The sequence below is a fragment of the Klebsiella sp. X1-16S-Nf21 genome (assembly GCF_002837615.1).
Lineage (GTDB): Bacteria > Pseudomonadota > Gammaproteobacteria > Enterobacterales > Enterobacteriaceae > Klebsiella > Klebsiella variicola.
In genome coordinates this window covers 57,345-113,745 of sequence record NZ_PJDK01000006.1, presented here as the reverse complement: position 1 = coordinate 113,745, position 56,401 = coordinate 57,345, and the positions used below count along the sequence as shown (strand labels likewise).

The following is a 56,401-nucleotide window of genomic DNA, read 5'->3' as shown; positions in this document are numbered from 1 at the left end:
AGTAAATCAATGGACATTATGGATGTGAATCCACAGGCGGTAGTTGACGTCATGGAAAGACATCATGTGCAGTGGCTGATCCACGGCCATACCCATCGCCCGGCGGTCCATGAACTGCAGGCCAACGGCCAACCCGCATGGCGCGTGGTACTTGGCGCCTGGCACAGCGAAGGTTCGATGGTCAAGGTGACGCCGGACGACGTCGAACTGATCCACTTTCCGTTCTAGTTCCTGCGCGAGCACAATTCCGAAACCGTCTTTTGCCCGGGTAAAGGTGCGCGCTTCACCGCGTCCTGCATGCTAGTCTCCCACGACATCACTCTCAAGGAACGAGCATGAACAGAAAAAAGTGGAGTCAGCCGCTGATGTGGGGAACGATCATCGCGATCCTCAATCCGTTAGGGGTAAGTTATATCGCCTTAATCGGCGTCGCTATCGGCAACACGCTGACGTTTGTCTGGTGTGCAATGCTGGCGTGGGCCATCTATTTCTATGCCATTTATTTGCTCTGTACTCGCCCCCACGATAGCCGGCTGGTACAAATCTATTTACTGGTGATGGGCACCCTGATGCTCCCATGGGGGGTAGTGCTGCTCATCACCTGCATCATGAATGAGATAAAGGCCAATAAGCCGCGATCGACGTCATCACTGAACGAGACAAAAGACGGCTAACCATGCGCACGCAACCGTTTTCCTTGCTGGCAGTTCATGCTATTCTCTGTGGCCTCTAAAGCAGTGTGAAACACACCCACAGGAGTTTTAAGACGCATGTCTTCCCGCAATAATTCGGCGCGTATCGCCATCGTGATGGGGTCCAAAAGCGACTGGGCTACCATGCAATTTACCGCAGAAATCCTTGATGCCCTGAACGTTCCGTACCATGTCGAAGTGGTCTCCGCCCACCGTACGCCTGATAAGCTGTTCAGCTTTGCTGAAAGCGCCGAGAGCCACGGTTATCAGGTGATTATTGCAGGGGCAGGCGGCGCGGCGCATCTGCCGGGCATGATTGCGGCGAAAACCCTGGTGCCGGTGCTCGGCGTACCGGTTCAGAGCGCGGCCTTAAGCGGTGTCGACAGCCTCTACTCCATTGTGCAAATGCCGCGCGGCATTCCGGTCGGTACGCTGGCTATCGGCAAAGCTGGCGCAGCGAATGCTGGCCTGCTCGCCGCGCAGATCCTTGCCCAGCATGATGCCGAACTGCACCAGCGCCTGAGCGCCTGGCGTCAGGCACAAACCGATGAAGTGCTGGATAACCCGGATCCGCGGGGTGCGGCATGAAACAGGTATGCGTGCTCGGTAACGGTCAGTTAGGCCGCATGCTGCGCCAGGCCGGTGAGCCGCTGGGCATCGCCGTCTGGCCGGTCGGCCTGGAAGCCGACCCGGAAGCGGTGCCGTTCCAGCAGAGCGTCATCACGGCAGAAATTGAACGCTGGCCGGAAACCGCCCTCACCCGCGAGCTGGCCCGCCATCCGGCGTTCGTCAACCGCGATGTCTTCCCGATTATCGCCGACCGCCTGACGCAAAAGCAGCTGTTCGACAAGCTTGGCCTGGCCACTGCCCCGTGGCAGCTGCTGGCGGATAAAAGCGAATGGCCGGCGGTGTTTGCCCGCCTTGGCGAGCTGGCGATCGTTAAGCGTCGCGTCGGCGGCTACGACGGCCGCGGCCAGTGGCGCCTGCGCGCTGACGAAACCGCGCAACTCCCGGAGGATAACTACGGCGAGTGCATCGTCGAGCAGGGGATTAACTTCTCCGGCGAAGTGTCGCTGGTGGGCGCCCGCGCCCATGACGGTAGCACCGTCTTCTACCCGCTGACCCGCAACCTGCATCAGGACGGTATTCTGCGCGCCAGCGTGGCCTTCCCGCAGGCCAATGCCCGCCAGCAGGAACAAGCGGAAAGCATGCTGACGGCGATCATGAACGAGCTGAACTACGTCGGCGTGATGGCGATGGAGTGCTTCGTCACCGCCGAGGGGCTGCTGATCAACGAGCTGGCGCCGCGCGTGCACAACAGTGGCCACTGGACGCAAAATGGCGCCTCCATCAGCCAGTTTGAACTGCATCTGCGAGCGATTACCGACCTGCCGCTGCCGCCGCCGGTGGTCAACAGCCCGTCGGTGATGATCAACCTGATCGGCACCGATCTCAACTACGACTGGCTGAAGCTGCCGCTGGTGCACCTGCACTGGTACGATAAAGAGGTGCGTCCGGGTCGTAAAGTCGGCCACCTGAACCTCACCGACAGCGATACCGATCGCCTGAGCGCGACGCTGGAAGCGATCAAGCCGCTGCTGCCGCCGGAGTACACCAGCGGCCTGTTCTGGGCGCAATCGCAGCTCAGCTAGGCCCTGCGTGCCGGGGATTTGATCTATCCCCTTCCCCGGCACACCTTGAGGCGCGTACAATCCCCCCCTTGCTGTAAAGCCCATTTCTGTTTTGACTTCAGAGGATACCCCATGACCAATGGGACGGATTATCGCGCCATTCTCGCCAGCGATACGCCACTGATTGACGTACGCGCCCCGGTGGAGTTTAGCCAAAGCGCGATGCCGGCGGCGATCAACCTGCCGCTGATGAATGATGAAGAACGCGCCGCGGTCGGCACCTGCTACAAGCGTCAGGGGCCAGAGGCGGCGCTGGCGCTCGGCCATAAGCTGGTTGATGGCGACCTGCGCGCCAGCCGGATCCAGGCGTGGCTGGAAGCGTGCGCCCGTTACCCGCACGGTTACCTGTGCTGCGCCCGCGGCGGCCAGCGATCGCATATCGTCCAGCAGTGGCTGAAAGACGCTGGCGTGGAGTACCCCCTGATCGTCGGCGGCTATAAAGCGCTACGCCAGGCGGCGATCCAGGCCACCGACGAACTGGTACAGCGCCCGATTGTGCTGATTGGCGGCTGCACCGGCAATGGCAAAACTCAGCTGGTCTGCTCGCGACCGGACGGTATCGATCTGGAAGGGCTTGCCCATCACCGCGGTTCTTCATTCGGTCGAACCCTGCAGGATCAGCACCCGCAGGCCACCTTTGAAAACCACCTGGCGGTCAGCCTGCTTAAAAAAGCCGAACAGCAGACCCGCTGGGTGCTGGAAGATGAAGGCCATATGATCGGTGCCAACCATCTGCCGGAGTGCCTGCGCCTCCGCATGGCGCAATCGCCGCTGGCGGTGGTGGAAGATCCATTTGACGTTCGCCTCGAACGGCTGCGCGAAGAGTATTTCGATCGCATGTATCGCGACTTTATCGCCGCGTATGGCGAAGAGAAAGGCTGGCAGGCATACGGCGAGTACCTCCATCACGGTCTGTTTGCCATCCGCCGTCGCCTGGGGCTGCAGCGTTTTGCTCAGTTGACTGAACGGCTCGATGAGGCGCTGGCGCAGCAGCAGCGCACCGCCAGCACCGAGGCGCACTTCGCCTGGCTGGTGCCGCTGCTGGAAGAATACTACGACCCGATGTATCGCTATCAGTTGGGGAAAAAAGCCGGGAAGATTATTTTTCGTGGCAACTGGCAGGAGGTCGCCGCCTGGCTGGCGAAGTAATCGCATGCGCTATTGTCCCGGCTTGCGGCGTAAACGCCTTAGCCGGGCTACTGGTCGGCGCGATTTATAGCCCCGGTAGCGCAGCGCGACCGGGGAGTTGTGACCGCTTAGAAGTCGTAACGCAGACGCACCAGGTTCATATCCCCCAGGTTGTCGGTGCTGGAGGTAAACACGTGTTCGTAGTCAACGCGGAAACCGTAATCCAGCTGGAAGCTGATCCCCAGACCGTTATCGATACGCTGGTAGTTGCGGCCATTCACGTACTGCAGGCGGTCGCCCATAAAGTACGGCTGAATAGATTTAACAGCGTATTGATTGATCGGGAATTTATAGCCCGCAAAATATTCAATCCCCCAGGCGTCGCCGGCGAAGTAGTTATGCACATCGGTTTTTTTGGTGGTGAGGAAGTTCTGATACCAGCCGCCGCCGAAGGAGAAGGTCCAGTTATCCGGGGTCCAGCTCAGCGCGGTACCGACGATGTTCTGGTCATAGGTTTTGTTGTCGGCGCTTGACGGGTCGCGCATTTCGGCGCGAGTGTAGTTCCACGCAGTACCCCAGGTCAGGTCCTTCATGATGTGGTAGTCCGCACCAATAGAACCGCCGCCTTTACGCTTGTAGCGCAGGCCGTTGCCCGGCAGATACTCACTATCTTCGAACAGATAAGAGCCGTATAGATCGACATCACCCACGGTTTTCTTATATTTCAGCATATTACGTGAACGATAGGAGCCATCGTAATCGCCGTTAATACCGTTTCCCGGGGCCTGGCCGATCATGTCGTAGTCCCAGATATCGGTTTTCACCCCCACCACATCATAGTAAATGCTGTTCTGCTGCCCGTAGGTTAACGTGCCCCAGGTATCGCTTTTCAGGCCGGTATACAGCATGCGGCGGGTGGTATTGTTTGCGCCTTCCGCGTAGTGGTTATCCCAGTCAAACAGTGCCGGAATGTTCACCCCCAGTTCGTAGTAGCTAATCCAGCTAATATCATCGAACAGGTAGTAATCCGCCGCGAAGCGGAAACGGGTGCCACCGTCGAAACCGTTACGCTTATAGGATCCTTTATCACCATCACCGCTCATCATGTTGAACTGCGGACGAATACTCCCGCCGACGGTAAAGTTAAGCCGGCTTAACGGATCGCCCGCCTGCGGATCTTGTTTCAGCAGCGTGATCTCCGCGTGGGAAGCAAATGAAGCGAACACCAGTGTTGCGCCGATCGAGACCGCCAGCGCTTTTATTTTATGTGCCATAGTTTTTCCTTGATTAATAAGCAACCTTATATTTACCAGCTGAATATTAACCGCGAATCAATACAGCGTGTTGTCGGTTTTTTAATGTTTTGTGCGCTTAAAAATCAACGAGTTATCAATTTGTGCGCTTAAAATAAAAGCGCCGCCAAAAACGGCGGCGCATCATCAAAATGCAATAATCTTACTGGCTAAACTGACGGAACAACGCTTTCCCCTTTAACAAACGCAGCCCCAGCCCGCCGCCGCACAGAGATAACAACACCGCTCCCGTCAGCGGCAGCATCACCCACAAGCGCCAGTCCGGCGTCCAGGGGAAATCAAATACTTTCGTCTGCAGCATCGCCAGCGCCACTTCCGCGCCTATCGCCGCCACCAGTCCGGAAACCAGCCCCAGCAGGGCAAACTCCGCCCACAGCGTGGCGCGCAGCAGTGATTTACCAGCCCCCAGCGTGCGCCAGACCACCAGCTCCTGATGCCGCTGGCGCATACCGACCTGGACCTGCGCCAGCAATAGCAGCACACCGCAGGCCGTGACCAGGCCCACCATCACCTCCAGCGCCCGGCTGACCTGGGAGAGCACCTGGCCGACCTGACGCAGGATGGCGCCGATATCCAACAGGCTAACGGTGGGAAACTCGCGGTTCAACTGGGTCAACATCGCGGGACCGTTATCCCAGCGGAAGCTGGTGAGCCAGCTCTGCGGCTGCCCGTCCAGCGCCCCGGAGGGGAAAATAAAGAAGAAGTTGGGCCGCAGGCTCTCCCAGTCAACTTTGCGCACGCTGCTGACCTTCGCGCTGAAGTCCTGAGTATCGCCGGTAAAGGTCACCGTATCGCCGATCTTCACCCCCAGCCGCTGCGCCAGTCCCTCTTCAATCGATACCTCGCCCGGCTTCGGCGGCCAGCTACCGGCCACCAGCGGATTATGATCCGGACGCTGTTCGCTCCAGGTGAGATTAAGCTCGCGATTCAGCGCTTCGTCTTTGTTCCCGTCCGTGGAGTGACCGTTGATCTGCGTCAGACGAGCCCGGACGATCGGATAAAATTCCGCCGCCCGGGTCTGGTGTTCGGCGAGGAAAGTCTTCACCGGCATTATCTGCTCAGGGGCAATATTGATCAGAAAGTAGTTCGGGCTCTGCGGGGGCAACTGCTGCTGCCAGCGGTCAAGCAGATCGCCGCGCAGCACCAGCAGCAACGCCAACAGCATAAACGACAGGGAAAACGCCGCCAGCTGGCTGAGGGTCGACCACGGCTGGCGCAGCAGGCGGTTCACCGCCAGACGCAGCGGCAAGGCTTTGAGCGTCAGGCGTTTGAGCAGCCACAGCAATCCCCAGCCCACCAGGCCGCACAGCAGCGCCAGCACCACCGCCCCGGCCAGCACCGACCACAGCAGCGGGCTGCCGCCCATCAGCCAGGCCAGCCCGCCGACCACCACCGCGCAGACCACAGGAATATAGTGTTTCAGCGGCCAGACGTTAGCCACCACATCCTGACGCAGCACTCGCAGCGGCAGGGTCGCCAGCAGCAGTCGATACGGCCGCAGGCCCACCAGCAGGGAAATGACGCCTGTCGCCCCGATAGCCCACAGCCACGGCCAACCGCTGGCAGCGGGTAGTGCGGCGGGCAGCACCGGTTTGAGCATCAACAACAGCAGGCGCTCCAGCGCCAGGCCCACAACCCCGCCGCTTATCACCGACAGCGTCAGCAGCAGCAGCCACTGGCCGACGATGAGCTTGCGCAGCTGCGCCCGCCCGGCGCCCAGCGTCTTCAAAATTGCGACCAGATCGTAGCGACTGCGGCAGTAGTGGCTCATCGCCACGGCGATCGCGGCAACGGCCAGCAGCAGCGTCAACAGCGCGGATAACAGCAGGAATTGCTGCGAGCGCTCAAGGGATTTGCCCAGCGCGCTGTCGTCCTGTTCAAGGCCAGTCCAGCGATGTTCCGCGCCGAGCTTCGGCAGCAGCCATTGTTCATAATCCGCCAGCTGTTGCGCGTTACCGGCGAACTTATAGCGCCATGCGACGCGACTGCCGGGCTGCACGGCCCCGGTTTTTGCCACGTCAGCCATATTCATCATCAGTCGCGGCGCCATCTGGAAGGGGTTAAACCCTGCATCCGGCTCCTGAATCACTTCCCCGGCAATGCGCAGCGTGGCATCGCCAACGTCAATCGTATCGCCGGTTTTCAGGTTCAGGAGCGCCATCAGCCTTGGCGCCAGCAGCACGCTCCCCGCCTGCGGCTTCAGCCCCGGCGGCTGCGTCTCGAGGGTGCCATACAGCGGATAGCAGTCATCCACCGCCTTAACGTCCGCCAGCTGCGGCGTATCACCGGCGAACGTCATGGTGGCGAAGCTCAGCTGCTCGCCGACGGTCAGCCCTGACTTCCGCGCTTGCGCGATCCACTCGGCGGGTACCTCGCGCGAACTGCGCAGCGTACGGTCGCCGGCCATAAACTCACGGCTTTGCTGGCTAAGGCCTTTCTCCATCCGATCGCTTATCGACCCCAGGGCCAGCACGCAGGCCACGGCGAGGCTTAACGCCAGCCAAACGATCAGCAGCGACGGCGAGCGCCATTCGCGCCAGAACCAGCGGGCGATCATGCTTCCTCCCGCAGTTGGCCATCCACCAGGCGCAGACGGCGGTCGCAGCGCGCCGCCAGCAGCGGATCGTGAGTGACGAGGATCAGGGTGGTGCCGTGTTCGCGATTAAGCGAGAACAGCAGATCGGCAATTTTGTCCCCGGTCTGGCGATCGAGGTTGCCGGTGGGCTCATCGGCGAACAGGAGGGCCGGGCGCCCGTTGAAGGCCCGGGCCAGCGCCACCCGCTGCTGTTCGCCGCCGGAGAGCTGCGCCGGCAGGTGGTGCAGGCGTTTGCCAAGCCCCAACTGCTCAAGCAGCGCGCGGGCATCGCCCTGGCTCTCACTGTCGCTGGCGCCGCGCAGCAGCGCCGGCAGCTCGACGTTCTCCAGGGCGTTGAGCGTCGGGATGAGCATAAACGACTGAAAAACAAAGCCAACGTGCTGCGCCCGCAGCGCCGCCCGCGCCTCCTCATCCATCCGATGCAGCGGTTTGCCCAGCATCGAGACTTCCCCGCTGCTGCCATCGTCCAGGCCAGCGAGGATCGCCAGCAGGGTCGATTTACCGGAACCTGACTCGCCGATCAGGGCGATGGTCTGCCGCGGTTTGACAACCAGCTCAACTCCGGTAAGGATGGAGAGCTGATGCTCTCCCTGACCGACGGACTTCTTAAGATGATGAACTTCAAGTATGTTTTCCGCTGGCATGTGCCTTTCCTGTTTTTGTTCCTGTTTACCTGCCGCGCAATGGCGGCGGACACGCTGCTGATCCTCGGCGACAGCCTGAGCGCTGGCTATCGAATGGCGGCCAACGCCGCCTGGCCTGCGCTGCTCAATGAGAAGTGGCAGGCGAAAACACCGGTGGTGAACGCCAGCATCAGCGGCGATACCTCGCAGCAGGGGCTGGCCCGCCTGCCAGCGCTGCTTAAGCAGCATCAGCCGCGCTGGGTGCTGGTTGAGCTCGGCGGCAATGACGGGCTGCGCGGTTTTCCGCCACAGCAGACCGAGCAAACACTGCGCACCATTATTAAAGATATCAAAGCGGCCAACGCCGAGCCGCTGCTGATGCAAATTCACCTGCCGGCGAACTATGGCCGCCGCTATAATGAAGCCTTCGGCGCGATTTACCCGGCCCTGGCCAAAGAGTTCGATATTCCTCTCCTGCCTTTTTTTATGGAGGAGGTCTATCTCAAACCGCAATGGATGCAGGACGACGGCATTCACCCAAATCGCGACGCGCAGCCGTTTATCGCCGACTGGATGGCGAACCGGCTGGCTCCCTTAGTTAATCATGACTCCTGAACGCCAGGGGTCGCTGACAGGTAAAGTTATGCAAAAAACGGTTTTAGTGACAGGCTGTTCCAGCGGAATTGGTCTGGAAAGCGCGCTGGATTTAACCCGCCAGGGCTTTCGCGTGCTGGCGGCCTGCCGCAAAGCGGAGGACGTCGCGCGGATGCAGGAGCTGGGGCTAACCGGTATTTTGCTCGATCTGGATGACCCACAGAGCGTGGAGCGCGCGGCGGCGGAGGTGATTGCGCTGACCGATAATCGTCTCTATGGCCTGTTCAATAACGCCGGTTATGGCGTCTATGGCCCGCTGAACACCATCAGCCGCCAGCAGATGGAACAGCAGTTTTCCGCCAACTTTTTCGGCGCGCATCAGCTGACCATGCTGCTGCTGCCGGCGATGACGCCGCACGGCGAAGGGCGCATCGTGATGACCTCCTCGGTGATGGGGCTCATCGCCAGTCCCGGTCGCGGGGCCTATGCCGCCAGTAAATACGCCCTCGAGGCGTGGTCCGATGCGCTACGCATGGAATTGCGCCACAGTGGTATTCAGGTCAGCCTGATTGAACCGGGCCCGATCCGCACCCGCTTTACCGATAACGTCAACCAGACGCAAAGCGATAAACCCGTAGAAAATCCGGGCATCGCCGCTCGCTTTACCCTCGGGCCGGAGGCGGTGGTGGAAAAAGTGCGCCACGCTTTTACCAGCGATAAGCCAAAGCTGCGCTACCCGGTCACTCTGGTGACTCACGCGGTGGCGCTGCTCAAACGCCTGCTGCCTGCCCGCGCGATGGACAAAATTATCCACGGCTGAGTTGAAGCGCGGCATGCCGCCCCCATGTAAAACAGAAATCGACTAACGAGAAATGCCCATGTCCGAACAGAATATTGTCAATATTAGCGAAGCGAACCTGCAGCAGACGCTACAGCAGTCCATGAACGTCCCGGTGCTGTTTTATTTCTGGTCTGCCCGCAGCCAGCACTGCGAACAACTGACCCCAGTCCTCGAGCGCCTGGCCGCCCAGTATAACGGCCAGTTCACGCTGGCGAAGGTTGATTGCGACGCCGAGCAAATGCTCGCTTCACAGTTTGGTCTGCGCGCCATCCCTACAGTTTATCTGTTCCAGAACGGCCAGCCGGTGGACGGTTTTGAAGGCCCGCAGCCGGAGGAAGCGATTCGCGCCCTGCTGGATAAAGTCCTGCCGCGTGAAGAGGAGCTGAAAGCCCAGCAGGCGCTGGCCCTGATGCAGGAAGAAAAATACGCCGAGGCATTACCGCTGCTGAAGGAAGCCTGGCAGCTGTCGAATCAGGACAGCCAGATTGGTCTGCTGCTAGCGGAAACGCTGATTGCCCTGCACCGTTCCGATGAAGCGGAAAGCGTGCTGAAAACCATCCCGCTGCAGGATCAGGACACCCACTATCAGGGTCTGGTGGCGCAGATTGAGCTGCTCAAACAGGCCGCCGACACCCCGGAAATCCAGCAACTGCAGCAGCAGGTGGAACAGAATCCGGACGATGCGCAGCTGGCCTCCCAGCTGGCGCTGCAGCTGCATCAGGTCGGGCGTAATGAAGAAGCGCTGGCGCTGCTGTTCAGCCATCTGCAGAAGGATTTAGGCGCCGGCGATGGCCAGGCGCGCAAGATGCTGCAGGAGATCCTCGCCGCCCTCGGTACCGGCGATGCGCTGGCCGCCAAATACCGCCGCCAGCTGTATTCGCTGCTGTACTAATCAGAGGCGCTGACCCGGATAGCGCTACGCTTATCCGGGCTACAGATTACGCCGTGGTAGCCCGGGTAAGGCGTGAACGCCGCAACCCGGGATCGTTCATGGGTGCTTTTTCAGCTGCGTTACCACCAGCTGATGACGGGCATTGAAGAACTTCCGGTAGGTCAGATAGCCGGCGATAATCGTCGACAGGCTGGCGGTCGACAGCAGCATAAAGGTCACCATGATCTGGTACTTAATCGCCTTCACCGGGTCAATACCGGCAAAAATTAGCCCCGACATCATCCCAGGCAAGCTCACCAGCCCGACCGTTTTCGCTGAATCGACGGTGGGAATCAATGACGCGCGAATGCTCTCGCGAATCAGCCGCGCCGCAGCCATCTTCGGCGTCGCGCCGAGGCTCAGCTTCTCCTGAATCTGCTGCTGCTCGCTGCTGAAGCGCTGGCCCATATTGTTGTAGCACAGCCCCACCGCCACCATGGCGTTCCCGGCCACCATCCCGGCAATCGGGATCACCTGCATCGGCACGAAGGCGATCGACCCCGAAAAGACCAGTACCGCCAACGTTAGTCCGGCGCCGGTGGTGATGGCGATAAACGACGAGACAAAAGCTTTATCGATATATTTACTGCGCTTCTTCGCATTCCACGCCGCGTTAAAGCAGATAAACAGCACCATCAACAGCGTCAGAACCGCATGATTGACGTTAAAGATATATTTCAGCACATAGCCGACGATAATCAGCTGCACGATCGCCCGGCAAATACTCCAGATAATATCTTTTTCCAGTGCCAGTTTTTCCCGATAGCTGACCAGAATAGCGATCAGCACCAGCACCATCGACAGCGCCAGCGATTCGTTCGTAATGTTATGCCCGTTCATGCTGTACCTCCTGCATGTTTCCGCCGGCAGGTTGCAGCGTAATCACTTCATCGGCATGCGAAATTTCGTTGCGATCGTGGGTGACCCACAGAACAGCGACCTGTTTTTCCGTCGCGTAGCCATGAATAATGTCATTCACATTCTGTTTATTACTTTCATCCAGCGCGCTGGTAATTTCGTCCAGCAGCAGCACGCGCGGTAGAAATTGTAAATTGCGGATCAGCGATACGCGCTGCTTTTCCCCGCCGGACAGTTCGTTAATAGACTTTTCCAGCATATTTTCGCCAAGGCCAAAGCGCTGCAGGTCAGCCACCAGCGCCTGCGGATCGGGTTGTTTGTTGCGGATCTGCCACGGAAAAATCAGGTTATCGTAGACTGAATCACCGAACAGCGCCGGCGTCTGCGCGCAGTAAGACACCTGCTGACGATAGGTTTCCGGCGACAGCGTCGCGATATCCACATCGTCAAAAAACAGGCGTCCGGAGGTTGGGCTGAGCAGCGAGGCGATAATCTTCAGCAAGGTGCTTTTCCCGCAGCCGGAAGGCCCGGTAATCAGCTTAAATTCTCCGGGTCTGAGCTGAAGAGTGATATTGTGTAAAATAACTGCGTCGTCGGTCTTAAACCCCACACCCTCGAGACGCAAAAGCGCGTTATTTTCCTTCATGAGTCTTCCTGATTATTTTCTGAAACACCGCTAGTTTACCCCACTTTCCTTTCTCCAGGATGAGGAGAAAGATATACTCAGTTTAAACATGCGCTATTTCCTTGTAGCGCCCCACCAGGCAACAAGACAGGAGGTTTTTGATGCTGATTTTTATTCCTATCCTTATTTTCGTCGCGCTGGTCATTGTGGCCGCGGCGGTGAAAATTGTCCCGCAAGGCTATCAGTGGACGGTAGAACGTTTTGGGCGCTTTACCCAGACGCTGCAGCCGGGATTAAGCTTAGTCGTGCCGTTTATGGACCGAATCGGCCGCAAAGTGAACATGATGGAGCAGGTGCTCGACATCCCCTCGCAGGAGGTTATCTCCCGGGATAACGCCAACGTCACCATCGACGCTGTCTGCTTTATTCAGGTGATTGACGCGCCAAAGGCCGCCTACGAGGTCAGCAATCTTGAGCAGGCGATCGTCAACCTGACGATGACCAATATCCGTACCGTGCTCGGCTCGATGGAGCTGGACGAAATGCTCTCCCAACGCGACAGCATTAACACCCGTCTGCTGCATATCGTTGACGACGCCACTAATCCGTGGGGAGTAAAAATCACCCGCGTCGAAATTCGCGACGTTCGCCCGCCGGCGGAGCTTATTGCCTCAATGAACGCCCAGATGAAAGCCGAACGTACCAAACGCGCCTATATCCTTGAGGCCGAAGGGGTGCGACAGGCGGAAATTCTGAAAGCGGAAGGGGAAAAGCAGTCGCAGATCCTCAAAGCCGAGGGGGAACGGCAGTCCGCTTTCCTGCAGGCCGAAGCTCGCGAACGTTCCGCCGAAGCGGAAGCCCGCGCCACTCAGATGGTCTCCTCGGCAATCGCCTCGGGCGATATTCAGGCGATCAACTACTTCGTGGCGCAGAAGTACACCGATGCGCTGCAGCAGATTGGCGCCGCTAACAACAGCAAAGTGGTGCTGATGCCGCTGGATGCCAGTAGCCTGATGGGATCGATTGCCGGGATCAGCGAGCTGATCAAAGAAGGCGCTGGCGATCGGAAAAAATCATGATCGACATGATCTTCGCCCATCCGCATCTGTTCTGGTTAAGCCTGGGCGGGCTGCTGCTGGCGGCCGAGATGCTTGGCGGCAGCGGCTATCTGCTGTGGAGCGGCGTCGCTGGCGTGGTGACCGGCGCCCTGACCTGGCTCCTGCCGCTGAACTGGGAATGGCAAGGGACGCTGTTTGCCGTTCTCACCCTGCTGGCGGCGTGGCTGTGGTCGAAATGGCTGCGCAAGCGGGTCAAAACGCAGCGTCCGGCCGATGCTCAGCTCAACCAGCGCGGGCAGCAACTGGTGGGCCGCCGCCTGACGCTGGATGCCCCGCTGGTAAACGGCCGTGGCCATGTACGCGTGGGCGACAGCTCCTGGCCGGTGATTGCCGATGAAGACCTCGCGGCGGGCAGCAAGGTTGAAGTAATTGCCGTAGAAGGAATTACGCTACGAATCAGACCCGTCGTCCGTTAAGCCTGCGCCTTGCGATGGCAGCAGCCGGAAAGATTATCGATAATCGGGCACTCCGCGCTGTCGTCGCCGGGGCAGGATTCGGCCAGCGCCAGCAGGTGCGCGCGCATATTTTGCAGCTCGCGGATATGGTTCTCGATATCCGCCACTTTCTCCAGCGTGCGTTTTTTCACATCGGCGCTGTGCCGCGACGGGTCGTTGAACAAGGCCACCAGCTCGCGGCACTCTTCCAGGTTAAACCCCACCTGCCGCGCCTGGCGCAGCAGCGTCAGCTCATCGAGATGCTGCTGACTGTAAGTGCGGTAGCCGTTTTCGCTCCGCAACGGCGGCGTCACCAGCCCCTTCTCTTCGTAAAAACGAATCGCTTTGCTGGTTAAACCGGTTTTTTTCGCCACATCGCTGATATTCATTTTTTCTCCTTGACCTTCCCCTTGCTGGAAGGTTTAACCTTCTTAATACTCGATGAAAGAGTGGGTCTGGTCAATCGTTGACCGGAAAATTATTCAGGAGTTATTTATGTCTAACACTATCGACCTGACGCTGGATGGCCTCTCCTGCGGCCACTGCGTCAAACGCGTGAAAGAGAGTCTGGAACAGCGTCCTGACGTTGAGCAAGCCGAGGTGACCCTCACTGAAGCCCATGTCACGGGCAGCGCCAGCGCGCAAGCGCTGATTGATACCGTGAAACAAGCCGGATACGGCGCGGAGCTCAGCCACCCAAAGGCTAAACCGCTGGCAGAATCATCAATCCCGTCGGAAGCACTGACAGCGGCCACTCCTGAGCTTCCGGCAGCCCATGACGAAGATGACAGTCAACAGCTGCTGATCAACGGCATGAGCTGCGCCAGCTGCGTCTCCCGGGTACAAAACGCGCTTGCCGCGGTGCCGGGCGTCTCACAGGCGCGGGTTAACCTGGCGGAACGCACGGCGCTGGTGATGGGCAGTGCGTCCGCCGCAGAATTAGTGCAGGCGGTGGAGAAAGCCGGCTATGGCGCGGAGGCGATCGAAGACGATCTGCAACGCCGCGAACGCCAGCAGGAAACCGCTATTGCTACGATGAAGCGTTTTCGCTGGCAGGCGATTGTCGCCCTGCTGGTCGGCGTGCCGGTGATGGTCTGGGGGATGATCGGCGATAACATGATGGTCAGCGATGACAACCGTTCGCTGTGGCTGGTTATCGGCCTTGTCACCCTCGCTGTCATGGTCTTTGCCGGCGGCCACTTCTACCGCAGCGCGTGGAAAAGCCTGAAAAATGGCACCGCCACCATGGATACGCTCGTGGCGCTCGGCACCGGCGTCGCCTGGCTGTACTCGATGAGCGTCAACCTGTGGCCGCAGTGGTTTCCGATGGAAGCCCGGCATCTGTATTACGAAGCCAGCGCGATGATTATCGGCCTGATTAACCTCGGCCATATGCTGGAGGCCCGCGCCCGCCAGCGCTCCTCGAAAGCGCTGGAGAAACTGCTCGATCTGACGCCGCCTTCAGCCCGCGTGGTGACCCCTGAGGGGGAAAAGGATCTGCCGCTCGCGGAAGTTCAGGCGGGTATGACGCTGCGCCTGACCACCGGCGACCGCGTTCCGGTTGACGGCGTGATAAGCCAGGGCGAAGCCTGGTTTGATGAAGCAATGCTCACCGGCGAACCGGTACCGCAGCAAAAAGGCGATGGCGATGCCATTCACGCCGGCACCGTGGTGCAGGACGGCAGCGTGCTGTTCACCGCCAGCGCCGTCGGCAGCCAGACCACGCTGGCACGTATTATCCGCATGGTGCGCCAGGCGCAGAGCAGCAAACCGGAGATCGGCCAGCTGGCGGATAAAATCTCCGCCGTATTTGTTCCGGCGGTGGTCGCCATTGCGCTGATCAGCGCCGCGATCTGGTACGTCTTCGGCCCGGCGCCGCAGATCGTCTATACCCTGGTCATTGCCACCACGGTACTGATTATCGCCTGTCCGTGCGCGTTAGGCCTGGCGACGCCGATGTCGATTATCTCCGGCGTTGGCCGGGCGGCGGAGTACGGTGTGCTGGTGCGCGATGCCGATGCGCTGCAGCGCGCTAGCGAGCTCGACACCCTGGTGTTCGATAAAACCGGCACCCTGACCGAAGGCAAGCCGCAGGTGGTGACTGTAAAGACCTTCTCTGGCATTGATGAAGCGACTGCGGTGCGTCTTGCCGCCGCGCTGGAGCAGGGCTCAAGCCATCCGCTGGCGCGAGCGATCCTCGATAAAGCCGCCGACAGTTCGTTGCCGGAAGTGAGCGGCTTCCGCACCCTGCGCGGCCTTGGCGTCAGCGGCGAAGCGGAAGGTCATCGCCTGCTGCTCGGCAACCAGGCGCTGCTCAACGAGCAGCATATCGCCACCGGCGATATAGAAAGCGAGATGACGGCGCAGGCCTCGCGCGGCGCCACGCCGGTGCTGCTGGCGGTGGATGGTCAGGCGGCCGCGCTGTTCGCCATCCGTGACCCGCTGCGCGAAGACAGCGTCGACGCCCTGGCCCGCCTGCATCGGCAGGGCTACCGGCTGGTGATGCTTACCGGGGATAATCCCACCACCGCGAAGGCCATCGCCAAAGAAGCCGGCATTGATGAAGTGATCGCCGGCGTGCTGCCGGACGGTAAAGCCGATGCCATTAAACGACTGCAGAGCCAGGGGCACAAAGTGGCGATGGTTGGCGACGGCATTAACGACGCTCCGGCGCTGGCCCAGGCGGATGTCGGGATCGCCATGGGCGGCGGCAGCGATGTCGCTATTGAAACCGCGGCGATCACCCTGATGCGCCATAGTCTTCACGGCGTGGCCGATGCGCTGGCGATTTCGAAAGCGACCTTACGCAATATGAAACAGAACCTGCTGGGCGCGTTTGTCTACAACTCGCTGGGCATCCCGATTGCCGCCGGGATCCTCTGGCCGCTGACCGGCACCCTGCTCAACCCGGTGGTCGCCGGCGCGGCGATGGCGCTGTCGTCGATCACCGTGGTGAGTAACGCCAACCGCCTGCTGCGCTTTAAACCAAAAGAGTAAACGCCGTCAGATGAAACGGGCGCCGACGTTGTTCGGCGCCTGTATTTTTGCTGACACAAGAAAAGCCCGCCGGAAGGGTGACGTGTATCACCATATGCGCTAGCATGAAGTCCTCACACTTCGGAGCGCGTATGGGCCTGTTAAACCGGATAAAAATGCTGTGGCGAGCCGCCGTCGGCTCGTCTTATTCCTGGCCTGCGATGGATATCGTCCTGCCCGGCGAACGCTATTTGCACCTCGTCGGCAGCATCCATATGGGCACCCGCGACATGGCGCCGCCGCCGGCGAAGCTTCTGAAAAAAATACGCCAGGCCGATGCGTTAATCGTCGAGGCCGATATCAGCGGCAATGAAACCCCGTTTAGCAACCTTCCCTCTTACCCGCCGCTGGCAGAACGTCTGAGCGATGCGCAGTTGAGCGAGCTAGAGGCGCGAGCCGGCGAGCTGGGCCTGTCGGTCGGGCTGTTCGACAGCCAGCCGCTGTGGCAGGTGGCGATGGTGCTACAAGCCACCCAGGCGCAGAAGCTGGGACTGCGGCCGGATTACGGCATCGATTATCAGTTGCTGATGGCCGCCCGCGAGAGCAACATAACGGTGATGGAGCTGGAAGGCGCCGACAGCCAAATCGCGCTGCTGCGCGATCTGCCCGACGGGGGGATGGCGCTGCTGGAGGATACGCTGAGCCACTGGCGGACCAATGCCCGCCTGCTACAGGTGATGATCGGCTGGTGGCTGGAGCAACCGCCATCACGCGGCGCGGTATCGCTGCCGACGACCTTTAGCCAGTCTTTGTATGATGTGCTGATGCACCAGCGCAATCTCGCCTGGCGCGAGACGCTGCTGGCCTTGCCGCCGGGGCGCTACGTGGTTGCCGTCGGCGCGCTGCACCTGTATGGCGAAGGGAATCTGCCGGATATGCTGACCTAAAAAAATGGCCAATATTGCTATTGGCCCGTCAAAGAGGAATTTCATCATTATTATTATCCCGGGATTTGCATCCCGGATCGTCTGATTGTCGCTCAAAGTGACCATCACTGCCAACACTATTGCGCAAGATGGTACTATTTTTTAGACAACCTGCGGGCGTATTCTGACGTCACGCAAAACCGGTTGGTAAGAAGGATAGCTATGACTCCCGCCGTTAAATTACTCGAAAAAAACAAAATCCCCTTTCAGATCCACAGTTACGATCACGATCCCAATGAGACCAACTTCGGAGATGAAGTGGTGCGCAAGCTCGGCCTCAATGCCGACCAGGTTTACAAGACCCTGCTGGTCGCCGTTAACGGCGATATGAAGCATCTGGCGGTCGCCGTCACCCCGGTCGCCGGGCAGCTGGATTTGAAGAAAGTGGCGAAAGCGCTGGGCGCCAAGAAAGTCGACATGGCCGACCCGATGGTGGCGCAGCGTATCACCGGCTATCTGGTGGGCGGTATCAGTCCGCTGGGGCAGAAGAAGCGCCTGCCGACGGTGATTGACGCTCCGGCGCAGGAATTTGCCACCATCTATATTTCCGGCGGCAAACGCGGTCTGGATATTGAGCTGGCGGCCAGCGATCTGGCGCAGCTTCTGGACGCTAAGTTCGCCGATATCGCCCGCCGCGATTGAGCACACCATCCCGGATAGCGGCGCACGCGCCTTATCCGGGTTACCCAACTCGTAGCCCCGGTAAGCGCAGCGCCACCGGGGAAATAGCCAACCTGAAGCCCAGGCTTACTGCCAGCTCACCTCGCCTTTCGGCTCGTAGGCTGCCGCATCCAGCGGCGAGTTCTTCTCGATATACTCTTTCAGCACTTCGGCATCGATAAAGCCGGTATTCACATACCCGGGTTTATCGGCAATGTTCGGATAGCCATCGCCGCCGGTAGCGTTAAAGCTCAGCGTCGCCATCCGGTAGGTCTTCGCCGGATCCACCGGTTCGCCTTTGATTTTCAGATCGTTCAGTTTGCCATCTTTGGCTACAAAGCTGACGTTGGCAAACTGCGGATAGGCGCCGGAATCCGGCTTCATCTGCGCGACGGCGGTCAGGTAATCCACCACCTCCTTGCCGCTCATATCGACATAGGTCAGCACATTGCCGAACGGCTGGACCTTCATCACATCCTTATAGGTGATATCCCCCGCCTCGATGGAGTCGCGGATCCCACCGCCGCTCATCACCGCGAAATCCGCGTTGCTGCGCGCCATCTGCGCCGCCAGCAGCAGGTGGCCCATATTGGTCTGCACAAAGCGCACTTTACTGCGGTCGCCCTCCAGATGACCATTCACGCTACCGATTTTGACCTGCAGTTGCGCTTTGCCTTTGTTCTGGAATGGCGTCAGCAGCGACATCATCTGCGGGTTCTCCGCGATCTGCGGCGTATACAGCACCCGCTCGCTTTGGCCGTTATCGTAAGTCACTTTTTTCTTCAGGTTCACCGGGATCAACTGATAATGCACCAGCTTCATCTCGCCGTTGCGGAACTCAAAATCGGCGCGGCCGACGTATTTGCCCCACTCATGCGCCTGGACGATCCAGATGCCGTTCTGACGATCCGGCGCGCACGGGGTGCCTGGCACATAATCGACCTGCTTTTTATTTTCCGACGCCATGCATACCGGATCCTGCGAGTGACCGCCGACGATCATCGCCAGCGATCCCGCAGGTAAACTCCGCGCCATTTCAACGTCGCCCGGCGCGTTAGAGCCATGGTTGCCATTGTCGTAATGGCCCATATGGGTGGTGGCCAGGATCACTTCCGGCTTTTCATTCTGCTGCAGCTCCTGGATCACCAGCTTCGCCTCTTCCGCCGGTTTGCGGAATTCGATATCGGTGAAATATTCCGGATTGCCAATCTTGGCCGTATCGTCGGTGGTTAAGCCAATCACCGCGATTTTCAGCCCGCCGCGCTTAAACAGCGCCCAGGGTTTGAACAGCCGTTCGCCGGTGCTTTTCTGATAAATATTGGCCGACAGGAACGGGAACTTCGCCCACTTTTCCTGCTGGCGCAGCACGCTCAGCGGATTATCAAATTCATGGTTCCCCACCGCCATTGCGTCGTAGCCGATCAGGTTCATGCCGCGAAAATCGGGCTCTGCATCCTGTAAATCAGACTCCGGCACGCCGGTATTAATATCGCCGCCGGATAACAGCAGGACGCTCCCCCCTTCCGCCGCCACCTCTTTCCGGATGCCATCGACCAGCGTTTTCTGCGCCGCCAGACCATATTCGCCGTAGTCATTGCGCCAGAAATGGCCGTGATGATCGTTGGTGTGCAGGATGGTAATTTTATAGGTTTTATCCTGTTCATAGGCCTGCGCGGACAGGCTGCCCAGCGATAAGGCGGCGAATAACGCCAGCGCTACGCTGTGTTTGAAATAATGCATGCTTCACTCCCTGACTTAATCCCAAGTGCCGAAAGTATAGCGAGTTAGTCGCGTTGACAAATATGTTTTCAGAATTGCGACTTCCTTCAAACCTTATCAACAGGTATGTTAGTTGGATAATAATTCCACCTGCATCCTCTATACGCCTTCGCGTTGTATGGCATTGCGTCAGCCCGTTGGTCATATTTCCCATGTAGTAGCCGGGAAAATCAGGGTCGTCGCCATGGCGTACAAATGACGAAAGCTATATAAAAAAGTGACGTGAACCTATGGCAATCAATCAGACCGCTCAACCCCTGTCCGGCCCCGCTGCGCCGCCGCAAAAAGCACGCACCTCGTTTGGCATCTTAGGCGCGATCAGCCTGTCCCATTTGCTTAACGATATGATCCAGTCGCTCATCCTTGCGATTTACCCACTGCTGCAGGCGGAGTTCTCCCTTACCTTCGTGCAGATCGGGATGATCACCCTCACCTTCCAGCTCACCTCATCGCTATTCCAGCCGGTGATTGGCTACATCACCGATAAACGCTCGATGCCGTGGTCGCTGCCGGTGGGCATGTGCTTCACCCTCTGCGGTTTGATTCTGCTGGCGCTGGCCGGGAGTTTCGGCATGGTGCTGCTGGCTGCCGCGCTGGTGGGTACCGGCTCCTCGGTTTTCCATCCGGAATCATCCCGCGTGGCGCGGATGGCCTCTGGCGGCCGTCACGGCCTGGCCCAGTCGCTGTTCCAGGTCGGCGGCAACTTCGGCAGCTCGCTTGGTCCATTGCTGGCGGCGGTAATTATCGCCCCCTATGGCAAAGGCAACGTCGCCTGGTTCGTGCTGGCCGCCCTGCTGGCTATTGTGGTGCTGTCGCAAATCAGCCGCTGGTATGCCGCACAGCACCGTATGAATAAAGGCAAACCGAAGCCGCTGATCGTTAATCCGCTGCCGCGCAATAAGGTGATTCTGGCGGTAGGTATTCTGCTGATGCTGATTTTCTCGAAATATTTCTACATGGCGAGCATTAGCAGCTATTACACCTTTTATCTGATGCATAAGTTCGGATTATCGGTGCAAAATGCCCAGCTTCATCTGTTTGCCTTCCTGTTCGCGGTTGCCGCCGGGACGGTAATCGGCGGGCCGGTTGGCGATAAAATTGGACGTAAATATGTGATTTGGGGCTCTATCCTCGGCGTGGCGCCGTTTACCCTCGTTTTACCCTACGCCAGCCTTGAATGGACGGGTATTTTGACGGTGATTATTGGTTTTATCCTCGCCTCGGCCTTTTCCGCTATCCTGGTCTATGCGCAGGAGCTGCTGCCGGGCCGAATCGGCATGGTTTCTGGCCTGTTCTTCGGCTTCGCCTTTGGCATGGGTGGCCTTGGCGCCGCGGTGCTGGGCCTGCTGGCGGACCATACCAGTATCGATCTGGTGTATAAAATCTGTGCCTTCCTGCCGCTGCTGGGTTTCCTGACGATATTTCTTCCTGATAACCGGCAAAAAGCCTGATTATCCGGCGGCCAAAGTGCAACGCTGGCCGCCGTTATCCCTTGCGCCATCAGCCTGATGCGCGCATTCCCTCCGCGATTTTCCCTTCTGTGCCTTTTGGCCGGTTAATTCCATTTTTTTGCACAATTCAAGAATTATTCATAAACAAAGTGAACGTTTTTGTCATAAACTATTACCCGGATAGGGTAGCAAAATGGACCGATACACCACTGGAAAGGAGACGGAATGCACCACGCAACACCGCTTATCACCACCATTGTCGGCGGCCTCGTGCTCGCCTTTATTCTCGGCATGATTGCCAATAAGCTACGTATTTCTCCTCTGGTGGGATATCTCTTAGCGGGCGTGCTGGCCGGACCTTTCACCCCAGGCTTTGTTGCTGATACCAAACTGGCTCCTGAACTGGCAGAACTCGGCGTGATCCTGCTGATGTTCGGCGTCGGGCTGCATTTTTCCCTGAAAGATCTGATGGCGGTAAAGTCGATCGCCATTCCCGGGGCCATCGCCCAGATAGCCGTGGCGACGCTGCTGGGTATGGCACTTTCCGCCGCCCTTGGCTGGTCGCTGATGACCGGCATCGTCTTTGGCCTGTGTCTCTCCACCGCCAGTACCGTGGTGCTACTGCGTGCCCTCGAGGAGCGACAGCTTATTGACAGTCAGCGCGGGCAGATTGCCATTGGCTGGCTGATTGTAGAAGACCTGGTGATGGTCCTGACGCTGGTCCTGCTGCCAGCGATTGCCGGGATGACGGAGAAAGGTGACGTTGGCTTCGCCTCTCTGGCCCTCGACCTCGGGATCACCATTGGTAAAGTGGTGGCCTTTATCGCCATCATGATGCTGGTCGGTCGCCGGTTGGTGCCGTGGATCATGTCGCGCAGCGCCGCCACCGGATCACGCGAGCTGTTCACCCTGTCGGTGCTGGCCCTGGCGCTGGGCATCGCCTTCGGCGCCGTGGAGCTGTTTGATGTCTCCTTCGCCCTTGGCGCCTTCTTCGCCGGCATGGTGCTTAACGAATCTGAGCTGAGCCACCGCGCCGCCCATGACACCCTGCCGCTGCGCGACGCCTTCGCGGTGCTGTTCTTTGTCTCCGTCGGCATGCTGTTTGACCCGATGGTGCTGGTGCAGCAGCCGCTGGCGGTGCTGGCGACACTGGCGATTATTATCTTTGGTAAATCCGCCGCCGCCTTTTTCCTCGTGCGTATGTTTGGTCATTCGCCGCGTACCGCATTGACCATTGCCGCCAGCCTGGCGCAGATTGGTGAGTTTGCCTTTATTCTCGCCGGCCTGGGGATGGCGCTTAACCTGCTGCCGCAGGCTGGACAAAACCTGGTGCTGGCCGGGGCGATCATCTCGATTATGCTCAACCCGGTGCTGTTTACCCTGCTGGAAAAATATCTCGATAAAACCGAAACCCTCGACGAGCAGACGCTGGAAGAGGTGCTGGAAGATGAGAAACAGGTGCCAGTCGATATCTGTAACCACGCGCTGCTGGTTGGCTTCGGCCGCGTCGGCAGTCTGCTGGGCGAGAAGCTGATGGCCCAGGGGATCCCGCTGGTGGTGGTTGAAACCTCGCGTACCCGCGTGGATGAGTTACGCGAGCGCGGGATCAGCGCGGTGCTGGGTAATGCCGCCAATGAAGAGATCATGGAACTGGCGCATCTCGACTGCGCCCGCTGGCTGCTGCTGACTATCCCCAACGGCTACGAGGCCGGAGAGATTGTCGCTTCCGCACGGGAAAAATGCCCGAATATCGAGATCATCGCCCGCGCCCATTACGATGATGAAGTGGACTACATTATCGATCGCGGGGCTAATCAGGTGGTGATGGGCGAGCGGGAAATTGCCCGCGCCATGCTGCAGCTTCTGGAAACGCCACCGGCCGGTGAAGTGGTCACCGGCTGATGTACTGCCCTCTCCCCGTCGGGAGAGGGGCGCGCTTACCGATCCCAGTACGCCTCTTCCAGGCTGTCCTCACGCTCCGGCAGGCCGCGGGTTAAACGCGGCGAGTGCTGGTTCAGCACCTGATAGCTCACGCGGTTGGCATATTTACACACCTGCGCCAGTGAGGAGTAGGTCAGCCATTTGCATTTGTGCTTGCTGGAGTTGGGTACGTTATTGCGGTGGTAGTTATTGGCGGTGATGTCATGCAGCAGCGCCGCCAGGGCGCCGTCGCCAGCGCCGTTGGTATTCATGATTTTTTCAGGCCCGCCCATATACGGGGCGATATGTGAATAGATACGCAGCGGATTAACGCAATCCTGGTGGCGCATCGCACGGCTGAATTCAAACTGGTTAAACTCCGGGATCGCCCCCGGCAGCAGCGGATGCTGGGTTTTCCGCTTCGCCTCTTCTTCGGTAAAGCCCGCCATATACAGGCCCGCCGGACCGGCAGTGCACAGCACCAGGTCGACCCAGTCCAGCGCTTTATCCGCCGCCGACAGCGGATCGGCAAAACCGGTCAGGGCTTCCCCTTCTTCTTCATTCATCGCCAGAATCGAGACATGCTCCTGCAGGAACTGCTGCCACCACGCCGGGTTATCGGCAATCACGTATTTAGTTCCGAGAGTTAACACCACCGGCACATCATGCTTTTTGGCGTACTCGATGGCTTTCATCGTGGCGTCTGGCATCGGCTCGCCCGGCTTGCAGCGTACCAGGTAGGAGGTGAGCACCAGCGCCGAGGCGCCGGCGATCACCGCTTCCGGAATGCTTTCCGGGCGCAGCTTGTTCATGTGACCCGGGCTGATGGCGAAGGTGCGCTCGCCGCTGTCGCTGATCAGGGTAAAACAGCGGCCAATGGCGCCGTCGACGCCCTGCAGATAGTTCAGATCGGTGCGGCTGGAGGTATTGCACAGGTAGCGATAGGCATAGCCGCCGATGTCGATATTGCTGCACATCACGCCAAGCAGCACCGAGCGATCGTCCGCCAGCACCGAGTAGTTGTGCATGGTATTGCCGATGGTGCCGCCGGCAAACTGATGGGTAATGAGATTATTGCGTACCAGCTCCTGGTACAGCGCCTCGGCGACGTCATCTTCAATCACCAGCGAGTGGCCCGCGCTCAGACCATAGCGTACGATAAACGCTTCATCCACTTTCGCTTCGATATCCACCAGCGTCTGGTCGATACCGACCACCCAGGAGACGCTGGATTCATTCTCCGGCTGAATTTGCTGCAGCAGCGGGTCGCGGGCGTTGACGGGAAAATAGTGTTTGGATTTGCGTTTACCGGGAAATTTCATAGTGGCGCTTAAATAACAGGGAACAAGCGGGAAATAGTAGCATATTCCCCGCCCTGCGCGCGATCAGCGATAAGGCGCCGTCAGGTTGACCATCATCTCAATATGCGCCACATCCGCATTTAGCGCCGGAATATATTCATACTGCTCGCCACCCGCTTCGAGGAAAACTTCCCGGTTCTGAACGGCAATCTCTTCCAGCGTTTCGAGACAGTCAGCGGCAAACCCCGGGCACAGCACCTGAATATGCTTCGTCCCCTGCTCGCCAAGCATCTTCAGCGTCTCATCGGTGTACGGCGTCAGCCAGGGTTCCCGGCCAAAGCGCGACTGGAAGGTCATCATCACCCGCTCCGGCGGCAGCCCCAGCGCGGAAACCAGTTCCCGCGTGGTATCGCGACAGCGCTGGGGATAATCATCGCCCTGGTTGGCATAGCGCTGCGGGATCCCATGGTAGGAGAGCAGCAGCAGATCGGGTTCCCCGTGCACCGCGAAGGAGGCGCGCACGCTGGCCGCCAGCGCATGGATATAGTCCGGGTGATCGGCATAATCGCGAATAAACGAGATACCCGGAATAGCGCGCTTTTTCGCAAGGATCCGCGCCAGCTCATCCCAGACGGCGGCCACCGTCGAACAGGAATATTGTGGGTACAGCGGCAGCACCACGATGTGTCCCACCCCCTGCGCCAGTAAATCATCCACCGCGCTGGCCAGCGACGGCGAACCATAGCTCATGCCCAGCGCCACCGGCGTATCCGGCAGCCTGGCGGCCAGCGCCTGCTGCTGGCGACGGCTGTATACCATCAGCGGCGATCCCTCCTCCATCCACACGGACTGATAGAGCTTCGCCACGCGCGGGGAGCGAATCGGCAGTATGACGCCACGCAGCAGCGGCCACCATAGCAGACGAGATGTATCCACCACCCGTTTGTCGCTGAGGAATTGTCGCAGATAGCGCTTCACCGCACCGGGGGTGGGCGCATCGGGAGTGCCTAAATTGGCCAGCAAGATACCTGTTTTCGTCTGATGCATTACCGCCTCTTAACCATTTGAATCGCAGCCAATTGTAGCTGAAATGGCGCTAAACGGAACCAATCATAGCAAAAGGTAGAAATGAGAGGAGTTCTCATCCTGCGGCAGCAGGATGAGAAAAGGCTTTATCAGCCGAGGATTTTTTCCAGTTCAGCGCGCACGTCAGCTACCGCTTTGGTGCCGTCGACTTTGGCATATTTGGTGTTGCCCGCCTGCGCTTCTTTGGTGTAGTAGCCGATCAGCGGTGCTGTCATCTGATGGTATTCCACCAGGCGCTTACGCACGGTCTCTTCCTGGTCGTCTTTACGGGTGGTCAGCTCTTCGCCGGTCACATCGTCTTTGCCTTCCACCTTCGGCGGATTGAATTTGATGTGGTAGACGCGACCGGATGCCGCGTGAACGCGACGGCCAACGATGCGGTCGACGATCAGTTCGTCCGGCACGTCGAATTCCAGCACGTAATCAACGGTAATACCCGCTTCTTTCATGGCGTCAGCCTGCGGAATGGTGCGCGGGAAGCCGTCCAGCAGGAAGCCGTTACGACAATCTTCCTGGGCGATACGCTCTTTCACCAGCGCGATGACCAGCTCATCGGTTACCAGCTTGCCGGCGTCCATAATGTCTTTCGCTTGCTTACCGAGCTCAGAGCCGGATTTTACCGCCGCGCGCAGCATATCGCCGGTGGAGATTTGCGGAATACCGTATTTCTCCATGATGAACTGAGCCTGAGTTCCTTTACCCGCGCCCGGAGCGCCAAGCAGAATAATACGCATTACGAAAATCCCCTCAAAAGTCGATTCAATTTTTCAAAAACGCTAAACCATACCACCAGAACGGCGATGGCTCAAGGAAGGCGGTGCGGCTGAAACGGTTAATGGTGAGATATTTTATGCAATCCAATGTGAAATGCCCCGCCGGAGCAAATTGCTCAGGCGGGGCATTTATCCCGTTCCCGGCGTCGCGTCGCTCGGCCGGGCTACTCGTTCAGGTTCGCGTCAGGAAGCCAGCAGCTGGTTCATACGACGGATAAACTGGTTCGGATCTTCCAGCGTGCCGCGCTCGGCCAGCAGCGCCTGATCCAGCAGCAGTTCCACCCATTCGCCGAACTGCGCGTCATCCTGCGTATCGGCGGCGCGTTTCACCAGCTGATGCGCCGGGTTCAGTTCGAAGATGTATTTCACTTCCGGTGCCGCCTGGCCCGCTGCCGCGAACAGCTTCGCCATCTGCGTGCTCATCTCATCGGCATCGGTAGTGACAATCGCCGGGGTGTCGGTCAGACGATGGGTCAGACGCACCTCTTTCACCCGGTCGCCAAGCAGGTTTTTCACACGCTCAACGAACGGCTCCAGCGCTTTTTCAGCTTCTTTGGTGGACTCGTCCACTTCATCCGCCAGCTTGTCCAGCGACTCGTCGGCTTTCGCCACCGACTGGAACGCTTTGCCGTCGAACTCGGTCAGGTAGCTCATCATCCACTCGTCGATGCGATCGGAGAGCAGCAGAACTTCAATCCCTTTCTTACGCAGCAGTTCGAGGTGCGGGCTGCTCTTCGCCGCCGCATAGCTGTCGGCAGTGATGTAGTAGATCTTCTCCTGGCCTTCTTTCATCCGCGAGACATACTCTTCCAGCGACACGGTCTGCGCGGAGGAGTCGGTATGCGTCGTCGCGAAACGCAGCAGTTTGGCGATCGCTTCCTGGTTGCTCGGATCTTCCGCCGGGCCCTCTTTCAGCACCAGGCCGAACTGTTTCCAGAAAGTTTGATATTTTTCAGCGTCGTCTTTCGCCAGCTTATCCAGCATCTGTAGCGCGCGTTTGGTCAGCGCGGTACGCAGGTTGCGGGTCACGCTGCTGTCCTGCAGGATTTCACGGGAGACGTTCAGCGGCAGATCGTTGGAGTCGATCAGGCCACGCACGAAGCGCAGGTAGTTCGGCATAAACTGCTCGGCGTCGTCCATAATGAACACACGCTGCACGTACAGCTTCAGGCCGTGTTTATGATCGCGGTTCCACATATCCCACGGCGCCTGCGACGGGATATACAGCAGGCTGGTATACTCCTGCTTACCTTCCACGCGGTTGTGGCTCCAGGTCAGCGGGTCGCTGTAGTCGTGAGCGATATGCTTGTAGAACTCTTTGTATTCGTCGTCGTTCACTTCGGACTTGCTGCGGGTCCACAGGGCCTGCGCCTTGTTGATTTTTTCCCACGAAATCACGGTTTCGCCGTCTTTCTCTTCCTGCTTTTCAATCTCAACCGGCAGCGCGATATGGTCGGAATACTTGCTGATGATGGAGCGCACGCGCCAGTCGTTGAGGAAATCGTCTTCGCCCTCACGCAGATGCAGGGTGATTTCGGTGCCGCGATCGGCTTTGGTGATGTCGGCAACGGTATATTCCCCTTCGCCGGCGGATTCCCAGAACACGCCATTCTCAGGTTTATCGCCCGCCGCACGGGTACGCACGGTCACTTTATCCGCCACGATGAAGGCAGAGTAGAAGCCGACGCCGAACTGGCCGATCAGCTGGCTGTCTTTCGCCTGGTCGGAACCCATCGATTCCAGAAACGCTTTGGTGCCGGATTTGGCGATAGTGCCGAGATGATCGATAACCTCTTCCCGGTTCATGCCGATACCGTTATCGGCGATGGTCAGGGTGCGGTTGTCTTTATCAAACGAAACCCGTACGCGCAGCTCGCCATCGCCCTCATACAAATCCGGCTGCGACAGCGCGCGGAAACGCAGCTTATCGGCCGCATCAGAGGCGTTGGAAATCAGCTCACGCAGAAAGATTTCTTTGTTGGAATAGAGGGAATGGATCATCAGGTGCAGAAGTTGCTTTACCTCTGACTGAAAACCACGAGTTTCTTGTCCTTTCATCTGATTCAACCTCAACAATGCCATTTTAAATGGGGTAAAAAACCGTTGAGTGGGAGATGGGGACTGCGGGGAAATTTTTCAAGCGGAGGTGGCGCTGGCCGCCTCCATTTGTTCAGAAAGTAATCTTGTGACGACCGGCCAGCGAGTGGGACAGCGTGGTGCCGTCGACCATTTCCAGCTCGCCGCCCACCGGCACGCCGTGGGCGATGCGGCTGGCATCAACGCCATACTGCGCGCACAGCTCCGCGATGTAGTTGGCCGTCGCCTCACCCTCAACGGTCGGGTTAGTGGCAAGGATCACCTCGGTGATCGACTCCGCTTCCAGCCGTTGTTCAAGGCGATCGAGCCCGATGTCATCTGGCCCGATGCCGTCGAGCGGCGACAGGTGCCCCATCAGCACGAAGTAGCGGCCGGAATACTGCCCGGTCTGCTCGATGGCGTGGATGTCCGCCGGACTCTCCACCACGCAGATCTGGCCGTTTTCCTGGCGACGCGGGTTGCTGCAGATATTGCACACCTCCTGCTCGGTGAAGGTGCGGCAATCGGCGCAGTGGCCGATCTCCGACATCGCGCGCGTCAGCGCCTGCGCCAGGCGCATACCGCCGCTGCGATCGCGCTGCAGCAGGGTAAACGCCATGCGCTGCGCCGACTTCGGGCCAACGCCCGGCAGACAGCGCAGCGCTTCCATAAGCTGAGTTAACAGCGGGCTGGTTTGCATCAGAACGGCATCTTGAAGCCTGGCGGCAGCTGCATACCGGCAGAAACGGAAGCCATCTTCTCTTTCTGGGTCTCTTCAATGCGGCGCGCGGCGTCGTTAAACGCGGCAGCCACCAGATCTTCCAGCATCTCTTTGTCGTCTTCCAGCAGGCTTGGGTCGATTTCCACACGGCGGCAGTTGTGCGCGCCGTTAATGGTCACTTTCACCAGACCCGCGCCGGATTCGCCAGTCACTTCCAGCTGAGCGATCTCTTCCTGCATCTTCTGCATTTTGTCTTGCATCTGCTGGGCCTGCTTCATCAGGTTACCCAGGCCGCCTTTTCCACCAAACATAGGCTTCTCTCTCAGTCATCGTTAAAGGTACTGAATGCCAGTCAGACTGGCGTTCAAATGGGGCGGATACTCTCTTCATCCAGATCGGCGTCGAAGAAACGACGCAGGGTCTGAATGTTATTATCCGCGATAATGGCTTCGCGCGCCTGCGCGAGCTTTTCTTCATAAATAGCCTGCCGCCACTCCAGCGGCGTACGCATCGCGGGATTATCATCTTCCACGATGGTCAATTCAACCGGCGTACCGTACAACACCCCCAGCGCTTCAGCCAGCTTTTGCTGCGCTCCGGTGGAATTGAGGTGACGCTGGCTGGGGCGCAGATGCAGACAGACGCGGCTGCCCTCCTGCTCTTTCCACGCGTTGAGCGCCACCTGCTCGACCAGCTTAGGTACCGCCAGCCGGCTCACTTCCGCCGCCCAGCTGTCGCGCTCGACCGCTTCTTCGGCGAGCTTGGCCGCCAGCTCCGGCGTCTTCTCATGCTCCAGCGCTTTTTTCAGCGCTTTTGGCGTCGCGACTTCGACTTTGGCCTCTTCAACCACTGTCGTCGCCTTCCAGCGATAGGCCTCTTTCTTCGCCGGGGCCTGCTCAAGGGCAGCCGCCGCCGGACGAGCCTGGACGCGCTCGGTAATCGAACTCAGTCGCTCCAGCGCAGCGTTATTCACCGGCCGCGCGCGGGAAGCGGCTGCCGGTTCACTCTTTTTTGGAGTGGTTGCTCCCTGGCTGCGCTGCAGGTGGCTGCGGGCCGCCAGCACCTGGCTGGTGGTCGGCGGCAAACTCTGCGACGGCTGCTGCGGCGGCGCAGCGGGGGCAACCGGCTGACGCGGCGCGGGCGCGGCGGTCTGTGCTGGCTGCACTTCCGGCTCTGGCAGCGGCTTACGCGGATGAAACGCCAGCGCGCGGAGCAGCGTCATTTCGACGCCCATTCGCCGGTCCGGCGCATAAGGCAGCTCTTTGCGGCCCATCAGCAGCGTTTGGTAGTAAAGCTGAACGTCACCCGGCGGTACGGTTCGCGCCAGTTCGCGCATCCGCACTTCGACCGTGGCCATATCGGCGCCCAGCGCCGAAGGCGACAGCTGTACCATGGCGATGCGGTGCAGCAGGCTCTGCATCTCCACCAACAGCGCCTCCCACTCGACGCCGCGTGCGGCGGCGTCATTGACGCCCGCCATCACCCGCTCGCCGTCGGCAGCGACCAGCGCTTCAATCAGCGACAGCGCCTGATCGTCATCAAGGGTGCCGAGCATAGTGCTCACCGATGCGGCCGTCAGCTGTCCTTCTCCACTGGCAATGGCCTGATCGGTCAGGCTTAAAGCATCGCGCAGGCTGCCGTCGGCTGCCCGCGACAGCAGCTGCAGCGCGCGGGGCTCAAAGGCAATCTGCTCTTCGCCAAGAATATGCTCCAGCTGATGGCGGATCTGTTCAACATCCAGGGCTTTGAGATGGAACTGCAGGCAGCGGGATAAGATCGTCACCGGCAGCTTCTGCGGATCCGTCGTCGCCAGCAGGAATTTGACGTGCGCCGGCGGCTCCTCCAGCGTTTTTAATAACGCGTTGAAGCTGTGGCGCGACAACATATGGACTTCGTCGATGAGATAGACCTTAAAGCGGCCGCGGGCCGGCGCGTACTGGACGTTATCCAGCAGGTCGCGGGTATCTTCGACTTTGGTGCGCGAGGCGGCGTCAATCTCAATCAGATCGACAAAACGCCCCTGTTCAATTTCCCGGCAGTTATCACACACGCCGCAGGGGGTGGCGGTGATGCCGGTTTCACAGTTTAACCCTTTCGCCAGCAGACGGGCGATGGAGGTCTTACCGACCCCGCGGGTACCGGAAAAAAGATAAGCGTGATGAATGCGCCCTAACGACAAGCCGTTCGCCAGTGCGGTCAGCACATGTTCCTGGCCGACGACGTCAGCAAAGGTTTGTGGGCGCCATTTACGGGCTAAGACCTGATAACTCATGGGCTGGCTCTGAAACGCTGGAAGGTGAAATCACGAAGGGGTCATGCTATCACAGCCCCGCCCGATCGGCGAGGCTATGTGGAGGGATTTGCTTAGTGGCCCGGGAACGGCACCAGGCTGTAGCAGTGGATCCCCAGCTTCTCCAGGCGCTGTTCGCCGCCCAGATCGAACAGGTTGATAATGAAAGCGGCATCGTGCACTTCGCCGCCGAGACGGCGGATCAGTTTGACCGTCGCGTCGATGGTGCCGCCGGTCGCCAGCAGATCGTCCACCACCAGCACCTTGTCGCCCGGTTTGATCGCATCAACGTGGATCTCCAGTTGATCGGTGCCATACTCCAGCTCATAGCTCTCGGCAATGGTTTCACGCGGCAACTTACGCGGCTTGCGAACCGGAACAAAGCCCACGCCCAGCGCCAGCGCAACCGGGGCGCCGAACAGGAAGCCACGCGCCTCAGTCCCTACCACTTTGGTAATACCCGCGTCTTTGTAGCGCTCGGTCAGCAGTTCAATGCTAAGCGCGTAGGCCTTCGGGTCTTCCAGTAAGCTGGTGACATCGCGGAAAAGAATGCCAGGTTTTGGATAATCCTCGATACTCTGGATGCTGTTCTTCAGATATTCAAGCTGCTGTGCAGTTGCGGTCATAAGTGTATGCCTGATTGAAACGGTGTTACCCACGGGCGTGCAAAAGGGGCCAAAGAAACATTTGTTTAACCTTTGACCAGGCTTGCCCGCGCTCGAAAACGCCAGAATTTACTGGCTGTCAGCAACAATTGCAACAGGCATTATTGCGCATCAGTGCTTTTGTTGCTTTGCGTCAACCACCGGAATGCGCCACATAAAGATCAGCAGGCAGGCCAGAATGACCAACAGCATGATGCGCACCCACGTAAGCTTAACCAGCCACAGCGAAATAGCAAAAGTCACCACGATCATCGCAATGGCGCGCGGTTTGGCGCCGCGAGGCATCGCGCGGTACTGCTGCCAGTGGCGAAGATAGCCGCCAAACCAGGAGCGATACAGCAGCCACTGGTGAAAGCGCGGCGATGAGCGGGCAAAGCACCAGGCGGCGAGCAGAATAAACGGCGTCGTCGGCAGCAACGGTAAGAAGATGCCCAGCGTACCCAGCGCTACCGCCAGCCAGCCGATAATGGTTAGAATAACAGGTGGCATAATGCGAATCGTTATCAAACAGATGAGGCTACTGTAGCACAGTTGGCTGGAAGGGAATGGAGAGGTGTGGTGAAAACAGCTCAACTTTTACAAACGCTGAACGATCAGCTCAGCGAGCTGGCCGCGCTGGTGGCGCCGCTGGCGGAGCACGCGACCCTGAGCCCACGCTTTGACCGTCAGCTCTTTCATACCCGCAGCACGCTGATGCAGGACTATCTGGCGGAAGCCCGGCAAAACTTTTCCCAACTGAGCCAGGCCGTCGAGCGCCAGCAACTGCCGCAGGTGGTCTGGATTGCCGAGCGTCTGGCGGCGCAAATCGCCGCGCTGCGTCGTGAAACCGCCACCTGGTCCTTGCGCAGTTGGGACCACGCGTCGCCAACGCTGAGCCGCTGGCAGCGCCGTCGCCTGCAGCATCAGGAGTATGAGCGCCGCCTGCTGGCGATGCGCGACCAACGTCAGCGTCAGCTGGCGCAGGCGACCAGCCTTGACGAGCAGCAGCGGCTGGGGAAAGAAGTTGAAGCCTACAGCGGCCGGTTGGCGCGCTGCCGACAGGCACTGGACAAGATTGAAAACGTACTGGCGCGGCTGACGCGCTAACAGGAGAGCCCGATGTCGCTGGAAAATGCATCCGATGAGGTCAAACTGGCCGTCGATTTAATCATGTTGCTGGAATCGCATCAGATCCCGGCGCAAACCGTGCTGGGCGCGCTGGAAATTGTCAGGCGGGATTATGCAAACAAGTTAAAAAACGCGGAAAGCGGGTCGCAAAACCCAGAGAAGTAGGATGTTGTCTCCGGCAGTGTGCTGGCAGTCTGGTCCTCTGCGCATGACGCCACTGGAGACAATATTGATGGAAAAAGTCAGTCAAACCCCACACGACGCGGTGTTTCGCCAGATGCTCATGCATCAGGCGGTCGCGAAGGATTTTTTGCAGTTGTATCTCCCCGCGCCGTTTCTGGCGATCTGCGAACTGGATTCGCTGCAGCTGGTCTCCGGTAGCTTTGTTGAAGAGGACCTGCGCGCCAGCTATTCCGATATCCTTTACTCACTGCGCACGCGTCATGGACCGGGCTATGTGTACGCGCTGATTGAGCACCAGAGTACCCCGGACAAGCTGATGGCATTTCGCCTGCTGCGCTATGCGCTGGCCGCCATGCAGCGTCATCTGGACGCTGGCCACGACACGCTGCCGCTGGTGGTGCCCATTCTGTTTTATCACGGCAAAGTGAGCCCCTGGCCCTGGGCCCGCAACTGGCAACAGCTATTCGCCGATCCGGCGCTGGCGAAGACGCTCTATAGCAATGATTTTCCGCTGGTGGACCTCACCGTAATGCCAGATAATCAGATCGCCCGTCATCGGCGGATGGCCATGCTGGAGCTGCTGCAAAAGCATATCCGCCATCGCGATCTGGCCGAGCTGCAGGTGCCGCTGATTGCGCTGATGACGCAAGGCTATCTGACCGAAGCGCAGCTGAATACGCTGCTGCGCTATATGTTGCAGGCGGGAACTACGGAACATCCGGGGGCGCTGATCCGCACGCTGGCGGCGCAGTCGCCCAGGCATAAGGAGCTGATGATGACCATTGCCGAATGGCTGGAAGAAAAAGGCCGTAAACAGGGACAGCAAGAGGGTGAGCAGGAAGCCACCCGCAGCATCGCCGCCAGAATGTTGGCGCGCGGCCTCGAACGTCAAACCGTGCAGGAGCTCACCGGGCTCAGCGATGAAGAACTCGCCGCGCTGGCACCCTGAAGCAGCAGGGGCGGCTTTGCGCCGCCCCTCTTCGATCAGGACGCGGTGGTGGGCGCCAGATCGTCCCCCTTCCCGTCCCGCTTCACTTCGGTGACTTCATCGCCTTTTTCATTGCGCAGATGAACTTCCAGCTGGTTAAAGGCAATGTTAATGTCATTCTCCCGGCACAGGCGGTCGATGGCGCGGTTGAGCTCATCCACCGTGTAGCTGCGATCGCGCAGTTCACGAACATACAGACGCAGTTCATGATCCAGCGTACTGGCCCCGAAGGTGGTGAAGAAAACCGCTGGCGCCGGCTCCTGCATCACTTTCGGATGATCGTGCGCGGCCTTCAGCAGCACCTCTTTCACTTTATCCAGATCGGAGCCATAGGCGACGCCGAGGCGGATCACCACCCGGGTCACGGTGTCGGAGAGCGACCAGTTGATCAAGCGCTCGGTAACGAACGCCTTGTTCGGGATAATTACCTCTTTGCGATCGAAGTCGGTGATGGTGGTCGCGCGGATACGGATTTTGCTTACCGTACCGGAGAAGGTGCCGATGGTTACCGTATCCCCAATGCGCACTGGACGCTCGAACAGAATAATCAGACCGGAGACGAAGTTACCGAAGATCTCCTGCAGGCCAAAACCTAAACCAACCGACAGCGCGGCCGCCAGCCATTGTAGTTTATCCCAGGAGACGCCCAGCGACCCGAACACCGTCATCGCCCCGATGGCGATAATCGCATAGTTAAGAATGGTGGTGATGGCGTAGGAGGTGCCCTGACGCATATTGAGACGCGAGAGAACCAGCACCTCCAGCAGACCCGGCAGGTTGCGTATTAGCGCCCAGGCGACCATCGACGCCACAATGGCAAACAGCAGACTGCCCATCGTGACGCTGCGCACCACGCTGGCCCCCGCTTCGGTACCGTTGTAGTGCCAGAGGGTAATGCTGTCGAGATAGGCGAAAACGGTGATCAGATCAGACCAAATCGCCCAGAACATGACCGCGAACAGCGCGATCATCACCAGCATGGTGATGCGCAGCGTCTGCTGGTTGACCTGCTCGAGAGCGATAGTCGGCTCCTCCTGCGGCTCGGCGCCTTCCGCGCCCTCCTTCACCAGATGCTGACGGCGCGCCAGCGCCCGGCGCCAGGCGATACGTCGCGCCGCCACGCTCAGACCGCGCAGCACGGTCTGGTACAGCAGGTTCCAGATCATCACCAGATACACGGTCTCGATCCAGCGTCCCGCCAGGCGCAGCGTGGTGTAGAAGTAACCGGTCGCCGTCAGCACCATCAGGGCTACCGGGACAATAGACAGCACGGTGATCGTCAGCAGGCGCAGGCTGTGTGATTCTTTATCACGCCAGCTTTCCCGACACATCGGCCAGACCAGCACGGCAATCAGCAGCAGATTGAAGAAAATCACAAACTGCCCCAGCACGTCGTCCATCAGGTTCAGTGGCGACAGCTCGGAAATCACCGACCAGAAATTCAGCGGCAGCAACGCGAGGCTGACGCGAACAATTTGTCGCCGCCAGTGGCTGGTCAACTGCGCAGGCATATTGAAGTGGCTGACCGCCACGCCGTTCTTTTCCAGCACTTTCCAGCACAGACCAAAGACCAGCCAGAACATGGCCAGCTTTTTACTGTACGCCCACAGCAGTCCGCTGATATTAAGCTGCATGGTGAGTAAGATCAGGCCAATCGCCAAAATTACCAGCACCACCGGCAAGGCCCGAATCAGGTCGATCAGGATCGCCTTTGGCGTATGCAGCTGGGTATCGTTGCGCAGCTGCCCCACCTGGGAAGCAAGCTTAGCCTGATAATCCTTCAGCCACTGCAGACGCCAGCGGATCAGGCCGGCAATCAGCAGCAATGGTAAACCGGCCAGGAAAGCGATAAACACCGCGGGCCACGCTTTTTCCCAGTTCACGGTGATTTTCATCGCCTTAAACTGACCTTTCAGCGCTTCCGGGAAGGCCTTAATCCACTCCCAGTCCATCGGTTTATTGCTGTTCACCCAGAAAATTTGTTGGGTCAGAATTTCCTTCAGACTGCTCGAGACGCTCATCAACTGCTGCTGGTTGATCTGCAGGTTGATGGCCATCATCAGCTGGTTCCCCAGCTGTTTGTTGAACTGGTCAAGCAGTTCGCGGCGCATGTCGATCACTTCCAGTAGCGCGGCGTGGACTTCATCGTTCACTTCGCTGCTGTGCCCCTCCTCCAGTTTGGCGACAAAGGCGTCGCTCTGGAACAGCGCGTCGCGCTGCTGGTTCACCTCAAACTGCTCGAGCCGCAGGTCGGCGATGCGGTTGGTCATATCCTGCAGTTCGTCCGCCGACGGCAGCGTCTGCTGTTGCTGATAAAGAATGCGCGACAGCAGCAGGCTCCCCCGCAGAACTGAAATTTGCTCTTTAATATCCCGTTCAGACTGCAGCGCGCGGTCGAGCCAGTTCTTCACCTGGATATTGCGCTGCACCAGCTGGTTACCGTTCTCCGTCGCCTGGATCAGCTTCTCGCTGAGCTGATGGTTAATATCCAGCTCCTGCTTAACCAGCGGATTGGCCTGAATTCGCGTGGTTTCGTCCGGGGTGACCGCCTCCTGGGCGGTTTTCTCCGTCAGCGTAAGCCGCTTGCTGTTCACCGCCTCCTGCAGCAGCTGCAGCTGATGCTCCAGCCGGTTGCTCCAGGCGGTGACGTAGTCACGCTGCTTCTGCAGGGTATCCTGCAGGACGGTGTTGCCTTCGAGGCTCTTGCGCTGCTGCTCAATCTGCGCGTTGAGCAGCGCCTGTTGAGCCTGCAACAGCACCTGCTGGGTCGGGCGCAGCGTCTCGTCGCCCACCGAGGTGCCATTCAGCCGATTGCGGATCTGCTGCAACTGTTGGGAGGCGTTATACATCGCGTTCTGCACACGTTCCGGCTGCGTTTGCAGGGAAACCAGCTGGCTGTTATAGGTCGCCAGATCGTTTTGCGCATTCTGCAGGTCGTCCAGCGTCTGAGTGACGCGTGATTCCAGTTGACGCAGAGAGAGCGTACTGAGCGTTTTGCGCGTGGCGGCGTCGTCGGGGACGTCGCTCAGATTGTTGAGACTATCCACCGCCTGGCGCAGCTTCGCCGGGGCTTGCTCGACCTGCTGACGCAGCTGTGCCGTCTCGCTTTTGATGCGCTCGATTTTATCCAGCGTTTCCAGCGTCTGGGTCAAATCCTGCTGGACCAGTTTGTCCTGCGGAGTCAGTTCTTTTTGCTTGTTTAACGTATTGAGCTGGCTCTGCACCTCTGCCCGGTCAGGGAGGTCCGCGGCGCGGCCCTGGACTGGGCTGAAAAGGCCAATAAAGCAGAGCAGCGTAATGAAAAAGATAAACGTGGCGCGTTGCCTGGAGATCGTGTGCAGCATAGTTAATATGAATGAATGCAAATGCCGGAGAATACCGGGGGTCGTCGCAAGCGCGCAGAATAGCACTTCTCTTCGCTGGCGAATAGCGGCGGACGGCGCTAAAAATTCACGTACATCCGCGCGCTAACGTTAAGCTGTCAGGCTCTCCGGGCCGCGTAGCGTAGGACAGAACTGATACATCTCCAGCAGGATGGCGACGTAGTCGCGCGCTTCCGCATGCAGGTCGAACGAGTCAGGGGCAAACAGCCAGTTTTCCATCAGGCCGGAAAGGTAGCTGCGCATTAACACGGCCGCCCGCCGGGTGAGTAAATTGGCGGGCAACAGCTTCGCGGCGATGCACTCTTTTAAGGTCTGCTCGATACGCTCGTAGCTCGCCAGGGAGAGCTGCCGCTGGGCCTGCTGCACTACGGTCATCTCACCGACAAACTCACACTTATGATAGATAATCTCCATCATTAATCGTCGACGTTCCTCTGTCACTGTCGCTTCAAGAACATAGACTAATATCTCCCTGATAACTGAGAGTGGATCGTTGGGGAATTTTGCCCGATACTCAATTTCGAGATCGCTAATACTGGCGTCTGACAGCTCCCAAATTTCGTTGAATAAATCTGATTTATTCTTGAAATGCCAGTAGATAGCCCCCCTCGTTACACCCGCAGCTTTTGCAATTGTTGCCAACGAGGTAGATGATACGCCTTGCTGCGAAAACAGACGCAGAGCAACATCCAGAATCAGTTGCCGGGTTTCACGTGCCTGTTGTTTGGTTTTTCGTGCCATAGGTTAATGACTTTACAGAGGTTACGTTTACATACATTTGTGAATGTATGTACCATAGCATGACCATAATAGAAAGACTGTAGTGGGTTTGTGGTTGTTTGAGCCACTGAACATTTTGAAATTGGACACTCGAGGTTTACATATGAACAAAAACAGAGGGTTAACGCCTCTGGCGGTCGTTCTGATGCTCTCAGGCAGCTTAGCGCTAACAGGATGTGACGATAAACCGGCTCAACAAGGAGCCCAGCACATGCCGGAAGTCGGTATTGTGACGCTCAAATCCGCACCTCTACAAATAACCACCGAACTGCCAGGCCGCACCAGCGCCTATCGCATTGCGGAAGTCCGTCCTCAGGTCAGTGGCATTATTTTAAAACGTAACTTCGTGGAAGGTAGCGATATCCAGGCCGGCGTCTCCCTGTATCAGATCGATCCCGCCACCTATCAGGCCAGCTATGACAGCGCCAAAGGCGACCTGGCAAAAGCCCAGGCGGCGGCGAACATGGATCAACTGACGGTCAAGCGTTATCAGAAACTGTTAGGCACCAAATATATTAGTCAACAAGACTACGATACCGCCGTCGCAACGGCACAGCAGAGCAATGCGGCCGTGGTCGCAGCAAAAGCGGCCGTGGAAACTGCGCGCATCAATCTGGCCTACACCAAAGTCACTTCACCTATTAGCGGCCGTATTGGTAAATCCGCGGTGACCGAAGGGGCGCTGGTGCAGAATGGTCAAACGACTGCCCTGGCAACTGTTCAGCAGCTGGATCCGATCTATGTTGACGTCACCCAGTCGAGCAATGATTTCCTGCGCCTGAAACAGGAGCTGGCCGATGGCCGCCTGAAACAGGAAAACGGCAAAGCGAAAGTGGAGCTGGTGACGAATGACGGTCTCAAATATCCGCAGGCCGGCACGCTGGAATTTTCGGATGTCACCGTCGATCAGACCACCGGCTCTATCACGCTGCGCGCGATTTTCCCGAACCCGGATCACACCCTGCTACCGGGGATGTTTGTGCGTGCCCGTCTGGAAGAAGGGGTTAACCCTGACGCCCTGCTGGTACCGCAACAGGGTGTTACCCGTACGCCGCGCGGCGACGCCAGCGTCATGGTGGTCGGGGAAGGCGATAAAGTCGAAGTCCGCCAGGTCACTGCTTCTCAGGCGATCGGCGATAAATGGCTGGTCACTGACGGTCTGAAAACTGGCGATCGCGTTATCGTCACCGGCCTGCAAAAAATCAAACCAGGCGTGCAGGTAAAAGCGCAGGAAGTAGCTTCTGATGATAAACAGCAAGCCGCAGGCAACGCGCCATCAGAACAAACCAAGTCTTAACTTAAACAGGAGCCGTTAAGACATGCCTAATTTCTTTATCGATCGCCCCATATTTGCATGGGTGATCGCCATCATCATCATGCTGGCTGGGGGATTATCGATCCTCAAATTGCCGGTAGCGCAATATCCGACGATTGCGCCGCCAGCAATTTCCATTACCGCCATGTACCCCGGTGCTGACGCCGAAACTGTGCAGAACACCGTGACTCAGGTTATCGAACAGAATATGAACGGTATCGACCACCTGATGTACATGTCCTCCAATGGCGACTCCACCGGTACGGCGACCATCACCCTGACCTTCGAATCCGGTACCGATCCGGATATTGCCCAGGTTCAGGTTCAGAACAAGCTGGCGCTGGCGACACCTCTGCTGCCGCAAGAAGTACAGCAGCAAGGGATTAGCGTTGAGAAAGCGTCCAGCAGCTTCCTGATGGTTGTCGGCGTTATTAACACCAACGGCACCATGAACCAGGACGATATTTCGGACTACGTGGCGGCCAACATGAAGGACCCGATCAGCCGTACCAGCGGTGTCGGCGACGTTCAGCTGTTCGGTTCCCAGTACGCGATGCGTATCTGGATGGATCCGAACAAACTGAACAACTTCCAGCTGACGCCGGTGGACGTGATCAGCGCCCTGAAAGCGCAGAACGCCCAGGTGGCCGCGGGTCAGTTAGGCGGTACGCCGCCGGTGAAAGGCCAGCAGCTTAACGCCTCGATCATCGCGCAAACCCGTCTGACCAATACCGAAGAGTTTGGCAACATTCTGCTGAAGGTGAACCAGGACGGTTCCCAGGTTCGTCTGCGCGATGTCGCCAAAATTGAGCTGGGCGGCGAAAGCTATGACGTAGTGGCGAAGTTTAACGGCCAGCCAGCATCGGGTCTGGGTATTAAACTGGCTACCGGCGCGAACGCGCTGGATACCGCCAACGCTATCCGTGCAGAACTGGCGAAGATGGAGCCGTTTTTCCCGTCGGGGATGAAGATCGTTTACCCGTATGACACCACCCCGTTCGTGAAAATTTCTATTCACGAAGTGGTTAAAACGCTGGTGGAAGCGATCATCCTGGTGTTCCTGGTCATGTATCTGTTCCTGCAGAACTTCCGCGCCACGCTGATCCCGACCATCGCCGTACCGGTAGTCCTGTTAGGCACCTTCGCGGTGTTGGCGGCGTTTGGCTTCTCGATAAACACCCTGACGATGTTCGGGATGGTGCTCGCCATCGGCCTGTTGGTGGATGACGCCATCGTGGTGGTCGAGAACGTCGAGCGCGTAATGGCGGAAGAGGGTCTGCCGCCGAAAGAAGCGACGCGTAAATCGATGGGACAGATCCAGGGCGCGCTGGTCGGTATCGCCATGGTGCTGTCGGCGGTATTTATCCCGATGGCGTTCTTCGGCGGTTCAACCGGGGCCATCTATCGCCAGTTCTCCATCACCATCGTTTCTGCGATGGCGCTGTCGGTACTGGTGGCGTTGATCCTGACGCCAGCGCTGTGCGCCACCATGCTGAAGCCTATTCAGAAAGGCAGCCATGGCGCGACCACCGGTTTCTTCGGTTGGTTTAACCGCATGTTCGATAAGAGCACGCACCACTACACCGACAGCGTAGGCAACATTCTGCGCAGCACCGGTCGTTATCTGGTCCTGTATCTGATCATCGTGGTGGGCATGGCGTGGCTGTTCGTCCGTCTGCCGAGCTCGTTCCTGCCGGACGAGGACCAGGGGGTATTCCTGAGCATGGCGCAGCTGCCTGCCGGCGCCACCCAGGAGCGTACGCAGAAAGTGCTGGATGAGATGACGAATTACTATCTCACCAAAGAGAAGGACAACGTGGAATCCGTGTTTGCGGTTAACGGCTTCGGCTTCGCCGGCCGCGGCCAGAACACCGGCATCGCGTTCGTCTCGCTGAAAGACTGGAGCCAGCGTCCAGGTGAGGAAAACAAAGTTGAAGCGATCACCGGCCGGGCGATGGGCTACTTCTCGCAGATTAAAGATGCGATGGTGTTCGCCTTTAACCTGCCAGCTATCGTTGAACTGGGTACCGCGACCGGCTTTGACTTCCAGCTCATTGACCAAGGCGGTCTGGGCCACGAAAAACTGACCCAGGCGCGTAACCAGCTGTTTGGCATGGTGGCGCAGCACCCTGACGTGCTGACCGGCGTGCGCCCTAACGGCCTGGAAGATACACCGCAGTTTAAAATCGATATCGATCAGGAAAAAGCCCAGGCGCTGGGCGTCTCCATCAGCGACATTAACACCACGCTGGGCGCGGCCTGGGGCGGGAGCTATGTCAACGACTTTATCGACCGCGGCCGCGTGAAGAAAGTGTACATCATGTCTGAAGCGAAATACCGTATGCTGCCGGAAGACATCGGCAAGTGGTATGTTCGCGGCAGCGATGGTCAGATGGTGCCGTTCTCCGCCTTCTCTACTTCGCGTTGGGAATACGGTTCACCGCGTCTGGAACGCTACAACGGCCTGCCGTCGCTGGAAATTCTCGGCCAGGCAGCGCCAGGCAAGAGTACCGGTGAGGCGATGAGCCTGATGGAAGAGCTGGCGGGTAAACTGCCTTCCGGTATCGGCTACGACTGGACCGGGATGTCTTATCAGGAACGACTGTCCGGCAACCAGGCCCCTGCCCTGTATGCCATTTCGCTGATTGTCGTCTTCCTGTGTCTGGCAGCGCTGTATGAGAGCTGGTCAATTCCGTTCTCGGTCATGCTGGTCGTCCCGCTGGGTGTGGTCGGTGCGCTGTTAGCCGCTACCTTCCGCGGTTTAACCAACGACGTTTACTTCCAGGTGGGCCTGTTGACCACCATCGGCCTGTCGGCGAAGAACGCGATATTGATCGTTGAATTCGCCAAAGACCTGATGGAGAAAGAGGGTAAAGGGCTAATTGAGGCAACGCTTGAAGCAGTGCGTATGCGTCTGCGTCCGATCCTGATGACCTCCCTGGCGTTTATCCTCGGCGTTATGCCGCTGGTGATCAGCTCGGGTGCCGGCTCCGGCGCGCAGAACGCCGTCGGTACTGGCGTAATGGGCGGGATGGTGACCGCGACGATTCTGGCCATCTTCTTCGTGCCAGTGTTCTTCGTGGTGGTTCGTCGCCGCTTTAGCAAGAAATCGGAAGATATTGAGCACAGCCATCAGGTTGAGCATCATTAATCGTCACACTTGAACAAAGGGCCGCCTTCGCGGCCCTTTTTTTGTCCGTCGCAACAGGGCACATATTGCCATTGTTTATTTTTCACACTGCATTTAATATATATTGATATGGTCCTGGCTATTTTTTCACATTGCCTGGTACTTATGATCTTTACACACTCATTTACCAGGAATAATCCTAATACCAACGCCCGCGGCCGGCGGTTTCTGAACGCGACAGCTGCCTGCCTTAAGCCGATGATTGATAAGACTTCTCTATTTCTCGGGCTGTGTGCCAGGGCCTGCGAAATTAATTCGTCTATTTTTAAGATAATTTCTCTCTGATAATTGTAATTTTTCGTAATAGCACGATGAAATCTGTTGGAGAGTGGATTATAGTTAAATCAGCAGGATTACTCAGTTAGTGTCAGGTCGGTTAGTCGTGTTCATCCCACAACGGTGTTTGTTAGTCGTCGTTTAAACCACTCAAAAGGGGATGCGTTATGGACGAATACTCGCCAAAAAGACATGATATTGCACAGCTACGCTTTCTCTGCGAAACGCTGTATCATGACTGCCTTGCAAACCTGGAAGAGAGCAACCATGGCTGGGTCAACGACCCGACTTCGGCTGTCAATCTTCAGTTAAATGAATTGATCGAGCACATTGCCACATTCGCGCTTAATTATAAAATTAAGTACACTGAGGATAATAAACTGGTCGCTCAGGTTGACGAATATCTGGACGATACTTTTACCTTGTTCAGTAACTACGGCATTAACTCAACGGATTTGCAAAAGTGGAAAAAATCCGGTAATCGACTATTTCGTTGCTTTGTCAACGCCAGCCGGGAAAACCCGGCCAGTCTCTCGTGTTAGAATTATTACAATCAAAAGGTGGAATTATGTCTGATAAGCCATTAACTAAAACAGACTATTTGATGCGCTTACGTCGTTGCCAGACAATTGACACGCTGGAGCGCGTCATTGAAAAAAATAAATATGAACTGTCTGATAATGAACTGGCGGTATTTTACTCAGCCGCCGATCATCGTCTGGCTGAACTGACCATGAATAAGCTGTACGATAAGATCCCGACCTCAGTCTGGAAGTTTATCCGCTAATCGACGCGCACAACGTGGTCTGCTGACCGGACGATACGCGTCAGCCGCCGCAGGGTATCTTTGTGATAGTCATCACATCATTCAGCTAACAGCAACCCTGTAACCGGTTTCTTTTTTATACTGCTACGGCCATCTAAAGTCAGGTATAAGGAAGACCCATGAGTGAAGAAAAACGTAAAATGATCGCCGGTGAGCTCTATTTATCTGGCGACCCAACGCTTCGCGCCGATCGCCTGCGCGCCAGACAGTTGTTACACCGTTATAATCATTCCTCCCCGGATGCGCAGGAAGAACGTCAGCATATTCTGGCCGAGCTGTTCGGTCGCGCCGGCGATGCGTATATCGAGCCAAGCTTTCGCTGCGACTACGGCTACAATATCTTTCTCGGCAACGCGTTTTACGCCAATTTTGACTGCGTGATGCTGGACGTCTGCCCTATTCATATTGGCGATAACTGCATGCTGGCGCCGGGCGTCCATATTTATACCGCCACCCATCCGCTGGATGCCGAAGCGCGTAACAGCGGCCAGGAATATGGCAAACCAGTGACCATCGGCCACAATGTGTGGATTGGTGGGCGGGCGGTAATCAATCCCGGGGTGACCATTGGTGATAATGCGGTCATTGCGTCCGGTGCAGTCGTCACCAAAGATGTACCGGCCGGGGCCGTTGTCGGCGGCAACCCGGCGCAGATCATTAAGCGCCTTCCGCTACCAAATCCGTAACTGTTATGGTTTTCTGTAACTGATCTGTTACTTTCGCCGTGGAATATTGCAACATAAAATAGCCTTCAGGCTAAGCCTGCCACGCCTGGTCCGCCGGGCGCGCACGGCTGGCTCATTGCAGAATTCGGGGACCAAGATGACAGAAATACAACGCCTGCTAACTCATACCATTGACGAACTCAACGTTCAGGAAAAACGCGATAATCGCCCGCGTTTTAGCATCAGTTTTATCCGCAACCATCCGGGGCTGTTTGTTGCCATGTATGCCGCGTTTCTGGCGACGCTGGTGGTCATGCTGCGCTCTGAAACGCTGGTAGACTCGGTCTGGTTGCTGGTGGTGCTGTTCATCCTGTTCAACGCCTTTTTCTTCTTTGACGTCTATCCGCGCTATCGTTATGAAGATATCGATGTCCTCGACTTTCGCGTGTGCTACAACGGGGAATGGTATAACACCCGCTTTGTTCCCCGGCAGCTGATCGAGCGTATTCTTCAGTCGCCGGATGTCGATAGCGAGCAGAAGGCGCAGCTCAAAAAGATGGTCGCCACCAAAGGCGAGCTCTCCTTCTACGACGTTTTTACGCTGACCCGCGCCGGTGCTGCACAATAAGACGATTTAGCGTCCGCAGCGCCAGCGGATAGCGGGAAGCAGAAGTATTACCATATCCCAGCACCAGCCCGCTCCGCCCCCGCTGCGGGTCGAGATAGAAATGACTTAACGCGGCAGGCGCCAGTTGAAACTGACGCGCCTGCTGCGCAATCGCCTGGTCATCGAACCCTTCCATTGCGACTGTCAAATGGAGCCCCCCTTCCCCGCCAAGGACCTCGCATGGCACGGTTATCTCTTGCGCCAGTGCCTCACGCAGCTGTTGTTGGCGCTTGCGGTACAGGCGACGCATGGCCGCCAGATGGCGAGCATAGTGCCCCTTCTCAATAAACCTGGCCAGCGCCCGCTGTTCCGTGCGGTGTCCTCCACGCAGCAACGTGCCAATCACATCCTGAACGGCATCCGCCAGCGCAGGCGGCATCACCATGAAGCCAATACGCAGCGCCGGAAAGAGTGTTTTGCTGAAGGTACCGAGATACACCACCGGGGCATCCGGCACCATCCCCAGCATCGCCGGGATCGGCTCTCCGCTATGGCGAAACTCGCTGTCGTAGTCATCCTCCACAATCCACGCCCCGTGCAGGCGGGCGTACTCCACCAGCGCCAGACGTCGCGCGGCGCTCATGACGCTCCCGAGGGGATACTGATGAGAGGGAGAGGTGAAGATCAGCCGGGGCGGCTCCGCGACGCCGTTGGCAATCCCCATCCCTTCGTCATCGACCGCCATTCCGCTGACCCGCAGCCCTGCGCGCTGAAAACTGCTCCTGGCCCCCAGGTAACCCGGCTCTTCCACCCACACGCTGTCGCCAGGATCCGTCAACAGCGAAGCGCATAAGTTCACCCCTTCCAGCGCCCCTTCGGTAATGACAATCTGCCGAATATCGCAACGGATCCCCCGGGAGAGCGCCAGATGACGAGCGATAGCCTCCCGCAGCAAGGGGTCGCCTGCCGCCTCGCCATAGCCCAGCAGTGCGCTGCCCTCGTCGCGTAAGACGTTATCCATCAGCCGCCGCCACAGCGGCAACGGGAAATAGTTCACCGCCGGCATGCCAGGGGTAAACAGCAGCGCCGGAGAGTCGCGGCGCATTGCGGCTGGCAGCCCTTGCAGCCGTTCAGGCAGCACGACGGGCGGCACCTTCACGGGCTCTTCGCGGCAGGCGGCGAGCGGTACCACCTGCGTTCCCTGACGGCTCCGCATCAGGTATCCCTCCAGCGCCAGCTGCTCCAGGGCAGCATTGACCGTATTTCGCGACAGCTGCAGCCGTCCGGCCATCACCCGCGATCCGGGCAAACGGCAGTTGGCCGCCAGAGTTCCCTGCAGGATGGCATGGCGCAATGTGTGGTAAAGGGCCCGCTGCAGGGTTTCATCCGATCGGTGCTGTATCCCCTGCGTCACCAGCGTAAAAAAACCATCGTCCGGTATGTTCATCTCATCTCCTCGTGGCCCTATAAAAACATACGCCTGTGGCACTTTTTATGGAACCAGTGAGCGCGTACGCTGCCTGAAAAACCCCGCTAAGGAAACCGCAATGCGTGAATACAATCAGTTTGGACAGGAACTCGGCGCCGCGCTGCCTGACTGGCAACCGCGTCCATGGCCAGCACGGCAGGTATTACAGGGCAGCCGCTGTCGGCTCGAACCACTGACTCTCGCGCATGCCAACGACCTGTTTGCTGCTCACCAGCTGGCGCCAGACGCCCGCAGCTGGACGTGGCTGCTGCGTGAACCTGAGAGCAACCTTGCAGAATTCAGTGCCTGGGTGGAGCAGGTCGCCACGCTGGCAGACCCGATCCATTTTGCCGTCGTTGACCAGCGGCAAGGGAAGGCGGTTGGCTCACTGGCATTAATGCGCATCGACGCCACCCACGGCGTGGTAGAGGTGGGACATGTGCATTTTTCACCGTTGCTGAGCCGAACGGCTATGGCCACCGAAGCGCACTGGCTGTTAATGCAGTATGTGTTTGATACGCTCGGTTATCGTCGCTATGAATGGAAATGTAATAGTCTCAATATGCCGTCGGGCCGGGCGGCAAGACGGCTGGGTTTTCAGTACGAAGGACGTTTTCGTCAGGCACTGGTGAGCAAAGGACATAACCGGGATACGGACTGGTTTTCGGTGATAGACGGCGAATGGCCGCAGCTGGATAACGCCATGCGGCAATGGCTGGCCGCCGACAATTTTACCGCCGACGGCCAGCAGCGCCGCATTCTGGAGAGTTTCCGTTAACGACGTTTTTTGCGCCCCTGCACCGCTTTAAAGCGGGGGTTGCTCTTACAGATAACGTACAGCCGCCCTTTGCGCTTGACCAGCTGACAATCCGGGTGGCGCTGTTTGGCGCTGCGTAATGAGTTAACGACCTGCATCATGCCTTCCTTTTCGCATCAATAAAGCCGCCGAAGCGCTGACGGAACCGGGCCGCGCTGCCCTCGCTGGCGAAGGTTTTTTGTTTGCCGGTGTAGTACGGATGCGATTTCGAGGAGACGTCGATCGTTACATACGGAAAAGTTTCGCCGTCGAGTTCAATCACGCGATCGGTGCGGATGGTGGAACCGACTTTAAAATACTCATTAACGCTGGTGTCGTGAAACACCACCGTGCGATAGGGGGGATGGATATGGGCTTTCATGATGACCTCGTCATTATGTTATAACATAACATTTAAGTTACGCCGTTCCACGACAAAGATCAACCATGTTCAAATTAAGGGTAATGGGCCTAAGGCGAGTTTCCCCGCCTTAGGTTTCAGGGCGCCAGACGGTGGGCGATGGCGCGTAGCTGTTCCGCGATGGCCTGCAGATCTTTGCCTTGCTCAGTTCTGGCGCCGCTGGAATGACGTATCACCAGGCGCGCCGGCAGGATGGATGAAGTATGTGGCGCACCGCTGGTGCTGGCGAGGATCCGCCGCACCGCTTCTTTCCCCTGCAGATCGAGGTCCAGCGACACCGTACTCAGCGCCGGATAGAAAAAGGAGCTTTCGTAGGTATCGTCATAGCCAATGACGGACTTCTCCCCCGGCACCGCCACCTGGTGCTGATGGAAAGCGCTGAGCACCCCCAGCGCCATCTGGTCATTGCCCACCAGCACGGCGCTGAAATTGGGCGTTTCGCGCAGCATCTGCAGCGCGCCGGCATAGCCGCTTTGCGCATCCCAGTTGCCGTGCAGAACGGTCACCGGCTTCAGGCCGTAGCCCTCCAGAGTCTCCAGCCAGCTTTTCAGCCGGAGTTTGGCCGAGACGGAGCTGTCCGGCCCCGCCAGCAGCGCGATCTCCCGATGCCCCATCTCATAAAGATATTTGACGCTGGCCCGGGTGCCATCTGCCGGATTAAACGAAACGTTAAACACGGAACTGTAGGGGTCGACATCGAGAAAAAGGCAGACGATATCATCGTTGTCAGCGGCGATTTTCTGCGCCTGCTCGGTCTCCAGCGGCACGTTGATAATGACTTTATCCACCCGCTGAGATTTCAGTTCATTGATGGAATCCTGGATACTTTGGTTGACGCTCTCATCGATCATCGAAATCAGGACCTGGTAACCTTCCAGATTGGCATAGCGTTTTACCGCCGCCGCCACCTGGGAAGGCGCATGCCAGGCCAGCGAAATCGTCACCAGCCCGACCGTCTGGCTCTCCTTCCCCACCAGCTGCTGCGCCAGCCGGTTTGGCACATAGCGTAAGGCCTCTATTGATTTCTCCACCTTGCGGCGCGTCGCTTCGGATACATTGGCAGATTTATTGAGTACCCTGGACACGGTCTGGTAAGAGACGCCCGCATGGCGTGCGACGTCTTCCAGAGTAGCGCTTTTAGACTTCATGGTCCGGTTCCTTATGTTGTTATCCCATGATTGTAACAGGGGCCATTTGAAAAAACGCTCACCGCCACCTTTCATCGCAAAATTACACCACAAAAAGTATTACGTTCACAACATAGTTAATTGTGAATCACCTCACCCATCACAACAAAAACCAGCATGATTATTTGCACTTAGTCACACAATAATCATATCTCGTTTGCCTGAAGTTACATTTAGGCATTTTATGACATCAGTTATGTGAACGTAATACAAAACAATAAGAGGATAGAGATGAATACGACACTGCGCGCCCTTTCCGCCGCGTTAGCCGCTGCGCTAATCGCCCCTTCCGCGTTTGCGGCGACCGCCGCAATCCCGAGTATCGATTTCCATGGCTATATGCGCGCCGGGGTTGGGGTCTCCGGCGATGGTAGTGAAGCGGAATGGCAAAAGAACAAGCTGGGCCGTTTGGGTAATGAATCGGATACCTATGGTGAGTTGGAACTGGGCTCCGAGGTCTACAAGAAAGATGACGTCAGCTTCTATCTCGACAGCATGGTCAGCATGGTCTCCGACGGCTCTAACGATAATGAAACCACGCTGAATGATGATGCACAGTTCGGTTTACGTCAGCTGAACCTGCAGATCAAAGGGCTGATCCCCGGCGATCCGAATGCGGTGATCTGGGGGGGTAAACGTTACTACCAGCGCCACGATCTGCACATCATCGATACCAAATACTGGAACATATCCGGCTCCGGGGCCGGGGTGGAAAACTACACCCTCGGCCCTGGCGCCGTCTCGCTGGCCTGGATCCGCGGCGATGCCAACGACGTTGACTATCGTGTCGATGGCGACAGCAACGTCAATATTAACTATATCGATTTACGCTATGCAGGCTGGAAGCCGTGGTCGGGTTCGTGGACCGAATTCGGCATCGACTACGCCATGCCAAACACCACCAAAAAACAGGACAGCTACGGCGGGCTGTACGATGCCGAGAATGGCGTGATGCTGACCGGTGAAATCAGTCAGGATATGCTGGGCGGCTATAACAAAACCGTGCTGCAGTATGCCAACAAAGGGCTGGCGCAGAACATGGTCTCCCAGGGCGGCGGCTGGTACGATATGTGGAACTACGTGAACGATGCCACCGGCTATCGCGTGATTAACACCGGCCTGATCCCGATTACCGAAAAGTTCTCCATCAACCACGTCCTGACCTGGGGCTCGGCGGATGATATTACCGACTACACCGACAAAACGCGGATGCTGTCGCTGGTTGCCCGTGGGCAGTATCAGTTCACCGACTACGTCCGCCTGATTGGCGAAGTCGGCGGTTTCTATCAGAAAGACAGCTATAACAATGGCACCAGCTACAAACAGGCCGGTGAGAAATATACCATTGCGCTGGGCCTGGCGGACGGGCCGGACTTTATGTCACGCCCGGAATTACGCATTTTTGCTTCATACCTGAATGATTCTGAAGATGGTAAACCGTTTGAAGACCAGACGGCGAATAATACCTGGAATTTCGGCGTGCAGGTTGAGGCCTGGTGGTAATATCGCGCTGGTAAGACAAAAACGTTATTTATATCTCCAACTGTAAGGTCATTAATTACCCTCCGGTAATCATTATTGCCACTGCTGTCTTTGTCTTATTTTCGGGATAACCTGTTTTCAGGTTATCCCGTTTTATTTATTTCCTGGTAGCAAAATGCTCATCCAGCAATTGACGCAGCGCATCGGACTGCTTACCGAAAATAGCATGCACCTGCTGGCCGAGAATAATGACGCCCAGCGCGCCCTGCTGCTGTAATGCGTCAGTATCCACGGCCGCAAGGTGACGAACCGTCACCCGCAGACGAGTAATACAGGCATCAACTTGCGTAATATTCGCTTCGCCACCAAAGGCCTGAATAAGCGCCTCGATTTGCTGTTTTTCCGCCTCGCTTAACGGCTGTGCCGGACGTGCAGGAGAGAAATAGTGCAGAAAGGATTTTAAACTCACCATCATAAGCTCCAGGTTTAAGATAAAAAAAAGCCTGCTCGTCAGAGCAGGCATGGAGAAGAAGAAATTACGCGTGGCGACGAAGAATACGGCAATCCCATGCTGAGAGGATCAGCGGGTCCGGCGCCGCCGCGTCGGTCAGGCAATCCCGATACCCCGGCGGCAGAGTCAGAGTATGACTTTGCGCGCTGTAGTTCTGCAGGAAGACAAACGTACTCTCACCGTCGGTGCGCGCGGTAGCCACTACGCCGGGCGGTAAATCCGCCGCTATCGCTCGTGGCAGATCCAGCTCCCTGCTCAGGGCAGCAAAGAAATCGCGCTGGAAGGCTAAATCGTTGCGGGAGGCGACATGCCAGGCTTTACCTTTCCCGAAACCGTTCACCGTCACCGCCGGCCGTCCGGCATAGAAATCATCCCGGTAGGTGGCCAGCGTCTGAGCGCTCTCGGTATGGATTAGTTCACAGAGATGGCGCACCTGATAGGGACCCTGCAGACCGCACTGATTCCCGGCAAGCCCCTGCACAAGATTAAACTCGCCGTCATTCAGACAGTCGATCTCTTCCGCCCAGATCCCCAGCAGATTGCGCAGCGGGCCCGGGAAGCCGCCGAGATAGCAGAGATCGGACTCATTGACGATGCCGGTCCAGTAGGTGGTCACCAGGTGGCCGCCGCTGGCGACAAACGCCTCTGCCCGCGCGGCAAAGCCGTCGCGCACCATATATAACATCGGGGCAATCACTAACCGGTATGGCGTTAAATCGACATCAGCGTCAATCACATCGACGGCAATGCCCTGTTCCCAGAACGGACGGTAGTGTTCGTTGACCGTCTTCTCATACTCCATACCCAGATTGCGCGGCCCCTGGGCGTCATCAAGCGCCCAGCGGTTTTGTTGGTCGAAGATAATCGCTACTTTCGCCTCGGTGCGACAACCCCGGACCTCTGGTAGCTTGCTCAGTATCTCGCCGAGCTGGCTGACTTCACGACCAATACGGGTATCAATGTGCCCGACGTGGTCAACCACCGCGCCGTGAAATTTCTCAACCGAACCGCGGCTTTTCCGCCACTGGAAATACTGCACCGAGTCGGCGCCATGCGCCACCGCCTGCAGCGAGGAGAGAATATGCATTCCCGGCTTCTTCAGTTTGCTGGTCGGCTGCCAGTTGGTGGCGCCTGGTGTGGACTCCATCAGCACAAACGGTTTGCCGCCCTTCAGGCTGCGCATCATGTCGTGATACATCGCGGTGTAGCAGGCCAGTGCGGTTTCGTCTTTATCGCGGTGCCACATCGGATAGCTGTCCCACGAGATAAAGTCCAGCGCCTCTGCCAGTTGCCAGTAGTCGTAATCGTAGAAATACTCCATAAAGTTAGTGGTCACCGGCAGGGAGGCATTCGCCGCCTTCAGCGGAGCAATTTCATGGCGGCAGAAATCGGTCACCTGAGCGGTGTTAAAGCGATGCCAGTCAAGATTGAGACCGTGAATTGACACCTCGCCCTGTGGCGCAGGTGATTCAATTTGCGACCAGTCGGTATAGGTATGACTCCAGAAGGTGCTCCACCAGGCCTGGTTGAGGTTCTCCAGGGTCTGGTAACGCGCCTTCAGCCAGTCGCGAAAACGGTTCTGGCAGAGATCGCAATGGCATTCACCGCCATATTCATTGGAAATATGCCAGCCCAGTACCGCCGGGTGTGAAGAATAACGCTCTGCAAGCAGGGTATTGATTTTCAGGGTTTTCTCGCGATAGACCGGTGACGACATACAGTGGTTGTGACGGCCACCGTGCAGGGCCGGCACCCGATCGCGTCCCACCCGCAGAACCTGCGGATAGCGTTGCGACATCCACGCCGGACGCGCGCCGCTCGGCGTAGCCAGAAAAACATGAATGCCGGCGGCATACAGTTTATCGAGGATAGTATCCAGCCAGGCGAAATTAAATACCCCTTCGCGTGGCTCCAGTTTCGCCCAGCTAAATATTCCCACCGACATCACATTGCATTTTGCCTGCTGCATCATGGCAATGTCTTTATCAATAATATCGGGGTCATTCTCCCATTGCTCCGGATTATAATCCGCGCCATGCAGCAGCGTACTAACCTTCGGATGTAAAGGTGCAAATTTATTCATAATAAACTTCCTGAAAAAAACGACAAAAAATTAATTAAAAACTTTTACCGACGGCAATACTTTTCCCTGGCAATCAAATAGCGCCTGATTTTCACGTGCATTCCCTTCTTTCCACTCGTCGTGGATATATTTCATCCCCGCCGGAGTGGCCCAGGTATTTCCCGGCACGGCAATCCACGTGGGCTCCCAGTAAAAAATACCTTTGCCGCGCTGGTCGGGAACATCTATGACGGCCTGCATCAGATCGTGAATATAGTGATAATGCCCCTGCACGGTGGCGGGATAACCCCCGTCCTTTTCCTCTTTCGCCTGGAAACTATTTTCCGCGTTGTCGCAGTTGGCCAGGGTATAGGCATAGGCCGCCTCGACGACGATAACGTCTTTGTTATAGCGTTTGCTGATGTCATCCATATTGGCCTTCAGGGCGCTGATCGGGCCATTCCAGTAGGTGTACATCGACAGACCGATCACGTCATATGGCACATGGCGTTTATCAATCTCATCAAACCACCAGCGGAAGGTATCGTTCCTGGTCCCTTCGGCCAGATGCAGCATGATTTTCACTTGCTCGCCGTGATGCAGGTTCTCCTTCAGGCCATCAATGGCCGCGTTCAGCAACCCGGCCAGCCGGTCGAACTCGCCGCCCCCCTGCCCCCAGCTTTTCCCTTCCGGCCACAGGATGCCGCCGTTGATCTCATTGCCGATCTGCACCATGTCCGGCAGGACGCCTGCCTGCTTAAAGCGGGCGATGGTATCGCGGGTATAGTCATGAATCGCCGTTTTCAGCTGCGGATAATCCATCTTTTCCCAGGCTTTCGGCTTGAACTGCTTGCCGGGATCGGTCCAGAAATCGCTGTAATGAAAATCGAGCAGCAGTTTCATCCCCTGGGCTTTCGCCCGTTTCGCGAGGGTCAGGGTGGTGGCCAGGTCGTTATTTCCGCCGCCATAGCCCTCGCCGCTCGCCGATTGCGGATCCACCCACAGACGGAGGCGAACATAGTTGACGCCGTTCTCTTTCAGAATCGCGATCGGATCCTTGCGCTGATTATTCTGGTCGTAGAACGTCGCCCCGTGCTTTTCGGCATTCAGCAGCGTGGAGATATCCGCGCCTTTGATAAAGTCCGCCGGCATGCCCTGAAACGCGCGGGTTTCAAGCGCGTCCGCGGCCAGAGAAGAGGTGGAGAAACTGCATGCCAGACAAACCGCAAGCCATGCGGGGGTGAATCTTTTCATGTGCTTATCCTTTAGTACTGCCCGAGGTCAGGCCGGAGACAAAGTATTTTTGTAACGCCAGGTAGAGGATCGCCACCGGTACGGCAATCAGCACCGCCCCCGCCGCGTAGGTGGTGTAGCTGGCACCCATTTTTTGCGCCACCAGGTTATACAGACCGATAGGCAGCGTGTATTTATCCGGGGTACGCAGGATGGTACTGGAGAGGATGAAATCGCCCAGCGGACCGGTGAAGGAGAACAGCGCCACCACCGCGAGGATCGGCCTCGACAACGGCATGATGATCTCGATAAAGATGCGAAAGCTGCTGGCGCCGTCCATGCGGGCGGACTCATCCAGATCTTTGGGGATCGCGTCGAGATACCCCTTCATCAGCCAGGTATTCATCGGGATCATCCCCCCGACGTAGATCAGCACCAGCGCCAGATGGCTGTTAATCAGGCCAAGCAGTTGCGATAGCACAAAGATCGCAATCAGCGCGGAAAACTGCGGGATCATCTGCAGCAGCAGGAACAGCATCAGCCCGTTCTGCCGCCCTTTAAAGCGGAAGCGGGAGAAGGCGTAAGCGGTAAAGCTGACGCTAATCAGGGTCAGCACCATGGTCAGAAAGCTGATTTTCATCGAGTTCCAGTACCAGGTGAGGTAATTCACATTGCCATTGAACAGATCGGCATAGTGCTGGAACGACAGGTTTTCCGGAATGATCGAGGTACTGAGCAGGCTATTGCCGGCGTTCAGCGACGCCCCGACCGTCCAGACCAGCGGATAGATGATCACCACCGAGACCAGAATAACCACCAGCCAGGTGAGAGAGAGTCGGATCCACTTTTCGCGTTTAATACTGGGTGATTGAGCCATGTTGCTTCCCTTACGCCATGTCGTCATTTTTGAAGGATTTGGTGGCGCGGAACTGCCACAGCGCCAGGCCGACGACAAAGATCGACAGCAGGATCGTGATGGTCGCCGCGATGGCGTACTGCGACGAGGACATCGTCAGCTTATAGATCCACGACACCAGAATATCCGTCCCACCGGCGTTGGAGCCTGCCACCGCAGGACCGCCGTTGTTAAACAGATAAATGATGTTGAAGTTATTAAAGTTGAAGGTGTACTGAGTGATGATGATCGGCGCGATCGCGTACAGCACCAGCGGCAGAGTGATGGTGCGCAGACGGGTAAAGGCGCTGGCGCCGTCCATCGTCGCCGCTTCATACAGATCGTCCGGGATCGCCTGCAGCACGCCGGTGGTCATGGCAAAGACAAACGGGAAGCCAAGCCAGGTCTGCATCATGATCAGCGCCGTTTTAGTCCAGAACGGGTCGGTCAGCCATGCCTTCGGGCTGATACCGAAGAACGACAGGATCGCGTTGTTGATGACCCCGAATGAATCGTTGAACATACCGGCAAAGACGAGGATGGTGACAAACCCCGGCACCGCCCACGGCAAAATAAAGATGGTGCGGATCAGCGGCTTAAAGCGCAGATCTTTTTGATTCACCAGAATCGCCAGCAGCACGCCCACCGTACACTGCAGGGTGGTCGCCAGCAGCGTCCACACCACGGTCCACTGCAGCACATCCAGGAAGGTGGAGCGCCAGATAGAGAGGGTGAAAATATTGACGAAGTTTTTCAGCCCCACCCAGTCCACCAGCTTCGCCGGCGGCGTGTGGTACAGGTTGTAGTTGGTGAAGGCGATGGCGAAACCGAACAGAATGGGAAAGATCACCACAAACACCAGCAGAATAAAGCCCGGGGTGATCATCAGGTACGGGAA

At 57.7% G+C, this 56,401-nt stretch carries 54 protein-coding genes, 1 pseudogene and 1 other annotated feature (2 of these 56 only partly in view); of the genes and pseudogenes, 27 read left to right on the top strand and 28 right to left on the bottom strand.

Annotation, left to right across the window (positions count from 1 at the left end; translation table 11 throughout):
- From lpxH to mnmH, 5 genes are all read left to right on the top strand, one after another.
- Positions 1-228: the 3' portion of a UDP-2,3-diacylglucosamine diphosphatase gene (lpxH, locus tag CW267_RS05065; RefSeq protein ID WP_043875725.1), read on the top strand. It extends 495 nt beyond the left edge of the window; the window shows 228 of its 723 coding nt (coding positions 496-723); its start codon lies off the left edge, out of view; its stop codon occupies positions 226-228.
- Positions 229-335: 107 nt separating this feature from the next.
- On the top strand, positions 336-674 hold the full coding sequence (locus CW267_RS05060; protein ID WP_023297147.1) for a hypothetical protein: 339 nt from the start codon (positions 336-338) through the stop codon (positions 672-674).
- Positions 675-770: 96 nt separating this feature from the next.
- Positions 771-1,280: a 5-(carboxyamino)imidazole ribonucleotide mutase gene (gene purE / locus CW267_RS05050; protein ID WP_004151322.1), complete on the top strand. Its 510-nt coding sequence runs from the start codon at positions 771-773 to the stop codon at positions 1,278-1,280.
- Positions 1,277-2,344 carry a 5-(carboxyamino)imidazole ribonucleotide synthase gene (purK, locus tag CW267_RS05045; protein ID WP_008805468.1) on the top strand — a complete coding sequence of 356 codons (1,068 nt, stop codon included), beginning with the start codon at positions 1,277-1,279 and terminating at the stop codon, positions 2,342-2,344. Before purE ends, purK begins: the two co-directional genes overlap by 4 nt.
- Before the next feature lie 111 nt (positions 2,345-2,455).
- Positions 2,456-3,532, top strand: coding sequence for a tRNA 2-selenouridine(34) synthase MnmH (gene mnmH, locus CW267_RS05040; RefSeq protein WP_032732629.1), 1,077 nt, complete (start codon positions 2,456-2,458; stop codon positions 3,530-3,532).
- Between the two features lie 107 nt (positions 3,533-3,639).
- Here mnmH and CW267_RS05035 read toward each other — a convergent pair whose 3' ends face one another.
- Positions 3,640-4,785 (bottom strand): porin, encoded by a 1,146-nt coding sequence (locus CW267_RS05035; protein ID WP_008805466.1) that lies wholly within the window; start codon positions 4,783-4,785, stop codon positions 3,640-3,642.
- A 91-nt stretch (positions 4,786-4,876) separates the two neighbouring features.
- On the opposite strand from CW267_RS05035, the gene CW267_RS30340 reads away from it, so the two are divergent.
- Positions 4,877-5,005 carry a hypothetical protein gene (locus CW267_RS30340; protein WP_046620513.1) on the top strand — a complete coding sequence of 43 codons (129 nt, stop codon included), beginning with the start codon at positions 4,877-4,879 and terminating at the stop codon, positions 5,003-5,005.
- Here the strand turns inward: CW267_RS30340 and ybbP are convergent.
- Both ybbP and ybbA read right to left on the bottom strand, forming a co-directional pair.
- Positions 4,967-7,381 (bottom strand): putative ABC transporter permease subunit YbbP, encoded by a 2,415-nt coding sequence (gene ybbP / locus CW267_RS05030; protein WP_100781113.1) that lies wholly within the window; start codon positions 7,379-7,381, stop codon positions 4,967-4,969. The two genes, CW267_RS30340 and ybbP, sit on opposite strands and share 39 nt — an antisense overlap.
- A complete protein-coding gene (gene ybbA / locus CW267_RS05025) occupies positions 7,378-8,064 on the bottom strand; it encodes a putative ABC transporter ATP-binding protein YbbA (protein WP_008805463.1) in 687 nt (228 codons plus the stop codon). Before ybbA ends, ybbP begins: the two co-directional genes overlap by 4 nt.
- On the opposite strand from ybbA, the gene tesA reads away from it, so the two are divergent.
- From tesA to CW267_RS05010, 3 genes are read left to right on the top strand one after another with little or no spacing between them, the layout of a single operon-like run.
- The gene (gene tesA / locus CW267_RS05020; RefSeq protein ID WP_012542655.1) at positions 8,035-8,658 is read left to right on the top strand and encodes a multifunctional acyl-CoA thioesterase I/protease I/lysophospholipase L1; all 624 of its coding nucleotides are present in this window, start codon (positions 8,035-8,037) and stop codon (positions 8,656-8,658) included. The genes ybbA and tesA overlap by 30 nt on opposite strands.
- Entirely contained in the window at positions 8,648-9,457 is an 810-nt protein-coding gene (locus CW267_RS05015) for an SDR family oxidoreductase (RefSeq protein ID WP_009484702.1), read from the top strand. The genes tesA and CW267_RS05015 overlap by 11 nt, the downstream gene beginning before the upstream one ends.
- A 58-nt stretch (positions 9,458-9,515) precedes the next feature.
- Positions 9,516-10,370: a co-chaperone YbbN gene (locus CW267_RS05010; protein ID WP_008805461.1), complete on the top strand. Its 855-nt coding sequence runs from the start codon at positions 9,516-9,518 to the stop codon at positions 10,368-10,370.
- Between the two features lie 96 nt (positions 10,371-10,466).
- Here the strand turns inward: CW267_RS05010 and fetB are convergent, their stop codons facing one another.
- Together fetB and fetA are read right to left on the bottom strand one after the other, a co-directional pair.
- A complete protein-coding gene (gene fetB / locus CW267_RS05005) occupies positions 10,467-11,249 on the bottom strand; it encodes an iron efflux ABC transporter permease subunit FetB (RefSeq protein WP_008805460.1) in 783 nt (260 codons plus the stop codon).
- Entirely contained in the window at positions 11,236-11,913 is a 678-nt protein-coding gene (gene fetA, locus CW267_RS05000; RefSeq protein WP_023322156.1) for an iron efflux ABC transporter ATP-binding subunit FetA, read from the bottom strand. The genes fetB and fetA overlap by 14 nt, the downstream gene beginning before the upstream one ends.
- Before the next feature lie 140 nt (positions 11,914-12,053).
- Between fetA and CW267_RS04995 the strand changes: the two genes are divergently transcribed.
- Both CW267_RS04995 and CW267_RS04990 read left to right on the top strand, forming a co-directional pair.
- Complete coding sequence (locus CW267_RS04995; RefSeq protein WP_002892258.1) at positions 12,054-12,971, top strand: SPFH domain-containing protein; 918 nt, start codon at positions 12,054-12,056, stop codon at positions 12,969-12,971.
- A complete protein-coding gene (locus CW267_RS04990; RefSeq protein ID WP_032734897.1) occupies positions 12,968-13,426 on the top strand; it encodes an NfeD family protein in 459 nt (152 codons plus the stop codon). The genes CW267_RS04995 and CW267_RS04990 overlap by 4 nt, the downstream gene beginning before the upstream one ends.
- Here the strand turns inward: CW267_RS04990 and cueR are convergent.
- A complete protein-coding gene (cueR, locus tag CW267_RS04985) occupies positions 13,423-13,833 on the bottom strand; it encodes a Cu(I)-responsive transcriptional regulator (RefSeq protein WP_002892208.1) in 411 nt (136 codons plus the stop codon). The genes CW267_RS04990 and cueR overlap by 4 nt on opposite strands.
- 106 nt (positions 13,834-13,939) lie before the next feature.
- On the opposite strand from cueR, the gene copA reads away from it, so the two are divergent.
- From copA to ybaK, 3 genes are all read left to right on the top strand, one after another.
- Positions 13,940-16,441, top strand: a complete 2,502-nt coding sequence (gene copA, locus CW267_RS04980) for a copper-exporting P-type ATPase CopA (RefSeq protein WP_032736129.1) — start codon at positions 13,940-13,942, stop codon at positions 16,439-16,441.
- A gap of 131 nt (positions 16,442-16,572) precedes the next feature.
- Positions 16,573-17,367, top strand: coding sequence for a TraB/GumN family protein (locus CW267_RS04975; protein ID WP_012542659.1), 795 nt, complete (start codon positions 16,573-16,575; stop codon positions 17,365-17,367).
- Positions 17,368-17,568: 201 nt separating this feature from the next.
- On the top strand, positions 17,569-18,048 hold the full coding sequence (ybaK, locus tag CW267_RS04970; RefSeq protein WP_004204728.1) for a Cys-tRNA(Pro)/Cys-tRNA(Cys) deacylase YbaK: 480 nt from the start codon (positions 17,569-17,571) through the stop codon (positions 18,046-18,048).
- 105 nt (positions 18,049-18,153) lie between these two features.
- Here the strand turns inward: ybaK and ushA are convergent, their stop codons facing one another.
- Entirely contained in the window at positions 18,154-19,806 is a 1,653-nt protein-coding gene (gene ushA / locus CW267_RS04965; RefSeq protein WP_100781114.1) for a bifunctional UDP-sugar hydrolase/5'-nucleotidase UshA, read from the bottom strand.
- Positions 19,807-20,075: 269 nt separating this feature from the next.
- On the opposite strand from ushA, the gene CW267_RS04960 reads away from it, so the two are divergent.
- Positions 20,076-21,296, top strand: a complete 1,221-nt coding sequence (locus CW267_RS04960; RefSeq protein WP_008805454.1) for an MFS transporter — start codon at positions 20,076-20,078, stop codon at positions 21,294-21,296.
- A gap of 225 nt (positions 21,297-21,521) precedes the next feature.
- Positions 21,522-23,198, top strand: coding sequence for a YbaL family putative K(+) efflux transporter (gene ybaL / locus CW267_RS04955; RefSeq protein WP_008805453.1), 1,677 nt, complete (start codon positions 21,522-21,524; stop codon positions 23,196-23,198).
- Positions 23,199-23,233: 35 nt separating this feature from the next.
- Here ybaL and CW267_RS04950 read toward each other — a convergent pair whose 3' ends face one another.
- From CW267_RS04950 to CW267_RS04905, 9 genes are all read right to left on the bottom strand, one after another.
- Complete coding sequence (locus CW267_RS04950) at positions 23,234-24,538, bottom strand: inosine/guanosine kinase (protein ID WP_008805452.1); 1,305 nt, start codon at positions 24,536-24,538, stop codon at positions 23,234-23,236.
- 63 nt (positions 24,539-24,601) lie between these two features.
- Entirely contained in the window at positions 24,602-25,564 is a 963-nt protein-coding gene (hemH, locus tag CW267_RS04945; RefSeq protein ID WP_008805451.1) for a ferrochelatase, read from the bottom strand.
- 128 nt (positions 25,565-25,692) lie between these two features.
- Positions 25,693-26,337 (bottom strand): adenylate kinase, encoded by a 645-nt coding sequence (gene adk / locus CW267_RS04940; protein WP_002892184.1) that lies wholly within the window; start codon positions 26,335-26,337, stop codon positions 25,693-25,695.
- 222 nt (positions 26,338-26,559) lie between these two features.
- A complete protein-coding gene (gene htpG / locus CW267_RS04935; RefSeq protein ID WP_012542661.1) occupies positions 26,560-28,434 on the bottom strand; it encodes a molecular chaperone HtpG in 1,875 nt (624 codons plus the stop codon).
- Between the two features lie 112 nt (positions 28,435-28,546).
- Complete coding sequence (gene recR / locus CW267_RS04930; RefSeq protein WP_008805449.1) at positions 28,547-29,152, bottom strand: recombination mediator RecR; 606 nt, start codon at positions 29,150-29,152, stop codon at positions 28,547-28,549.
- On the bottom strand, positions 29,152-29,484 hold the full coding sequence (locus CW267_RS04925) for a YbaB/EbfC family nucleoid-associated protein (protein ID WP_008805448.1): 333 nt from the start codon (positions 29,482-29,484) through the stop codon (positions 29,152-29,154). Before CW267_RS04925 ends, recR begins: the two co-directional genes overlap by 1 nt.
- Positions 29,485-29,537: 53 nt before the next feature.
- Positions 29,538-31,445, bottom strand: a complete 1,908-nt coding sequence (dnaX, locus tag CW267_RS04920; protein WP_012968809.1) for a DNA polymerase III subunit gamma/tau — start codon at positions 31,443-31,445, stop codon at positions 29,538-29,540.
- Positions 30,141-30,205 (bottom strand) — a sequence feature (DnaX frameshifting element). Its footprint overlaps the gene before it by 65 nt.
- A 92-nt stretch (positions 31,446-31,537) precedes the next feature.
- On the bottom strand, positions 31,538-32,089 hold the full coding sequence (gene apt, locus CW267_RS04915) for an adenine phosphoribosyltransferase (protein WP_012542663.1): 552 nt from the start codon (positions 32,087-32,089) through the stop codon (positions 31,538-31,540).
- A gap of 150 nt (positions 32,090-32,239) precedes the next feature.
- Positions 32,240-32,617: a DUF454 family protein gene (locus CW267_RS04905; RefSeq protein WP_008805444.1), complete on the bottom strand. Its 378-nt coding sequence runs from the start codon at positions 32,615-32,617 to the stop codon at positions 32,240-32,242.
- Positions 32,618-32,686: 69 nt separating this feature from the next.
- Between CW267_RS04905 and priC the strand changes: the two genes are divergently transcribed.
- From priC to CW267_RS04890, 3 genes are all read left to right on the top strand, one after another.
- Positions 32,687-33,214: a primosomal replication protein N'' gene (gene priC, locus CW267_RS04900; protein ID WP_016160398.1), complete on the top strand. Its 528-nt coding sequence runs from the start codon at positions 32,687-32,689 to the stop codon at positions 33,212-33,214.
- Positions 33,215-33,226: 12 nt separating this feature from the next.
- Positions 33,227-33,400, top strand: a complete 174-nt coding sequence (rsmS, locus tag CW267_RS04895; RefSeq protein WP_008805442.1) for a pleiotropic regulatory protein RsmS — start codon at positions 33,227-33,229, stop codon at positions 33,398-33,400.
- 67 nt (positions 33,401-33,467) lie between these two features.
- On the top strand, positions 33,468-34,367 hold the full coding sequence (locus tag CW267_RS04890) for an Rpn family recombination-promoting nuclease/putative transposase (RefSeq protein WP_016160397.1): 900 nt from the start codon (positions 33,468-33,470) through the stop codon (positions 34,365-34,367).
- Between the two features lie 35 nt (positions 34,368-34,402).
- Here the strand turns inward: CW267_RS04890 and mscK are convergent, their stop codons facing one another.
- Entirely contained in the window at positions 34,403-37,750 is a 3,348-nt protein-coding gene (mscK, locus tag CW267_RS04885) for a mechanosensitive channel MscK (RefSeq protein ID WP_012542666.1), read from the bottom strand.
- A gap of 129 nt (positions 37,751-37,879) precedes the next feature.
- Positions 37,880-38,530 carry a multidrug efflux transporter transcriptional repressor AcrR gene (acrR, locus tag CW267_RS04880; protein ID WP_008805439.1) on the bottom strand — a complete coding sequence of 217 codons (651 nt, stop codon included), beginning with the start codon at positions 38,528-38,530 and terminating at the stop codon, positions 37,880-37,882.
- A 142-nt stretch (positions 38,531-38,672) separates the two neighbouring features.
- Between acrR and acrA the strand changes: the two genes are divergently transcribed.
- The 5 genes from acrA (at position 38,673) to maa (ending at position 44,862) form a co-directional block, all read left to right on the top strand.
- Positions 38,673-39,866 carry a multidrug efflux RND transporter periplasmic adaptor subunit AcrA gene (acrA, locus tag CW267_RS04875; protein WP_008805438.1) on the top strand — a complete coding sequence of 398 codons (1,194 nt, stop codon included), beginning with the start codon at positions 38,673-38,675 and terminating at the stop codon, positions 39,864-39,866.
- A 22-nt stretch (positions 39,867-39,888) separates the two neighbouring features.
- Positions 39,889-43,035 (top strand): multidrug efflux RND transporter permease subunit AcrB, encoded by a 3,147-nt coding sequence (gene acrB, locus CW267_RS04870; protein ID WP_008805437.1) that lies wholly within the window; start codon positions 39,889-39,891, stop codon positions 43,033-43,035.
- A gap of 482 nt (positions 43,036-43,517) precedes the next feature.
- Positions 43,518-43,892 (top strand): Hha toxicity modulator TomB, encoded by a 375-nt coding sequence (gene tomB / locus CW267_RS04860; protein ID WP_008805436.1) that lies wholly within the window; start codon positions 43,518-43,520, stop codon positions 43,890-43,892.
- 26 nt (positions 43,893-43,918) lie between these two features.
- Complete coding sequence (locus CW267_RS04855) at positions 43,919-44,137, top strand: HHA domain-containing protein (RefSeq protein ID WP_002892050.1); 219 nt, start codon at positions 43,919-43,921, stop codon at positions 44,135-44,137.
- A gap of 158 nt (positions 44,138-44,295) precedes the next feature.
- On the top strand, positions 44,296-44,862 hold the full coding sequence (maa, locus tag CW267_RS04850; RefSeq protein WP_008805435.1) for a maltose O-acetyltransferase: 567 nt from the start codon (positions 44,296-44,298) through the stop codon (positions 44,860-44,862).
- Here maa and CW267_RS30330 read toward each other — a convergent pair.
- Positions 44,834-44,971: pseudogene (locus CW267_RS30330) on the bottom strand (hypothetical protein); the annotation flags it as partial. The gene maa and the pseudogene CW267_RS30330 sit on opposite strands and share 29 nt — an antisense overlap.
- 27 nt (positions 44,972-44,998) lie before the next feature.
- Here CW267_RS30330 and CW267_RS04845 point away from each other — a divergent pair.
- Positions 44,999-45,469 carry a YlaC family protein gene (locus tag CW267_RS04845; protein ID WP_008805434.1) on the top strand — a complete coding sequence of 157 codons (471 nt, stop codon included), beginning with the start codon at positions 44,999-45,001 and terminating at the stop codon, positions 45,467-45,469.
- On the opposite strand, the gene CW267_RS04840 is transcribed toward CW267_RS04845, so the two are convergent.
- Entirely contained in the window at positions 45,438-46,895 is a 1,458-nt protein-coding gene (locus CW267_RS04840; RefSeq protein ID WP_008805433.1) for a PLP-dependent aminotransferase family protein, read from the bottom strand. The genes CW267_RS04845 and CW267_RS04840 overlap by 32 nt on opposite strands.
- 100 nt (positions 46,896-46,995) lie before the next feature.
- Between CW267_RS04840 and CW267_RS04835 the strand changes: the two genes are divergently transcribed.
- Positions 46,996-47,694, top strand: coding sequence for a GNAT family N-acetyltransferase (locus CW267_RS04835; RefSeq protein WP_100781115.1), 699 nt, complete (start codon positions 46,996-46,998; stop codon positions 47,692-47,694).
- On the opposite strand, the gene ykgO is transcribed toward CW267_RS04835, so the two are convergent.
- The 3 genes from ykgO to CW267_RS04820 form a co-directional block, all read right to left on the bottom strand.
- Positions 47,691-47,831, bottom strand: coding sequence for a type B 50S ribosomal protein L36 (gene ykgO / locus CW267_RS04830; protein ID WP_002892018.1), 141 nt, complete (start codon positions 47,829-47,831; stop codon positions 47,691-47,693). The two genes, CW267_RS04835 and ykgO, sit on opposite strands and share 4 nt — an antisense overlap.
- The gene (locus CW267_RS04825) at positions 47,831-48,094 is read right to left on the bottom strand and encodes a type B 50S ribosomal protein L31 (RefSeq protein WP_008805431.1); all 264 of its coding nucleotides are present in this window, start codon (positions 48,092-48,094) and stop codon (positions 47,831-47,833) included. The genes ykgO and CW267_RS04825 overlap by 1 nt, the downstream gene beginning before the upstream one ends.
- 116 nt (positions 48,095-48,210) lie before the next feature.
- Entirely contained in the window at positions 48,211-49,281 is a 1,071-nt protein-coding gene (locus CW267_RS04820) for a LacI family DNA-binding transcriptional regulator (RefSeq protein WP_008805430.1), read from the bottom strand.
- Positions 49,282-49,551: 270 nt separating this feature from the next.
- On the opposite strand from CW267_RS04820, the gene CW267_RS04815 reads away from it, so the two are divergent.
- A complete protein-coding gene (locus CW267_RS04815) occupies positions 49,552-50,823 on the top strand; it encodes a maltoporin (protein WP_012542669.1) in 1,272 nt (423 codons plus the stop codon).
- Between the two features lie 136 nt (positions 50,824-50,959).
- Here the strand turns inward: CW267_RS04815 and CW267_RS04810 are convergent, their stop codons facing one another.
- From CW267_RS04810 to CW267_RS04790, 5 genes are all read right to left on the bottom strand, one after another.
- A complete protein-coding gene (locus tag CW267_RS04810) occupies positions 50,960-51,274 on the bottom strand; it encodes a glucose PTS transporter subunit EIIB (RefSeq protein WP_012542670.1) in 315 nt (104 codons plus the stop codon).
- 64 nt (positions 51,275-51,338) lie between these two features.
- Positions 51,339-53,396, bottom strand: a complete 2,058-nt coding sequence (locus CW267_RS04805; RefSeq protein WP_023322151.1) for a beta-galactosidase — start codon at positions 53,394-53,396, stop codon at positions 51,339-51,341.
- Positions 53,397-53,426: 30 nt separating this feature from the next.
- Entirely contained in the window at positions 53,427-54,629 is a 1,203-nt protein-coding gene (locus CW267_RS04800) for an arabinogalactan endo-beta-1,4-galactanase (RefSeq protein WP_100781116.1), read from the bottom strand.
- Positions 54,630-54,633: 4 nt separating this feature from the next.
- Entirely contained in the window at positions 54,634-55,485 is an 852-nt protein-coding gene (locus CW267_RS04795) for a sugar ABC transporter permease (protein ID WP_004204761.1), read from the bottom strand.
- A 10-nt stretch (positions 55,486-55,495) separates the two neighbouring features.
- Positions 55,496-56,401, bottom strand: partial view of a carbohydrate ABC transporter permease gene (locus tag CW267_RS04790; protein WP_008805425.1) — the 3' portion only. Its footprint extends 402 nt past the window's final position; 906 of the gene's 1,308 nt are visible here — the last part of the coding sequence; its start codon lies beyond the right edge, outside the window — the gene reads right to left on this strand; its stop codon occupies positions 55,496-55,498.

Coding starts and splice junctions, on each gene's coding strand:
- CW267_RS04960 (WP_008805454.1), top strand. CDS start 20,076: ATGGCAATCAATCAGACCGCTCAACCCCTGTCCGGCCCCGCTGCGCCG.
- ybaK (WP_004204728.1), top strand. CDS start 17,569: ATGACTCCCGCCGTTAAATTACTCGAAAAAAACAAAATCCCCTTTCAG.
- CW267_RS04820 (WP_008805430.1), bottom strand. CDS start 49,281: ATGAAGTCTAAAAGCGCTACTCTGGAAGACGTCGCACGCCATGCGGGC.
- cueR (WP_002892208.1), bottom strand. CDS start 13,833: ATGAATATCAGCGATGTGGCGAAAAAAACCGGTTTAACCAGCAAAGCG.
- tesA (WP_012542655.1), top strand. CDS start 8,035: ATGAACTTCAAGTATGTTTTCCGCTGGCATGTGCCTTTCCTGTTTTTG.
- fetB (WP_008805460.1), bottom strand. CDS start 11,249: ATGAACGGGCATAACATTACGAACGAATCGCTGGCGCTGTCGATGGTG.
- CW267_RS05015 (WP_009484702.1), top strand. CDS start 8,648: ATGACTCCTGAACGCCAGGGGTCGCTGACAGGTAAAGTTATGCAAAAA.
- adk (WP_002892184.1), bottom strand. CDS start 26,337: ATGCGTATTATTCTGCTTGGCGCTCCGGGCGCGGGTAAAGGAACTCAG.
- CW267_RS04975 (WP_012542659.1), top strand. CDS start 16,573: ATGGGCCTGTTAAACCGGATAAAAATGCTGTGGCGAGCCGCCGTCGGC.
- mscK (WP_012542666.1), bottom strand. CDS start 37,750: ATGCTGCACACGATCTCCAGGCAACGCGCCACGTTTATCTTTTTCATT.
- CW267_RS04810 (WP_012542670.1), bottom strand. CDS start 51,274: ATGGTGAGTTTAAAATCCTTTCTGCACTATTTCTCTCCTGCACGTCCG.
- CW267_RS05010 (WP_008805461.1), top strand. CDS start 9,516: ATGTCCGAACAGAATATTGTCAATATTAGCGAAGCGAACCTGCAGCAG.
- copA (WP_032736129.1), top strand. CDS start 13,940: ATGTCTAACACTATCGACCTGACGCTGGATGGCCTCTCCTGCGGCCAC.
- CW267_RS04855 (WP_002892050.1), top strand. CDS start 43,919: ATGTCTGATAAGCCATTAACTAAAACAGACTATTTGATGCGCTTACGT.
- rsmS (WP_008805442.1), top strand. CDS start 33,227: ATGTCGCTGGAAAATGCATCCGATGAGGTCAAACTGGCCGTCGATTTA.
- CW267_RS04835 (WP_100781115.1), top strand. CDS start 46,996: ATGCGTGAATACAATCAGTTTGGACAGGAACTCGGCGCCGCGCTGCCT.
- ybbA (WP_008805463.1), bottom strand. CDS start 8,064: ATGCCAGCGGAAAACATACTTGAAGTTCATCATCTTAAGAAGTCCGTC.
- mnmH (WP_032732629.1), top strand. CDS start 2,456: ATGACCAATGGGACGGATTATCGCGCCATTCTCGCCAGCGATACGCCA.
- acrB (WP_008805437.1), top strand. CDS start 39,889: ATGCCTAATTTCTTTATCGATCGCCCCATATTTGCATGGGTGATCGCC.
- CW267_RS04925 (WP_008805448.1), bottom strand. CDS start 29,484: ATGTTTGGTGGAAAAGGCGGCCTGGGTAACCTGATGAAGCAGGCCCAG.
- CW267_RS04995 (WP_002892258.1), top strand. CDS start 12,054: ATGCTGATTTTTATTCCTATCCTTATTTTCGTCGCGCTGGTCATTGTG.
- CW267_RS04950 (WP_008805452.1), bottom strand. CDS start 24,538: ATGAAATTTCCCGGTAAACGCAAATCCAAACACTATTTTCCCGTCAAC.
- CW267_RS04825 (WP_008805431.1), bottom strand. CDS start 48,094: ATGAAAGCCCATATCCATCCCCCCTATCGCACGGTGGTGTTTCACGAC.
- maa (WP_008805435.1), top strand. CDS start 44,296: ATGAGTGAAGAAAAACGTAAAATGATCGCCGGTGAGCTCTATTTATCT.
- CW267_RS05035 (WP_008805466.1), bottom strand. CDS start 4,785: ATGGCACATAAAATAAAAGCGCTGGCGGTCTCGATCGGCGCAACACTG.
- CW267_RS05060 (WP_023297147.1), top strand. CDS start 336: ATGAACAGAAAAAAGTGGAGTCAGCCGCTGATGTGGGGAACGATCATC.
- recR (WP_008805449.1), bottom strand. CDS start 29,152: ATGCAAACCAGCCCGCTGTTAACTCAGCTTATGGAAGCGCTGCGCTGT.
- CW267_RS04990 (WP_032734897.1), top strand. CDS start 12,968: ATGATCGACATGATCTTCGCCCATCCGCATCTGTTCTGGTTAAGCCTG.
- tomB (WP_008805436.1), top strand. CDS start 43,518: ATGGACGAATACTCGCCAAAAAGACATGATATTGCACAGCTACGCTTT.
- fetA (WP_023322156.1), bottom strand. CDS start 11,913: ATGAAGGAAAATAACGCGCTTTTGCGTCTCGAGGGTGTGGGGTTTAAG.
- CW267_RS04795 (WP_004204761.1), bottom strand. CDS start 55,485: ATGGCTCAATCACCCAGTATTAAACGCGAAAAGTGGATCCGACTCTCT.
- apt (WP_012542663.1), bottom strand. CDS start 32,089: ATGACCGCAACTGCACAGCAGCTTGAATATCTGAAGAACAGCATCCAG.
- ykgO (WP_002892018.1), bottom strand. CDS start 47,831: ATGCAGGTCGTTAACTCATTACGCAGCGCCAAACAGCGCCACCCGGAT.
- purK (WP_008805468.1), top strand. CDS start 1,277: ATGAAACAGGTATGCGTGCTCGGTAACGGTCAGTTAGGCCGCATGCTG.
- CW267_RS04805 (WP_023322151.1), bottom strand. CDS start 53,396: ATGAATAAATTTGCACCTTTACATCCGAAGGTTAGTACGCTGCTGCAT.
- hemH (WP_008805451.1), bottom strand. CDS start 25,564: ATGCATCAGACGAAAACAGGTATCTTGCTGGCCAATTTAGGCACTCCC.
- CW267_RS04890 (WP_016160397.1), top strand. CDS start 33,468: ATGGAAAAAGTCAGTCAAACCCCACACGACGCGGTGTTTCGCCAGATG.
- CW267_RS04840 (WP_008805433.1), bottom strand. CDS start 46,895: ATGAACATACCGGACGATGGTTTTTTTACGCTGGTGACGCAGGGGATA.
- CW267_RS04800 (WP_100781116.1), bottom strand. CDS start 54,629: ATGAAAAGATTCACCCCCGCATGGCTTGCGGTTTGTCTGGCATGCAGT.
- CW267_RS04905 (WP_008805444.1), bottom strand. CDS start 32,617: ATGCCACCTGTTATTCTAACCATTATCGGCTGGCTGGCGGTAGCGCTG.
- acrR (WP_008805439.1), bottom strand. CDS start 38,530: ATGGCACGAAAAACCAAACAACAGGCACGTGAAACCCGGCAACTGATT.
- CW267_RS04845 (WP_008805434.1), top strand. CDS start 44,999: ATGACAGAAATACAACGCCTGCTAACTCATACCATTGACGAACTCAAC.
- CW267_RS04815 (WP_012542669.1), top strand. CDS start 49,552: ATGAATACGACACTGCGCGCCCTTTCCGCCGCGTTAGCCGCTGCGCTA.
- ybaL (WP_008805453.1), top strand. CDS start 21,522: ATGCACCACGCAACACCGCTTATCACCACCATTGTCGGCGGCCTCGTG.
- ybbP (WP_100781113.1), bottom strand. CDS start 7,381: ATGATCGCCCGCTGGTTCTGGCGCGAATGGCGCTCGCCGTCGCTGCTG.
- ushA (WP_100781114.1), bottom strand. CDS start 19,806: ATGCATTATTTCAAACACAGCGTAGCGCTGGCGTTATTCGCCGCCTTA.
- purE (WP_004151322.1), top strand. CDS start 771: ATGTCTTCCCGCAATAATTCGGCGCGTATCGCCATCGTGATGGGGTCC.
- dnaX (WP_012968809.1), bottom strand. CDS start 31,445: ATGAGTTATCAGGTCTTAGCCCGTAAATGGCGCCCACAAACCTTTGCT.
- acrA (WP_008805438.1), top strand. CDS start 38,673: ATGAACAAAAACAGAGGGTTAACGCCTCTGGCGGTCGTTCTGATGCTC.
- htpG (WP_012542661.1), bottom strand. CDS start 28,434: ATGAAAGGACAAGAAACTCGTGGTTTTCAGTCAGAGGTAAAGCAACTT.